Origin of the sequence: Corynebacterium kalidii (genome assembly GCF_022869005.1) — a bacterium.
Classification (GTDB): Bacteria; Actinomycetota; Actinomycetes; order Mycobacteriales; family Mycobacteriaceae; genus Corynebacterium; species Corynebacterium kalidii.
The window spans coordinates 285565-343235 of the sequence record NZ_JALIEA010000012.1 but is presented as its reverse complement, the minus strand read 5'-3'; the positions used below and the strand labels follow the sequence as shown (position 1 = coordinate 343235).

The window sequence follows — 57671 nt, the reverse complement described above, 5'->3', positions numbered from 1 at the left end:
CACCGTAGTCGGCGTTCGGACGGATGTCGTAGTCCTTCGCGACCGTAGCGATGGCGTGAGAGATGTCGCCGAGACGGTTTCCGACCTTCGCGGCGGCGATACCGGCATCCAAGGCAACCCGGGTCGCCTCAATCAGCCGTACATCCTCCTCACGGGGCACGCCGGCAATGACGGAGACAGCACTGTAGCCGCACCAACCATCGAGGCTGAGAGCAAGGTCAATACTCAGGAGATCCCCGTCTACGAGAACAGTGGAGTGTGGCAGTCCGTGGAGGGCACCGTCATTGAGCGAGAGGCAGACTGTGTTGCGAAATGGGCCGTTTCCAAAGTCAGGGTCATAGTCCCAGTAACAGGACTCCGCACCGGCATCCCTGATCAACTCACGGCAACGGTACTCCAGATCCATGAGGTTGACGCCAGGCGCCACCATGCCACTGAGGTCATTGAGGATCGTGGCGACCATGCGCCCGGCTTCCCGCATTTTCGCGATCTCTGCCGCAGTCTTGATTTCCACCATGAACGGTACAATAATACCGGCAGACGAAAAGGAGCAACCGTGGTCAGAAGTCCACTCACCGCATCAGAGATCGAAGCAGGACAACGCATCGGCCAAATCCTGCGGGATGCCCGGCACCGCGCCGACCGGACACTCACCGGGGTTGCAGGCGAAGCCGGCATCTCTGCTGAGACACTTCGCAAGATCGAGACCGGGAGACTACCCTCTCCCGCCTTCGGCACCGTGGTGCGCCTCTGCCGAACTCTTGACCTGGATATCCGCTCCATGGCTAACGTCTGGCAGCACTGCACGTCCGGAGTAGCGCCGGTGGTGTAGTCCGCCGCCCACCGGGGTCAGAGCGGCGCGACGCGTAGTTCTCGGTCGACTTACCGCGACCGACTACGGCGTGATCACGGAGGTCGTCTCCCGCAGGGACCAGGGACCCAACATCATCTCGTTGCCTGGTCAGTAGTGGTGCGCACTGACGGGTTCGAACCGCCGACCTGCTGGGTGTAAACCAGCTGCTCTTCCAGCTGAGCTAAATGCGCGTCATCCCCATGCAGTCGGCGTGCAGCCGCGCGACGGGAACCCCTAGAACTCTAGCGCTTCGTTCCGCCGGGTACCAGACAGGCCCCCTGCCAGCTGCCGAGCCGCGTCGACGTCGTCTGCACCAGGCCTGCGACCTGCGCGGATTCAGCGATCTCACCGGGGTCGACGGTCCCGGGGGTACCCGCTGCCGGGGTCAGCAGCCAGATACGTCCGGCGTCGCCGAGGTTCCTGGTCGCGTCGACGAGCCCGTCGACAAGGTCACCGTCGTCGTGGCGCCACCACAGGAGGACGACGTCGACCATCTCGTCGGTCTCTTCGTCCAGAAGAGCGTCACCGATGACCTCTTCGAGACCTTCGCTGATCGAGCTGTCGGCGTCTTCGTCCCAACCGAGCTCCTGCACGATCTGGCCGTTGGTCACATCCAACATCTCTGCCCAGTCCTGTCCTTCGTGCACTGCTGCGCCGGAGGCGTCTCCCACTTGCGGTTCCCTGACCTTTCCTCTGATATGTCTGGTGCCATTACTTGTTACGCCCTCTGTGAGGGGGCGTCGCGTAGAACTTCCGAGTGGCATATTTCACCATTCGTCCGGGGCCCCGGACCGGCAGTTGGCGCGTCGTACGCGACACCTGCAGTTCAAGGCACCGATCTCCCTGCATAGTAGGGGAAGTCTCTGGTCATGGCTAGACGGCGAGCCCACTTCATCGACATCGCACTGGAATTCCCCACCGACATCTTACGTAGTATCGGACAGTGACAGACCGTCGACAGGCGCCGCAGCCGTAATCCTGGGCTGCGGGGCACGTCTATTCCCGTACCCAGGAGGATCGTCATGACCACTGCGTCCAGCAGGGCACCCAAGTCCGACCCGTCGGACAGCAATTTCAGCAGCATCCGCGACGGCGTCGCGTCGTATCTCCGCGACTCCGACCCCGAGGAGACCAGGGAGTGGATGGATTCCCTTGACGGCCTCCTCGGCAACGCAGGCCCCGACCGGGCCCGGTACCTGATGCTGCGCCTGCTGGAACGTGCGTCCGCCAAGCGTGTCCCGATGCCGCCGCTGCTCTCGACCGACTACGTCAACACCATCCCCACCACCATGGAGCCGGAGTTCCCCGGTGACGAGGACATGGAGAAGCGCTACCGTCGCTGGATCCGGTGGAATGCCGCGGTGATGGTCCACCGTGCCCAGCGTCCCGGGATCGGCGTCGGCGGACACATCTCGTCCTACGCCTCGGCCGCCGCACTCTACGAAGTCGGTTTCAACCACTTCTTCCGTGGCAAGGACCACCCCGGTGGCGGCGACCACGTCTTCTTCCAGGGACACGCCTCCCCCGGCGTCTACGCCCGCGCCTTCCTCGAGGGACGGCTCTCCGAGGAGGAGATGGACGCCTTCCGCCAGGAGAAGAGCAAGCCCGGCAAGGGCATGCCCAGCTACCCGCACCCGCACGGCATGCCCGAGTTCTGGGAGTTCCCGACCGTCTCGATGGGCCTCGGCCCGATGAACGCGATCTACCAGGCGCGCTTCGACCGCTACCTGCACGACCGTGGCATCAAGGACACCTCCGACCAGCACACCTGGGCGTTCCTCGGCGACGGCGAGATGGACGAGCCGGAGTCCCGCGGTCTCATCCAGCAGGCCGCGCTCTACAACCTGGACAACCTGACCTTCGTGGTCAACTGCAACCTGCAGCGTCTCGACGGCCCGGTCCGCGGCAACACCAAGATCATCCAGGAACTGGAGAGCTTCTTCCGCGGCGCAGGCTGGAACGTCATCAAGGTCGTGTGGGCCCGCGAGTGGGACGACCTGCTGGCCAAGGACAAGGACGGCGACCTGGTCGACGTCATGAACACCACCCCGGACGGCGACTACCAGACCTTCAAGGCCAAGGACGGCGCGTACGTCCGCAAGTACTTCTTCGAGAAGAACCCGGAGACCGCCAAGCTCGTCGAGGACATGACCGACGAGGAGATCTTCGCCCTGCGTCGCGGCGGTCACGACTACCGCAAGATCTACGCGGCCTACAAGCGTGCCCTGGAGACCAAGGACCAGCCGACCGTCATCCTCGCCCACACCATCAAGGGATACGGCCTGGGCCACAACTTCGAGGGACGCAACGCCACCCACCAGATGAAGAAGCTGGCGCTGGAGGACCTCAAGCAGTTCCGCGACAAGCAGGAGATCCCGATCTCCGACGAGGAACTGGAGAAGGACCCCTACCTTCCCCCGTACTTCAACCCCGGTCCCGATTCGCCCGAGGTGCGGTACATGCTCGAGCGCCGCAAGGAGCTCGGCGGCGCCGTGCCCGAGCGCCGCAACTCGTACACCCCGTTGCAGGTGCCCGAGGTCAAGGACGTCGCCAAGAGCGTGCTGAAGGGGTCCGGCAACCAGGAGGTCGCCACCACCATGGCGCTGGTGCGCGCGCTCAAGGACCTGATGCGCGACCCGGAGATCAAGAAGCGTCTCGTCCCGATCATCCCGGACGAGGCCCGGACCTTCGGTATGGACGCCTGGTTCCCCACCCTGAAGATCTACAACAACCACGGCCAGAACTACACCCCGGTCGACGCCGACCTGATGCTGTCCTATAAGGAGGCCACCAGCGGCCAGATCCTCCACGAAGGCATCAACGAGGCCGGTTCCGTCGCGTCCTTCACCGCCGCGGCGACGTCCTACGCCACCCACGGTGAGCCGATGATCCCGCTGTACATCTTCTACGCGATGTTCGGCTTCCAGCGCACCGGCGACGGCATCTGGGCAGCCGCCGACCAGATGGCCCGCGGCTTCCTCATCGGTGCGACCGCCGGCCGCACCACCCTCACCGGCGAGGGGCTGCAGCACATGGACGGCCACTCCCTGCTGCTCGCCGCCACCAACCCGGCGGTCGTCGCCTGGGACCCCGCCTTCGGCTACGAGATCGCCTACATCCTGCGCGACGGTATCCAGCGCATGTACGGTGACGGCTCCGGCGAGGACAACCAGGGTGAGAACGTCATCTACTACCTCACCGCCTACAACGAGCCGGTCCACCAGCCGGCGGCGCCGGCCGACCTGGATGTCGAGGGCCTGCTCAAGGGCATCTACCTCTACTCCCCCGCCGACCGGCTGATCGGCACCGGCGCGAACTCCACCGGTGACGCCGGGCCCGCCCCGGAGACGGAGCTGCAGGCCAACATCCTGGCCTCCGGTGTCGGTGTCACCGAAGCCATCCGCGCCAAGGAGATGCTGCGGGAGAAGTACGACGTCAACGTCTCCCTGTACTCGGTGACGTCGTGGACCGAGCTGGCACGCGAGGGCGCGGCGCTGTCCCGCGACGCCCTGCGGCACCCGAGCGCCGATTCGGCGACGCCCTACGTCACCCAGGTGCTGGAGAAGGCCTCCGGCCCGTTCATCGGCGTGTCCGACTTCGCCACCGACCTGCCGGAGCAGATCCGGGCGTACGTCCCCGGCGACTACTCGACCCTGGGCTGCGACGGCTTCGGTTTCGCCGACACCCGGGCCGCCGCACGCCGGTTCTTCAACTCCGACGCGGAGTCCATCGTCGTGGCGGTGCTGTCCGCACTGGCCCGCGAGGGGAAGTTCAGCTGGGACGACGTCAGTGACGCCGCCGACGAGCTGAACCTCACCGACCCGACGAAGGCGTAGCACCGACGCCGCGGCGACGGTTGGTAATGTGGTCCCCGACAGTTGCGGGACCACAGAACCCAGAAAGGTCGATGTCCGTGGAGATCTCACCGGATGCCCGAGACAAGCTCGCCGGAAAGCTCGGCGGTGACCCCGTCGGCACCGGCGCCGGGGCCGCCAAGGGGACGCGTCCCTCCCGAAACGCACGCAATTCGTCGGTCGACCCGCTGACGCGGATCTCGATGATCATCGAGGACGCGACCGGTGTCGACGTCGAGGAGATCAGCGCGGACAGCGACCTGGCCGACGACCTCCACATCGACTCCGTCTCCCGGATCGACATCGCCATCCGCATCGAGGACGCCTTCGGCGTCCGCGTCGAGGAGGAGGATCTCGACGCCGCCCGGACCGTGTCGGACATCGTGCGGTTCGTCGAGGCCCGCACCCCAGCCCACACCGAGGGCTCCTGACCCCGTGTCGGTACGGGACGTCCTCGACGAGACCGACGCCTGGCCGGTCGACGCGGTGGCGGCGGGCGTCCTGCAGGGGGCGACGACTACGACCCACGGCGACACCGCGCGCCTGTTCCCCCTGGCCAGCGTCAGCAAGCTGATCACGGCCTACAGCGTCCTCATCGCCACCGAAGAGGGCGCCTTCGGTCTCGGGGACACCGTCGCCGAGGTCAACGAGGAATACGGTGCACACGTGGCCGGACCTGCGGACGCGACGGTCCGTGAACTCCTCAGCCACGCCTCCGGAGTCGGGATGCAGTCACGTGACCGGGAGAAACCTGCCCGGTCACGCCGGATCTACTCCTCCGCCGGCTACGAGATCCTCGCCGACTTGATCTCGGCCACGGGCATCCCCTTCCCCGACTACACCCGGGCAGCGGTGTGTGACCCCCTGGGCCTGTCCACGACCGAGATCGACCTCTCCGGGTCGGCGGGTCACGGATACAGCGGCTCACTCTCGGCACTCATGGTCCTCGCCGGTGAATTCGTGTCACCGACCCTGCTCTCAGAGCAGACCTGGGCGGACGCCGTGTCCCCCCAGTACACCGACCTCGACGGCATCGTCCCGGGCTACGGCCGCCAGACGCCGTGCCCCTGGGGGCTCGGCCCCGAAGTTCACGGCGGGAAGGCGCCGCACTGGATGGGTCGGACCATGCCACAGGACGCCGCGGGCCACTTCGGTCAGTCCGGCACCTTCCTGTGGTTCCACCGTCCCACCGGCCGCGCGGCGGTGGTCCTCACCGACCGCGCCTTCGGACCGTGGGCGAAAGAACGGTGGGACGGTTTCAACGACCGGCTGTGGGAATCGCTTCAGTGAACCCCGCCGAGCAGTCGCTCGAGGCGTGCGTAACTCATCTCCATCCCGTCCACCATCCCGGTGCCCAGGATCATGTCACGGACGGCCACGTCCGGGTAGGTGATGACGAGGCTTAGTAGCGTGCCGTCGGCCACCGGTGAGAACGTCAACTCATTGCGGGTCTCCGGCCCGTCCTCGACCGGCGTGCCCTCACCGTCGGTCATCATCTCGGTGGTGACGACACGGTACGGCTCCTGCGCGTCCAGCACGGTCCCGGTGAACCCGAAGGCCTCGGTGCCGTCGTCGCTCACCCACCCGAACCGGTAGCTGTCCCCGACGGTGGTGGTCACCTCGCAGACCGGCATCGACCACCCGTCCGGACCCAACTGCCAACGGCGCAGCATCTCGGCGTCGTGATGGGCACGCCAGGCCTCCCGGACGTCACAAGGAAGCACACGGTTGATCCTGACGAGTGTGTCGCCGAGCACGGTCAGCTGCGTCATCGTGCCGGCAGCGGCGAGGTCCGGGCCTTCCAGCACCGCGTCGAGCTGCCCCAGGGCAGACTCCATACCTTCGTCCATGCCCATCTCGAGCATCTCCTGCATCTGCGCGTCGCTGTCGAAGGAGGTGACCATCGTCAACGTCGCCCCGTGGGCGGTGTCCTCGAAGCGGAACGACATCGTCATCTCGGGGGCCTGCAGGTTCGGCTCACCGGATTCGTCGGCGAACCCGTCACGCACCGTGAACGAGTGCGGGGCGTCGACGTGACTGAAACTCCAGTAGCCGGCGGACGTATCTCCGTCGGGGCCTGTCATGACGTAGTGCGACCGTCCGCCGACGGCGAGGTCGTGGCGGGTGAACGTAGCGGGGTAGGTCGGCGGACCCCAGAACCGTTCGAGCTGGTTCGGATCGGCGTACGCATTCCAGAGTCTGCGGGCGCTGACCGGGTAGTCGGCGACGATCTCGATCGTCGAGTCGTCGGTGTTCTTGTGGACGGTACGCACAGGCATGGCGGGCGCTCCTTCAACGGGAGATCCAGTATATGCACAGCGCACGGCGTTCCGGTAGGGGTCGGCTCCGGGTTGTCGTGGCGATGTCCCGACCACGCACACCGGTGCACACCCCTCCCCGTACCGCGGGTGCGTCTCCTGCAGGCACGGGATAGGTGACAGGTCTGTGCTCCCGGGGTCCGGTGATCACGGGTGACCGCGTGGCCGCGTGGCCGCGTGGCCACGTGGCAGAGCTCCGTGCACGATGGCAGAGCTAACGGTCGGTTCGAGGGGCAGAATCGCCCGGTGGATCTGCCATCCAGCCGGTGACTCTGCCACCCTGGCTACAATAGGGCTGCGACAACGAAAAAACCGCCGACCAAAATGTGGTCGGCGGCTGTGTTCTGCTCCTCCAGCTGGACTCGAACCAGCAACCCTTCGATTAACAGTCGAATGCTCTGCCATTGAGCTATGGAGGAATACTGTGGCCGGGGTTTTGCTCTCCCCTGCAACGGAATGAAACTCTACAGAGGTCCACACAAAGGATCAAATCAGTGCTCCCACCTGCAGGAACAGGAGCAACCGCCCGCAGCCACCCACGCACTCGACAGACTGCCCCGGAGCATCCCGGCAGATCGAGGGGCACGTGTCCTGGCACGCCAGGACATGTGCTTAAATATCGGCACGGGGCTATAGCTCAGTTGGTTAGAGCCGCGGACTCATAATCCGCTGGTCGCGGGTTCAAGCCCCGCTGGCCCCACCACGCGAAGCTGCAACGCAGAGAGGCTGCCGTCCGATGGGACGGCAGCCTCTCTGTCTCTCTTCATGCGGGCGACAGCAACTACTACTTCAGCAGTCTTCCGACCGCCGCAGAGACCTCGTCGAGCTTCTCCATGGCCTCCTCCTCGCCCTGCTGCGCCGCATGCAGCACACAGTGCTGCATGTGGTCGTCCAACAGCGCGAGAGCGACACCCTTGAGTGCCGACTGCACGGCCGACACCTGGGTCAGGACGTCGATGCAGTAGGTGTCCTCGTCGACCATCCGGTGCAGGCCCCGCACCTGGCCCTCGATCCGCTTCAGGCGGGCGAGGTAGCGCTTCTTCTCCGCGCTGTAGCCGTGCGACTCCTCGGCACCGTCTCCGGCACCCTCCTGCGACGCACAGCCGCAGCCGGACTCATCCGTGGACGCGATGTCGACAACTAGATTCTCGGGCACTTCCACTCCTCCTGTCGGACCCCACAACGCCCCTCAGAGTACCCCTGAGGGGTATCGAGATCAATAGCCTCGGGCGATCCACTCCTCCAGATGAGGAGCCTCGTCACCGATCGACGTCGCGTCACCATGCCCGGTGTAGACCTCCGTCTCGCCCGGCAACGTCAGCACCTTCTCCCGCAACGACCCGATGATCGTGTCGAAGTCACTGAACGACCGGCCCGTCGCACCGGGCCCACCGGCGAACATCGTGTCACCGCTCAGCAACACCTTCGCCTCCGGCAGATACAGACAACACGACCCCGGCGAATGCCCCGGCGTGTTGATCACCCGCAGCCGCGTCCCGGCGATGTCGAACACCTGCCCGTCATCCAGGTCCTCATGCCCGACCCCCGGGTGGGTCTGCTCCCACAACATCTGGTCACCCGGGTGAACATGCACCTGCGTATCCAGCCGCTCCGCCAACTCCGGCGCCACGGTGATGTGGTCGTTGTGCGCGTGTGTGCAGATCACCGACCGCACCGTCCGACCCCCGACCGCACCGACGATCGCGTCAGCGTCGTGGGCGGCGTCGACCACGATCACCTCGTCGTCGTCACCGATGAGCCAGATGTTGTTGTCGACCTCCCACTCGCCGCCGTCCAGTGCGAACACACCGTGGGTCACGACCCGGTCGATGCGCAGGCCACTGCCGGACGACCCGGCGAAACGCTCCGATGCCCCCGACGCCATCACAGCTCCACCACCGAACGCAGCACCGAACCCTGCTTCATCTTCGTGAACGCCGCCTCCACCGCGTCGAGGCCGACACGCTCGTCGACGAAATCACCCAAGGAGAACCTCCCCTGCAGGTACAGCTCCGTGTACATCGGGAAATCCCGCTCCGGCAGGCAGTCCCCGTACCACGACGACTTCACCGACCCACCCCGGGAGAAGACGTCCAGGAACGGCAGCTCAAGGGTCATCTCCGGCGTCGGCACGCCCACCAGAACCACACGTCCGGCCAGATCACGCATGTAGAACGCCTGGGTGAACGTCGCCGGCAACCCGACCGCATCCACCACGACGTCTGCACCGATACCGCCGAGGATCTCGTGGACGGCCTGCACCACCGGCTGATCCTCGCCCGTGGCCCCGGCGTCCCCGCCCAGCGCCGACGGATTCACGGTGTGCGTGGCACCGAAGTCCTGTGCCCGACGGAGCTTCTCGTCCGAGAGGTCCACCGCGATGATCGTCGTCGCCCCAGCCAGCTTCGCCCCCGCGATCGCGGCCATACCGACCCCGCCACAGCCGATCACCGCCACGGTCTCACCACGCTGGACTCCACCGGTGTTGACGGCCGCGCCCAGGCCGGCCATCACGCCACACCCCAGCAGCCCGACCGCGGACGGGTCCGCCTCCGGGTTCACCTTCGTGCACTGCCCCTCATGCACCAACGTCCGCTCGGCGAACGCACCGATCCCCAACGCCGGCTCCAGCTCGGTGCCGTCGGTCAGCGTCATCCTCTTCGAGGCGTTGAAGGTGCTGAAGCAGTACTTCGGCTCACCCTTCCTGCAGGCCCGGCACTCGCCGCACACGGCACGCCAGTTCAACACCACGAAATCACCCACCGCGACGTGGCTGACCCGGTCGCCGACCGACTCCACCACCCCGGCGGCCTCATGCCCCAACAGGAACGGGTAGTCGTCACTGATCCCACCGTCGCGGTACGCCAGATCCGTGTGGCACACACCGCACGACTGCACCCGCACGACCACGTCATTGGCACCCGGGTCCGGCACCACGATATCCGTGAGCTCCACCTCTGCGCCCTTACCCCGGGCGATGACACCCTTCACCGTCGTACTCATCCCTGGCCACGTCCTCTCGTCATGCAGCTGTCATTTTCTCCCCCTCAGGATACGGATGTTTTCCGTCGAAGGCGCCGGGCCCTCAGGGTAGGCTGGTGGGAGGAACACACCGGACCGAGCCTGTCCGCCACCGTCTCGTTGAATCCCAGGAGAGTATTTTTCATGATCCAGCTGGTCATCGGAGCTGCCGCCGGATACGTCTTCGGCACCAAGGCCGGACGCCGCCGGTACGAGCAGATCCGACGCGGTTACGAGGCTGCGGTCAACTCCCCTGCCACGCGACGGGCCGTCCAGGCCGGTCGGAAGGCACTGGCAGACCGCCTCGACCCGGACCCGCGGATGCGTGAACTGCGTGATCTCCGCGGATCCGACGAGCTCAACGGCGGTACCGTCCTGGAGAACGACCGCATCGAGCACGAGGAGGACATCTACATCGAGTCCGAGCAGTCCCGGATGCGGGACAGCAAGGGCCGGCCCGTGAGCGACCAGGACGGCACCGGGGCACCCACCCGTAAGCGGTTCGACAAGGGCCCCCGCCGCCGTCGCTGAACCACCGGACATCCCCCGGGGGCCCCGGTACGGTCAGCCGCGGAGGTCGCCGTAGGACTGGGCCTGCTCCTGCAGGGTACGCCGGTACTTCTCCAGCGCCATCAGGTCGGCGAAGGTGTTGTTGTACTCCTGTTTCTTCCCGCCGCCCTGGTCCGGGCGCATACGCTGCATCCGGGACTTGAGCTCGGCGATCTCCATGCCCACCCAGCGCTCCTCCATCCGGGCGACGACGGCACCCGCATAGAACTGCAGCCGGTCACGCTGGCAGCGGGGCTCCTCCACCGCCAGTTCGCTGATCACCGCGCGGCACATCACGTCATCCGTCGCGCTGGTCACCGCGTCCAACCATTCTGCGCCGGCGGCATGCCCGCCCTCGGCGCCGACCGTCCCCACCCCGCCGGCCGCGGCGACGGCCTTCGCCACGGCGATGTAGGTGGGGTGTTCGAAGGAGTCCGGCAGGAGGCCGTCGGCGTCCGCGCCGACCATCTCCGGCTCCTGCAGCATCAGTTTCAGCACCTCGCGCGCCGGCTCGAGGTACATGTCCGCCGGGTCCGGCCGACTGAGCATCGACGTGACGTTCGACGATGCGCCGGCCTTCTCCGCCTCGGCTGAACGGCGTGCGAGCCGGGCCACCCCCTCCTTCAGCTCCGGGCCCTGCCGGCCCCGGTGCCCCTTCGCCGCCTCGGCACGGACCTGGCTGACGATCTCGGTGGGGTCGGGCCAGCTCAGCCACCCGGCGGCCTGACGGGCGTACTCGTCCCGCAGGGCGTCGTCCCTGATGCCGGCGAGCACCGGGACGATCCTGCGCATCGCCTCGACCCGGCCGTCGATGTGGTGGGTGTCGTAGCCGCGGATGACGGTCCGGATCACGAACTCGAACATCGGGATACGGTCGGCGACGATCTCCCGTACCGCGGCGTCCCCCTTCTCCAGCCGCACGTCGCAGGGGTCCATCCCGTCCGGGGCCACGGAGACGTAGCTGCGCCCGGTGAACTTCTGGTCGCCCTCGAACGCACGCAGGGCCGCCTTCTGTCCGGCCTCGTCGCCGTCGAAGGTGTAGATGATCTCGCCGCGGAAGAACTGGTCGTCGACCATGAAGCGCCGCAGCATCTGCAGGTGGTCCTCACCGAAGGCCGTGCCGCAGGCCGCCACGGCGGTGGGGACCCCGGCCGCGTGCATCGCCATGACGTCGGTGTACCCCTCCACCACCACCGCCTGGTGGTCCGAGGCGATGTGCTTCTTCGCCAGGTCGATACCGAACAGCACCTTCGACTTCTTGTAGAGCAGCGTCTCCGGGGTGTTCATGTACTTGCCGAGGTTGTCGTCGTCGAAGAGCTTGCGCGCCCCGAAACCGATCACGTCACCGGCCACCGAACGGATCGGCCACAGCAACCGCCGGTGGAACCGGTCGATCGGGCCGCGGTTCCCCATCCGGCTCAGGCCCGCGTCCTCCAGCTCCTTGAACTCGAAACCGCGCCGCAGCAGATGCTTGGTCAGGGTGTCCCACCCCGCCGGCGCGTAGCCGCACCCGAAGGTGTCGACGATCTCGCCGGTGAAACCCCGGTCACGGAGGAACGCCCGTGCGGTCTCCGCGCCCTCGTCCTCCGGGTCCCGCAGCCGCTCCATGTAGAACTCGTGCGCCGCACGGTTCGCCGCCACGAGCCGCTGGCGCGTCCCCGGTTCCACACGGTTGACCGGGCCTCCACCCTCGTAGTTGATGCGGTACCCGATGCGCTCGGCGCACTGCTCCACCGCCTCCGGGAAACTGACGTGCTCCATCTTCATCAGGAAGCTGAAGACGTCGCCGCCTTCGCCGGTGGCGAAACAGTGGAAGTAGCCCTTGTTCGGGCGTACGTGGAAGGACGGGGTCTTCTCGTCCTTGAACGGGCTGAGCCCCTTCATCGAGTCCACTCCGCCCGGCGTGAGCTGGACATACTCACCGACCACCTCCTCGATCGGGGTCTGCTCCCTGATCGCGGCGATGTCGGTGTCCGGAATCCGCCCTCGTGCCATGCCGACCATGATAGCCACCGGCGGCACCAAGTCCCCGATTCACCTGACGACGGGGACCCCGGACCCTAGGATATCTTCTATCCCCCACGAAACAGCACCGTTGGTGCCCGACAACCCCCGACGACCCCACGTTCCGCGGCACGGAGTGACTCCCGGCGCGCGGGCGCGAAGAGAAGAGCAGTCCACCATGAGCAACACCCACTACGACGTCCTGATCATCGGCTCCGGGTTCGGCGGGTCCGTGACCGCCCTCCGCCTGACGGAGAAGGGGTACAGGGTCGGCATCATCGAGGCCGGGCGCCGTTTCGCCGACCACGAGTTCGCGAAGAACAGCTGGCACCTCAAGGAGTTCCTCTGGGCCCCGAAGCTCGGTCTGTACGGCATCCAGCGGGTCCACCTGCTGAAGGACGCTATGATCCTGGCCGGCGCCGGTGTCGGCGGTGGCTCCCTGAACTACGCCAACACCCTCTACAAGCCGGGTGCCGACTACTTCCACAGCCCCGCCTGGGACCACATCACCGACTGGGAGGACGAACTGTCCCCCTACTACGACCAGGCGCGACGGATGCTCGGCGTGGTCACGAACCCGACGGTCACCCCGGCCGACCGCCTGTCGAAGAAGGTCGCCGACGAGATGGGGGTCGGCGACACGTTCCGCATGACCCCGGTCGGTGTGTTCTTCGGCAAGAAGGTCGGGTTGGAGGGCGAGGAGGGCGAGACCGTCCCCGACCCCTACTTCGGCGGGGTCGGCCCCGACCGCACCGCATGCACGGAGTGCGGGGAATGCATGACCGGCTGCCGGCACGGCGCGAAGAACACCCTGTTGAAGAACTACCTGTACCTCGCGGAGAAAGCCGGGGCCACGGTGCACGACCGGTCCACCGTCACCGGAATCAGGAAGAACGGCGCCGACGGGGACACCGGGTGGACCGTGACCACGGAAACCACCGCACCGGTCGTCGGCAGGAAGGCCCGTCGGACCTTCACCAGCGACTACGTCGTGATGGCGGCCGGAACCTGGGGCACGCAGAACCTGCTCCACCGCGCGAAGGAGGACGGCACACTCCCCCGGCTGTCCGACCACCTCGGACAGCTCACCCGGACCAACTCGGAGGCTCTTCTCGGTGTCGGCCTGCAGAAGGCCGACCCGGACCACGACTTCTCCCGCGGCGTCGCGATCACCTCGAGCTACTGGCCGGCGCCGGACACCCACATCGAGCCCGTGCGGTACGGCAAGGGGTCGAACGCGATGGGCCTGCTGCAGACCCTGGTGACCGACGGCGACACCCGGTGGCCACGGTGGGTCGAGTTCCTCCGTGAGCTGTCGAAGAACCCCGCCGCGGCCAAACTGGTCCTGAATCTGCGCGGCTGGTCGGAACGCACGATGATCAACCTGGTGATGCAGGCCCGGGACAACTCCCTGACTACCAGCCTGAAGAAGATCGGTCCGCTGCGGTTCCTCACCAGCCGTCAGGGCAGCGGCGAGCCGAACCCCACCTGGATCCCCGAGGGCAATGAAGCCACCCGTCGGGGCGCGGCGCACTTCCCCAAGGCCGTCGCCGGCGGCGTGTGGTCGGAGGTGTTCAACATCCCGTTGACGGCCCACTTCCTCGGGGGCTGCACGATCGCCGACTCCCCGGACAGCGGCGTGATCGATCCCTACCACCGTGTGTGGGGGGTACCCGTCGCTGCTCGTCACCGACGGCGCCTCCATCACCGCCAACCCCGGGGTGAACCCGTCACTGTCGATCTCGGCGAATGCGGAGCGCGCGGCGGCCCTCTGGCCCAACAAGGGCGAGGCCGACCCCCGCCCGGCACAGCGAGACACCCTGCACTCGTACCGGCGGGTCACACCGGTGCGTCCGGTCAGCCCGGTCGTCCCGGACAGCGCCCCGGCGGCGCTGCGCCTGCCGATCACCCCGGTGTCCTCCGCCCGGGCGTGACCGGCCCGGCGTCGTGTGGTGTACTGACGTGCTGTGAGTACCAGGAACAACAGACGCAACGGTGGAATCGCCGGGATCGCCGGCGCGGCGATCCTGCTGGTCGCCGGTTACTACGGATTCGACGTCGTCACCGGCGACGACGGCAGCGACAGCAGCGACGGCGGCAACGGCACGTCGTCCTCCGCCGTCGCCCCGGCGGGCGCCGGGGACACCTGCGAGGTGGCCTCGCTCCCCGAGCAGGCCGACGAGGTCATCGACTCGATCCTCGGTGACGGCACCTTCGACCACCCGGGCCACGACGGCAAGCACTTCGGCAACTACGAGGGCATCCTCCCCGAGGAGGCCGGCAGCTACTACCGCGAGTACACCGTCTCGACCCCCGGTCTGGACCACCGCGGTGCGCGCAGGATCGTGGTCGGCGGCGGCACCGACACCGACCCCGACGTCTGGTACTACACCGCCGACCACTACGAGTCCTTCTGCGCGATCCCCGACGCCGAAGACTGAGCCAACAGCGCCCGCGTCGGCTCAGCCCCAGGCGGCGCTGATCGCCGACGCCGAGCGGTCCAGCCGCTCGAGCCGCGCCTCGGTGAGCGACGCCACCTGGTCGATGACCACCCGCCGCCGCTCCGCGTCCGTCGACGCCGCCTCCCACCAGGGACGGAACAGCAGGTCAAGGCTTCCGGGCGCTCCCTGTGCCAGGTAGTTCGTCACGCGGAAGATGCGGTCGCGCTGGCGCTCCTGCTCGGCGAGATGCCGGTGCTCGTCCATGACGTACAGCACCGCCAGGGACTTCAGCAGCACCACCTCCGCCTTGACCTCGGCGGGGACGACGAGGTCGGCGGCGTACCGTCCCAGCGGGACCCTGCCGTCCCCGTCGTCGGACGGAGCGAAGTGGGCCTCCCTCGTCGCCGTCACCGAGGCGGTGACGAACCGGCTGACCAGTTCACTGGTGAGCCCCTTGAGCGCGGCGAGGTCCCGGAGAGTGCCGTGGAAGTCGGCGGCACGCGCCACCGGGGGCATCCGCCGCAGACGGTCGGCGGCGTCGAGCAGTTCCTCAGGGTCGCCGCCGAAGGCCCGGGCGCCCTTCTCCGCCAGCGTGGCGAGCTCCACGAGGTCCCACAGGACGTTCAGGCTGATCCGTCCGGAGACGATCCCGTCCTCGACATCGTGCACGGAGTAGGCCACGTCGTCGGACCAGTCCATGATCTGCGCCTCGAGGCACTGACGTCCTTCCGGGGCTCCCTCGCGGATCCAGGCCAGCACGTCCAGGTCGTCGGCGTAGCAGGAGTACTTGCGGCGGGCGGTACCGTCGGGCGCCGTCGGGCCCCAGGGGTACTTGCAGGCGGCGTCGAGGGACGCACGGGTGAGGTTGAGTCCGTGGCTCTGCCCGTCCGGCCCCACGGTCTTCGGCTCCAGACGGACGAGGATGCGCAGTGTCTGCGCGTTGCCCTCGAAACCTCCGCAGGACGCAGCGGCCTCGTCCAGGGCCCTCTCCCCGTTGTGGCCGTAGGGCGGGTGGCCGATGTCATGGGTCAGCCCCGCCAGATCGGCCAGGTCCGGGTCGACGCCCAGGGTCTTGCCGATGCCACGGGAGATCTGACCGACCTCGAGGGAATGGGTCAGCCGGGTACGCGGGGTGTCCCCCGACCCCGGCCCCACGACCTGGGTCTTGTCCGCGAGGCGACGCAGTGCGGCGCTGTGCAGCACCCGGGCACGGTCGCGGTCAAAGTCGTCACGCGCATCGGGCACGGCACCGTCGATACCGAGTGACTTCCCCGGCACATCGACGATGCGTTCCAGGTCGTGGGCGGTGTAGCCGTACCGTTGCACCGTGATCGGTCTCCTCAGGTTCTCGTCTTCTCGTCAGTTCTCGTCGACGGTGTAGTCGCCGCCGCCTTCTTCCGTCGCCCGGTAGAACAGCAGGCCGCCGGTCTCGTGGATGATCGCGTCGAGCTGTTCCTTCCTGCTCGACACCGCCGGCCCCTGCCGGGTCGGTGAGGCGTGTGCCACCAAGCCCTCGCCCCCGACCATGTCGGTCGCCCGGAGAGAATGGTTCGGGTCGGTGACGACGAGGACGGTGCCCCAACCGTTCTGCTTGGCGACCGGTGCGAACGCCTCGGCCGAACCGAGGGTGTCCGCCCCCTCGTTGACCTCGGTGATCGCCTCGTCCGGGATCCCCTGCTCCCGGAGGTAGGTCGCCCCGGCCTCGGCCTCGGTGTAGGCGTCGCCCTCGAGTTTCCCGCCGATCGTGGTGATGTGCGGCGCCACCCCCTGCCGGTACAGCTCCGCGGCGTGGTCGAGGCGCGCGGCGAACCACTGCGAGGGGGTTCCGTTGTACTGGGCTGCGCCGAGGACCAGGATCGTGTCCGCGTCCGAGCGGTTGTCCTGCCGTGCGTACGCCCAGACGTGCGCAGCCGTGGCCAGGGTGATGACCAGTGCGATGACGACGGTGCCGGTGACCATGTAGATCAGTCCACGAATACCTGCACCGATCGTCCGTCCCGCGGTACTGCCGATGGTTCTGCCGTTCATGCGACTAAGCCTACGCACCCGAGTTCGTGGATTTCGTTATTGTGGGGTGCATGTACGCTGCGAATCCTCCCCGCCCTTCCTCCCGTCCCCGACTCCGCCGGTTCGCCGCGTCCGTCGCAGTCGCGGGAGTCGCCGGTCTCGGAGTCGGGACCGGCGCTTTTCTCGGTGTCGGGGCCGCCGGCGCAGCGCCTACCCCCACCGTCGCGGACACCTCTGTCCTGGCACAGGGCACGGCGACGGACACCGGTTCCGCGACGGACATCACATTGGATTCCCAGGTCGTCGACCAGGCTGGGGTCCTGTCGGGCTCCGAGCGCAGCTCCATCGAGGAGACCCTGGCGAAGGGGCCGTCGGAGACCGGTGTGAAGGGCTACATCGTCTACACGGACAACTACGCAGGCGACCTCAAGGCTCTCGCCGGTGAGCTGCGTAGCCAGGACCCCGCCAACAATGTCCTCGTCACCGTGATCAACGTCCTGTCGGAATCGAACGGCCAGATCGTCACGAGTCCAGGGCCCCGCGTTCCGACATCGGTGTCCAGTGACGCTTACCAGGCGGGGATGGACAGCCTGCCCGGTGGCAACTGGGCCGCCGGCGGCCAGGCGGTCGCCGACGTCATCGCTGACGTCACCCCGGCGTCGACCTACGCCTGGGGCGGAGCCGCGGCGGTCGTCGTGCTCGGTGGTGCCGGCGGTGCGATCTGGTACTCGCGGAAGAAGAAGCACGAGAAGGACGCGGAGCAGCTCGATTCAGCCCGCACGATCACCCCGGGCAACACCGACGACCTCTCGCAGCAGCCCACCCATGTGCTCCGCACACTCGCCGTCGAGGAGCTGCACAGTACCGACGAGTCGATCCGCAAGGGCCACCAGGAACTCGACACCGCCGAGTCGGAGTTCGGTGAGGAGCGGACCCGGGACCTCCGCAAGGCACTGGAGGTGTCCAGGAAGGCGCTCGCGAAGGCCTACGACACCCACCAACGTCTGCAGAACGGACTGGTCAGCGGTGAGCGGGAGGAACGCGCGCACCTGATCGAGATCATCTCCTCCTGCGGAACAGCCGACCGGAACCTCGACGACCAGGCCGAGCGCTTCGCCAGCCTGCGGGAAAAACTGATCGACGCCCCCACGATCGTGGAGAAGCTCTTCCAGCAGACCGTCGAGCTCCGTGCCCGGATCCCCCGCTCACGTCAGATCCTCGAGGGGCTGTCGACCAAGGTGAACCCGGAACTGCTCGACTCGGTCTCCGACAACCCCGACATCGCCGAGGCGGAGATCGCCGAAGCCGAGAAGGCGATCACCCGGGCACGTGAGCTCCTGCATCTGCCCGCCGGCCAACAAGGTGAGCTCATCGACGCCGCGAGTGCCGCCCACCTGGCGATCGGTCAGGCAGATAGCCAGCTGTCCGCCGTGGAGAACGCGGAGTCGCAGCTGCAGGAGGCGCAGAAGAACCTCGATTCGCTGATCCAGGAGGTCGACGAGGAGATCACCGAGGCCACCCACCTGGCCGCCAGCAACGCCGAGATCGACCGCACGGAGCTCGGCAAAGCAGTGGAGCACGCCACGAACGCGCTCCAGGCTGCACGGGAGAAGGGGGACCGCAACCCGCTCGGGACCTACTCCGACCTCCTGGCGGCCGACGGTGAACTCGACATCCAGTTGGACGAGGCCCGCGGTGCGGAGAACGACTACCAGCGCACGCTCGGTATGGTCGACCGCACCATCGCCGAGGCGACGAACCACCTGCGTGCCGTCGAGGACACGATCCATACCCGCGGTCGCATGATCGGCGTCGAGGCACGGTCGGCCGCCCAGTCCGCGGCGCACGCCCTGGACACCGCCAAGCAGCAGCGGGAGTCGACACCCCGCGCCGCGTTCACGGCCGCGCAGGAGGCCAATGCCCTGGCACGTCAGGCGTCCCAGATGGCCCGCGGTGACATCGAGGACTACAACCGCCGCAACAACTACTACGGTGGAGGCGGAGGCGGCGGAAACCTTGTCGCCGGCATGCTCCTCGGTTCGCTCCTCAGCGGCAACGGTGGATTCGGTGGCGGCGGCTTCGGCGGAGGAGGCTTCGGCGGTGGCGGCGGCGACTTCGGCGGTGGGGGCGACTTCGGGAGCTTCTGACTTCGGGCCCTTGCTCACCGACCACGCCACCGCATCTCGGTGACCCGGGTTTTCCCGACCGCCTAACCTGGTCCCATGACCACCCACTACTTCACCGCATCCAGCCTCGACGGCTACATCGCCACCACCGACCACTCGCTCGACTGGTTGACCTCCCAGGACTTCGCCTGGGACGGTCCGATGTCCCCCACCACCTTCGTCGACGGAATCGGCGCCATAGCGATGGGCGCAACGACCTACGAATGGATTCTCGCCAACGACGACGGGTGGGCCTACGAGACCCCGGCCTGGGTGTTCACCCACCGTGACCTTCCCACCCCCGACGGCGCCGATGTCCGATTCACCTCGTCCCCCGTGCCGGACGTGCACGCCGAGATGACGGCCGCCGCCGGTGGGAACGACCTGTGGATCGTCGGTGGCGGAGACCTGGCGGGTCAGTTCGCCGACGCCGGCCTCCTCGACGAGGTGTGGATCCAGTACGCCCCGGTCACGCTCGGGGACGGTGCACCACTGCTCCCCCGCCCGCTGACCCTGGAACTGCTGGACACACAACGGAACCGGGCGCTGGTGTGCACCCGGTTCCGCGTCGTCACATGACGTCTCAGATGTAGCCGAGGAAGTAGAGCACCAGGAACGGCACCAGGATGATGAGGAAGATCGAGAGACGCCAACTCGACGACAGCACCCGGGTCTCCATCGCGTGTCGGGCCACCCAGGACAGGAACACCTGGACGTCCAGGGGAAGCGTCTCCCCGTCGCCCTCGAAGGAGACGTGGACCCTCTTCAGCCCGTCGTTCTCCGAGGTGAACTGGCCGATCTTCTCGGCGTTCGCCAGATCCAGGGCCACGTCCGGGTCCGCGGGCGCCTTGAACAGGACGAAGTCCTTACGGCTCTCCGCATGGATCAGCACCCGGTGCCGGTCGGCGATGCAGCTGACGTTCTTCGAGGCACCGAACGTCTTCGCGTCACCTACGGCAGTGAAGACCTGGGAACCGGTGGCTGCACCGGTCGTGGCCTTCATGACCGGGCTCTTGCCCGCCTCCAACTGCCAGGCGTCCCCACCGAAGTGCATGGTGGCGACGTCGCGTTCCACCGAGTACTCCGCCACCCGGTCCATGTCGTCGGTACGTCCGGCGTAGATCGGGAAGGTGTTGCCGTAGTCGGGCACTGACCAACGGATGTCAGGGTTCGGCATGTCGACAGGTCCGTTCGCCCTAGCAGCCCGCGAGCCGCTCGGCCAGGTAGCCCTGCAGCTTGTCGAGGCTGACACGCTCCTGCGACATCGTGTCGCGCTCGCGCACCGTCACCGCGTTGTCCTCCAGGGTGTCGAAGTCGACGGTCACGCAGAACGGCGTACCGATCTCGTCCTGGCGACGGTAGCGGCGCCCGATCGCACCGGAGACGTCGTAGTCGACGTTCCAGAGCCCGCGGAGTTCCTCGGCGAGCTTCTCGGCGGTGGGGGTGAGCGTCTCCTTCTTCGACAGCGGCAGGACGGCCACCTTCACCGGAGCCAGACGACGGTCCAGCCGCAGGACGGTGCGCTTGTCGACCCCACCCTTCGTGTTCGGCGCCTCGTCCTCGAAATAGGCGTCGACCAGGAAGGCCATCATCGCGCGTCCGAGGCCGGCGGCCGGCTCGATGCAGTACGGGATCCAGCGCTCGCCGGTCTCCTGGTCGAAGAAGCTGAGGTCCTCGCCCGAGTGCTCGGCGTGGGTCTTCAGGTCGTAGTCCGTGCGGTTGGCGACGCCCTCGAGCTCGCCCCACTTCGACCCGGCGAAGTTGAAGGCGTACTCCACGTCCACGGTGCGCTTGGAGTAGTGGGAGAGCTTCTCCTTCGGGTGCTCGTAGAGCCGCAGGTTCTCCGGGTCGATGCCGAGGTTGACGTACCAGTTGAAGCGGTCGTCGATCCACTTCTGGTGCCATTCCTCGTCCTCACCGGGCTTGACGAAGAACTCCATCTCCATCTGCTCGAACTCACGCGTGCGGAAGATGAAGTTTCCGGGCGTGATCTCGTTGCGGAAGGACTTGCCGGTGTTGGCGATGCCGAACGGCGGCTTCTGGCGGGACGCACCCATCACGTTCTTGAAGTTGATGAAGATGCCCTGGGCGGTCTCCGGACGCAGGTAGTGCAGGCCCTCCTTGTCGTCGACCGGGCCGAGGTAGGTCTTCAACAGACCCGAGAACTCCCGCGGCTCGGTCCACTTGCCGGGCTGGCCGGTGACCGGGTCGTTGATGTCGGCCAGGCCGTTCGGGGCCGGGTGGCCGTGCTTCTCCTCGTAGGCTTCGAGAAGGTGGTCGGCCCGGTAGCGCTTGTGCGTGTACAGCGACTCCACCAGCGGGTCGGTGAACACCTCGACGTGGCCGGATGCCTCCCACACCGCAGTCGGCTGGATGATCGACGTGTCGACGCCGACGACGTCCTTACGGGAGGTCACCATGTGACGCCACCACTGGCGCTTGATGTTCTCCTTGAGCTCGACGCCGAGCGGACCGTAGTCCCAGGCGGAGCGGGTGCCGCCGTAGATCTCACCGGCAGGGAACACCAGTCCCCTGCGCTTGCAGAGGTTGACGACGGTCTCGATGTTACTGGCAGCCATGGGCTCGGGGCACTCCTCGTTGACGGTGTGATGGACGGTCGTTCAGACAATCACACCAATGATACCGGGGCGGTCACGACGAGGCACCTCCGGGTCACACACCCCGGGCGAGGCACCGTCAGGGTATAAAAAAGGACCCGCGAAAGGGGGGGGTTATCGCGGGTCCCGGCCGCACTGTCCTCCGAAGAGGATGGGGCCTTGTTCCCCGTTTGGTGGGATGGACTTAGGGGGGGGGACAAGCCATCCCTGGGGAACTGGATCCAATTTACGGCGGCCCCGGCGCCCCTGTCAAGTCCGTCAGACACCTCCCCCGCAATCACCTCCCACCTGCGTATTCCACGCCCCACACCCACCCCCTGCAGTCCGTGTGCCCCGGGCTTCCCGGACACTCCCGACTCCGGTTCCGTTCCCTCCCCGCACCCCAAGGGATAGAGTGGACGGCACGATGAACACTCCCCGGATCGGACAGCGAAACACCCGCCAGCGCGCGGCCGTGGTCGACACGCTCGAAGGGATGACCACCTTCGCCAGCGCGCAGGACATCCACGCCACGTTGAGTCAGCGAGGCCACAAGGTCGGCCTGACCACGGTGTACCGTACCCTGCAGCAGCTCAACACCCAGGGGATGATCGACACCCTGCAGGACGACAGCGGCGAGATGCTCTACCGCAGCTGCACCTCCGTGCACCACCACCATCACCTCGTCTGCACGTCCTGCAGGAAGGCCGTGGAGATCGACGGAGGCCCGGTGGAGCGGTGGGCCTCCGACGTCGCCGGGCAGCACGGTTACACGATGACCGGCCACACCGCCGACATCTTCGGCCTCTGCCCCGACTGCTCCGGACGGTAAGCCGGTGCCTATACCCCGGCGACGTCGAACAGGGACCCCAAGGTGAAGGTCACCGCGGCCGCGCCCGCACCGATGGCGAGCTGACGTAGCGCCCGCTTCCAGGGCGACATCCCCGACAACAGCCCGACCAGCGCACCGGTGACCAGCAGGACGAGCCCGACCAGGACACAGGCGACGACGATCGCCGGCAGTCCCGCCAACCCGAGGATCAACGGCAGGACGGGCACCAGGGCACCGACCCCGAAACACAGGAAACTCGAGACAGCCGCCGACAGTCCGGAACCACCGTCCTCGGCGACGGCCGCGGAACCGGACGTGTCCCCGGTGTCCCCGGCGTCCCCGGTCTCCCCGGTGTCCCACCCGTCGGCGAGGTCCGCACCGGGCTCCGCACCGTCGGCGACCTCCCCGAGCTCCCGGAGCCGGGACAGCTCGGCGAAGACCTGCCGTGCCTTGCGCCCGGCAGACTCCGCGTCCATCCCGCGGGCCCGGTAGACCAGTTCAAGTTCATTGCGGTCCACGTCCAGCTTCGGCACCGCGGTCCTGGTGTTGGGGTCCGGTGTGGACGCCTCGAGCAGCTCCTTCTGGCTGGTGACCGAGACATACTCCCCGGCCGCCATGGACAACGCCCCGGACAGCAGGCCGGCGATGCCGGCGGTGAGCATCGTCGCCGGTCCGGCACCTGCACCGAACATGCCCAGCAGCAACGCCAGATTCGACACCAGGCCGTCGTTGGCACCGAAGATCGCCGCACGGAAGTCCCCGGACATCTTCGCCCGCCCCCTGGCGGCCAGCCCCCGGACGACTTCGGCGTGGATCGCCTCGTCCGCCGCCATCTGCTCGGTGGCGTCCTCGTCCGAGAGGTAGTGGTTGCGCGACTCCGCCGACTGCAACAGGGCCAGGACGAACACCGAGCCGAACCGCCGCGCCATCCACGCCGTCAGCCGGGTCTTCAGGCCCGCCTGACGCGGCAGGCCGATGTCGTCGCCCAGACGCGCCCGCCAGTACTCCTCGTGGCGTGACTCCGCCTCGGCGATCCCCAGGAGGATCTCGCGTTCCTCGCCGGTCCGTTGGCGGGCCAGTTCGCGGTACACCGCCCCCTCGGCCCGCTCGTCGGCGAGGTACCGACGCCACCGGTTGAGCTGCCGGCGGGTCGGCTCCCCGCTCATTTCACACCGCCGAACCGCCGGTCCCTCCTGGCGTACTCCAGCACCGCCTCCTGCAGGTGCGCGGGGGTGAAGTCCGGGAACAGCACGTCCTGGTACACCATCTCGGCGTACACCGACTGCCACGGCAGGAAGTTCGATGTCCGCTGTTCGCCCGACGGTCGCAGGAACAGGTCCACGTCCGGCATCGCCGGATCACTCATGTACGCCGACAGGGTCCGGTCGGTGATGTCCCGCGGCTTCAGCCGGCCCGCGGCCACCTCCTCGGCGACCGCGCGGGTGGCGTCGGTGATCTCGGCACGCCCGCCGTAGTTGACGCACATCACCAGGGTCATCCTGGTGTTGTCCCGCGTCTGTTCCTCGGCCTTCCTCAGCTCGGAGATCACCGACCGCCACAGCCGCGGCCGCCGTCCCGCCCACACCACGCGCACACCCTTGGCGTCGAGCTCGTCGCGTCGCCGGCGCAGGACGTCCCGGTTGAAGCCCATGAGGAAACGCACTTCATCGGCACTGCGACGCCAGTTCTCCGTGGAGAACGCGTAGGCGGAGAGGTAGTCGACCCCGAGTTCCAGGCATTCGTCGACGACGTCCATGAGGACGCCCTCGCCCCGCTTGTGGCCTTCGGTGCGCGGCAGCCCCCGTTCCTGCGCCCAACGGCCGTTGCCGTCCATCACGATCGCGACGTGGCGGGGAATGAACTCAGCGGGGATCTCGGGTCTACTCACGTCCAATATTCTGCCAGACAGGACGTCACAGGGCGGCGTACGCCCGGCACGGTGCCTCCGTCTGGTTCCTCACGTGGGCGAGGAGCAGTTCGTGGGCGGTCTCCATCACGCGCGGGCCGTCGATCCCCCCGGCGACGTCGAGGACCGCCGCCAGGTCGCCCGGCCGCCCCCGCGACAACAGCCACAGGACCCGGACGGCCTGGGCCGGCGGAGTGAACGCACCCGGCGGACGGCATGACGTGCACACCGCCCCTCCCGCCAGCGGGTGGAAGGCCGAATGCGGGCCGGTCCGTCCGCACTGTGCACAGTCGACGAGACTCGGGGCCCAACCGGCCATCCCCAGTGCCTGCAGGACGAACCGGTCCGCCAGGGTACGCGGCGACAACCCGGCCCCCTCCCCTGCCGCGCGGTGCGCCAGCGCCGCCAACGCCTGGTCGAGTCCGTCGAAGACGTGCCCGGCTTCCTCCACCGCCCCCTGCACGGTGAGTTCGGCGATCTCCAGCATCGCCACCCCCGCGTAGTACCGGTCCACGTCGCTGCTGATCTGCGGGGCGAAGGTGTGCACCGTGACCGCGTCGGTGACGTTCGCCAACCCGCCGTCCGGCTTCGACCGGTTACGGCCCGGGTAGATCTGGACGTTCACGCGGCAGAACCGGTCGAGCCGGGCACCGAAACGGGACTTCGACCGACGGACACCCTTCGCCACCGCGCGGACCACACCGTGTTCCCGGGTCAGGAGGACGACGATGAGGTCGGCTTCCCCGAGTCTGTGGGTGCGCACCACGAAGCCCTCGTCCCGGTACTGGGGACGAGGGCTTCTGGGCATGGTCCCAGTGTACGACCACCGGCCACCTCCGGTGTGGACGAGGTGTCAGAACCGTCCGGTCGGACGTGCGCCCTGTTCCAGCAGCCGCTGGTCGATCGCCTGGGCGGACTGTGCGATACGGATGTTCGAGAGGTAGAACTCCAGCATCATCCGCAGCGTCATCAACGTGAACAGCATGCCGACGGTGATGACGAGGACCCCGAACAGGCCGAGGACGAAGCCGGCGCCGCCGAACTCGCTGGCCGGGGCGATGAGGGCGAAGAGCACGTACCCCACCCACATCAGCGCGATGAACGCGAAGCCGAGCGCGTAGGCGAACTTGATGATCGACGGTGTGGCGTAGCGGGTGAACCCAAAGTCGAACAGCGCCGACACGAAGGAGTCGCCACCGGTGCCGGCACCCGGGGCTGCGGCATAGGCCCCCGGCGCCGGCTCAGGCTGGGGCTCAGGCTGGGGCTGGGCGCCGAAGGCCGGGTACCCCTGACCCGGCTCCGGGGTCGCCCCGGACTGGCTGCTCCACCGGTTGGCACGGTACCCGCCGTTACCGCCGGTGGCGCTGTCGTCGCTGCTGCCGTTGCTGTCGCCGGGGGTGGTCATGAGGATTCTCCTGGAGGGATGTCGGATCGGAACACAACGACCCTATCACCGGGCACTCAGAACCCCAGGCGGCCCAACTGCTTGGGGTCGGACTGCCAGTTCTTCGCCACCTTCATGCGCAGATCCAGGTAGACGTTCTGCCCGACCAGGTCGATCAGGCTCTGCCTGGCGTTGTGGATGATCCGTCCCCACCGGCGGTTGTCCTTACCCCGCAGAATGCGCTTCTGTCCCTCGCGCTCCAGGAAGATCACGGCATGGACGTCCAGCACACCGTCCCGGTCCTGCGACGGGAGCACCTCGTCGATCTGGACGGCGACGGAGTGCGGCAGCTCGTCATGCAGCCCCGACAGCGCCGCCTCACGGATCAGCTCCGACATCCGGGTGTCGCGGTCGTCGTCGGTGACGTGGTCGTCCGGGTAGAACTTCGGCCCCTCGGGCAGCAGGCGGGTGAGCACGTCGAGCAGGACGTCGAGCTGCACCTCGCCGGTGGCCGAGACCGGCACGACCTCTCCCCCGTCCAACAGGTCGTGCAGCGCCATCAGCTGTGCACCGACCTGGTCCTTGGATGCCTTGTCCAGTTTGGTGACGATGCCGACGACCGGGGTCTTCGGCGCCGAGGAGCGGACCGCGTCGAGGATCCACCGGTCACCCGGTCCGATCTTCTCGTCGGCGGGGACGCACAACCCGATGACGTCGACGTCGGCGTAGGTCTCCTTCACGACCTCGTTGAGCCGCTCGCCCAGCAGGGTGCGCGGCCGGTGGAGCCCGGGGGTGTCGACGACGATGATCTGCGAGTCCGGACGGTGCACGATGCCGCGGATCGGGTGACGCGTGGTCTCCGGCTGGTCGGCGGTGATCGCGATCTTCTCACCGACCAGGGCGTTGGTGAGGGTGGATTTCCCGGTGTTGGGGCGTCCGACGAAGCTCACGAACCCGCTCCGGAACCCCTCGGGGGCGCTGAAGTCGACGGGAGCCGCCGCGACGGCGTCGGACGGCAGGTCCGCCTCGTCGGGGAAGTCGGGGAACTCCGGGAACTCCGGGAAGTCGGGCTTTTCACTCATGGTCGGTCCTGTCTCTGGTGTCGTCCGGAACGTCCTCGTCCGGTGTCTGTCCGGACCCCGTGCGGGAGTCCTCGTGAACGTCGTCGTGGGTGGGTGCGGGTGTCGTCGGGCCGGCGACGACCACGGTGCGCACCTTGATCCGGCCGCGTCGGTCGCGACCACCCTCGCAGGTCAGGTGCAGCCCGGCGATGTCGAGCTCGGCCCCCGGCAACGGGACTTTCCCGAGCTGGTAGGCGGCCAGGCCCGCGACGGTGTCGACCTCGTCCAGGATCTCGTCCGAGAACTCCAGGTCGACGTCCTCGTACAACTCGGCCAGGTCACCGAGGCTCGTCCACGCCTCCACGCGGTAGACCCCGTCGGAGATCCTCTCCACGGGGACGTCGTCGCCGTCGTCGTATTCGTCACTGATCTCGCCGACGATCTCCTCCAGGATATCCTCGATGCTGACCAGCCCCGCAGTCCCGCCGTACTCGTCGACCAAGACGGCGATATGCACCTGGTCACGCTGCATGTCCTCCAGGAGGTCGTCGAGGTTGCGGGAGTCCGGGACGAACACCGGCTCGCGCATCAGGTCACGCACCGGGAGCGCGCGTGCCGTGGCGGAGGCGTCGTAGGTGGCGGCCACCAGGTCCTTGAGGTAGACCACGCCGAGGACGTCGTCGACGCTCTCCCCCACGACCGGCACACGCGACAACCCGGAACGGACACACAGGCGCACCGCCTGGGCGGCGGTCTTGTCGTCCTCGATCCACAGGATCTCCGGGCGCGGCACCATGATCTCCCGGGCGGTGGTGTCCGCCAGGTCGAAGACCGACTGGATCATCCGACGTTCGTCGACCTCGACGACGCCACGTTCCTGGGCGATGTCGACCATCTCGCGCAGCTCGATCTCCGTGGAGAACGGACCGGCACGCAGACCACGGCCCGGGGTGACCACACCGCCGAACCAGACCAGCACCCTCGACAATGGACCGAGGACCCTGCGGACCACCACCAGCACCGTCGCCGAGCGCAACGAGACACTGTAGGGGTTGCGACGTCCCACCGTGCGGGACACCACGCCGACGACCACGTAGATCAGCAGCGTGACCACCGTCACCGCGACAGCGACCGACGAACCGCGGTCTCCCAGCACACCCAGGGCGACGACCGTGACGAGCACCGCCGCGGACGCCTCGCAGGCAGTACGCAGCAGGACCAGCAGGTTGATGTAGTCGGGCCGGTCCTGCACGACCCTCAGCAACCGTGGCGCCCCGGGCTTCTCGTCCTTGACCAGGGCCTCCACCCGGGCCACCGACAGTGAGCCCAGGGCGGTCTCCACCGACGACAGCACCCCGGCGAAAGGCAGGACGACCAGCAGCGCCACGACCGCGGAGACGACGACCGCCGCGTCAGTCATCGGTGGGCGGCTCACTGAACGGCGGCGGGACCGGGTTGACCCACCGGTCCGTGCCGGCGTCCGATGCACTGGGGAACGCCGCGGCCCCACTGGGCTTCGGCCCGAAACTGATGCCCCGTTCCGCCTGCGAGTCGTACCAGTTGACGAGGATCTCGTTCTGGAGGGCGAACATGCGCTGCTCCTCGTCGGGAACGGCATGGTCGAACCCGAGCAGGTGGAGCACACCGTGTACGGTCAGCAGGTCGAGCTCATGGGCCAGTCCGTGGCCGGCGCGTTCCGCCTGTCCTCGGGCGAACTCCGGGCACAGCATGATGTCGCCGAGCACGCCCGGTCCCGGAGGCGGGCCGTCCTTACGGCCCCAGCCCGGGGTCAGTTCGTCCATCGGGAAACTCATCACGTCCGTGGGGCCGGGGAGGTCCAGCCACCGCACGTGCAGGTCGGCGATGGTCTCCAGGTCCACGATGTGGATCGACAGCTCCGCGGACGAGTGGACGTCGAGGCTCCACAGCGCGAAGCGCGCGACGTCGATCAGCTCCTCCTCGTTGACCTCGCCGAACCCTGACTCGTTGAATACCTCGATGCTCACCGGTTCTTCCTCTCCTCGCGGTCCTGGCGCGCCAGTTCCGCGTCCGCGGCCTGCTCCGCCTCGTAACGTTCATAGGCCTGGATGATCCGTCCCACCAGGTGGTGACGCACCACGTCGGTGGTGTCGAACTCCGTCACGGTGACCCCGTCGACGCCGGACAGGATCCGGTGTGCCACGCTGAGCCCACTGGCCTGGTGGTGCGGCAGGTCGACCTGGGTCAGGTCGCCGGTGACCACGATCTTCGTCCCGAAGCCGAGCCGGGTCAGGAACATCTTCATCTGGGCCGGGGTGGTGTTCTGCGCCTCGTCGAGGATCACGAAGGCCCCGTTGAGGGTGCGCCCGCGCATGTACGCCAGCGGGGCGACCTCGATGACGCCGGACTCGATGAGACGCGGGATGGACTCGGAGTCCAGCATGTCCCGCAGCGCGTCGTAGAGGGGACGCAGGTACGGGTCGATCTTCTCGCCGAGCGTGCCGGGCAGGAAGCCGAGCTTCTCGCCGGCCTCCACGGCCGGACGGGTGAGGATGATCCGGTTGACCTCCCGCTTCTGCAGCGCCTGCACCGCCTTGGCGACGGCGAGGTAGGTCTTGCCGGTACCGGCCGGGCCCGTGCCCACGACCACGGTGGAGGCGTCGATGGCGTCGACGTAGCTGCGCTGGCCGACGGTCTTGGGGCGGATCACCCTGCCCCGGTGTTCGACGATGACCTCGCCGGTCACCGACGCCATCCCGCCCGACGGGACGGCCGCGTCCGCCGGCAGCGACTCGCGGGCCTGCGCGTCGGCCCGTCGGTCCGTCTCGTCGACGAGGTCGATGGTGCGACGGGTGAGGTCCGGGCTCACCTCCGAACCCCGGGCGGCCATGGCCTCGAGCTCACGCAGGACGCGGCGGGCACGGGCCACCTGGGACGCCTCACCGCGCAGGGTCACGTGGTTCCCCCTGCTGAGCAGGTCGGCGTCGATATGGTCCTCGATGATCCGGAAGTTCTCGTCGGCGAGCCCCGACACCGTCTGCGCGGTGTCCGGGTCGAGTTCGACGGAGGTGGAGGCGATACGTCGTGGTGGTTGCTTCAAGATACTTCCGGATTCTCCTGTGACGGTAGGGGGCACGTGGCCACGTGCTGATACATGAAGCTTAGCGTCCCCACCGTGAGGTGAGCACCCCGACAGCTCCCAGTGCCACCGCGGCGGCCGTCGCGGTCCGCAGCACCTCGGGCCCGAGGACGACGGCCTGACCAGGCTCACGTCCGGGACCGGCGGAGGTGACCGCGTCGATCTCACGGTCGCTGACACCGCCCTCCGGCCCGATGACGAGGACGACCTCGTCGACGTCGAGGTCGACCTGCGCCAGCGGCGTCGCCGCCTCCTCGTGCAGGACCAGGATCCGCACCGTAGGGTCCGACGGCCCCTCCCACGGCCGTGCGGCGAGGTGGTCGTGCAGGTCGCCGATGTCGGTGAGCAGGTCACCGACATGGGCCCCGGAGAGCCGCCGCGACTGCTTCATCGCCGCCACAGCCGTCGCCGTCCACCGTGCCCGGGCCTTGTCGGACTTGTCCGACTTCCCGCCGGTCCAGCGCGCCACACAGCGGTCCGCCTGCCACGGGATGATCCGGTCCGCGCCGGCCTGGACGGCGAGGTCGACCGCCAGCTCGGCACGCTCCGACTTCGGGATCGCCTGGACCACCGTCACCCGGGGGCGGGGCTCACGTCCGGCGATCCGGTGGGTGCCGGCGACGGTACCGCCGCCGTTCCAGTACCCGGCGACCCCGGTACCGGAACCGTCGGTCACCACCACGGCCTCCCCCTGCCGGATCCGCTTGACCGAGGCGTGGCGGGCCTCCGCGTCAGGGAGGGTGAACGTGCCGGTGTCCCCGACCCGGGCCAGCTGGGCCACGAGGTCGGGGACGACGAAGACCGGGTCCGTCACCGGTTACCGTCCGAACTTCTGGCGGAGCCGGGAGAACAACCCGCCGGAGCGCTCGTCCGCGCTGGACTGCAGGCCGGCGACCTGCTTGGAGGCGCCGCGGAACTGCTCCAGCAGGTCCCGCTGCTTCTTGTCGAGTTCCGAGGGAACCGTGACGTCGACATGGGCGATGAGGCTGCCGTGGCCTTCCCGGCGCAGGTGCGGCATACCCTTGCCCTTCACCCGCACCACGGCCTCCGGCTGGGTACCCGGGTCGACGGTGACGGTGGCCACCGTGTCGTCGAGCAGCGGCACCTCCACCGTGGTCCCCAGTGCCGCGTCGACCATCGGGACGTTCACCGTGACATGCAGGTCGTCGGCGTCACGCAGGAAGTACGGGTGCTCCTTGACCTGCACCTCGACGTAGAGGTCGCCGGCGGGACCGCCGCCCGGGCCGACCTCGCCCTCGCCGGACATGCGGATCCGCATACCGTCGCGGATGCCCGCGGGGATCTTGACCTCGATGTCCCGGCGTGCACGCACCCGGCCGTCGCCGGCGCATTCCTGGCAGGGGTCCTCGATGATCTCGCCGACACCCTGGCACCGCGGGCAGGCCCGGGCGACCTGGACACGTCCCAGGATCGACTGCTGGATCTCCATGACCTGGCCCTGACCGTGGCAGGTCGGGCAGGTCACCGGGTCCGACTTCGACTCCGAGCCGGAACCGTCGCACTCCTCGCACAGGACGGCGGTGTCCACGGTGACGTCCTTGGTGACACCGGCGAAGCACTCGTCCAGGGTGAGCTGGAGGCGCAGGAGGGCGTCGTTCCCGGGCCGCACCCGCGACACCCGCGGTCCGCCGCCCGCACCACCGGCACCCCCACCGAAGAAGGCGTCGAAGATGTCCCCGAATCCGCCGCCGCCGAAGCCACCGGGGCCGCCGGCACCGGGCCCCTGCTCCTCGGGGTCGCCGCCGGCGTCGACGATCCGACGCTTCTGCGGGTCGGTCAGGACCTCCTGCGCCAGGGACGCCTCGCGGAACTTCTCCGCCGCCTCGTCGGACGGGTTGACGTCCGGGTGGTACTTGCGGGCCAGGCGTCGGTAGGCCTTCTTGATCTCGGCGTCCGACGCGTCACTGCCGACGCCGAGAATTCCGTAGTAGTCACGTGCCAAGGTGGCTTATTCCTTCTCACCGTAATCGAAGTCTGTCCGGGGCTCGGGGCGAGTCCCGGAAATCACCCCGACAAGTGTAGTACGTCCTACTCTCCGGCGAGAATGCGGGAGACGTAGTGCCCCACCGCCTGCACGGAGCTGATCGTTCCCGGATAGTCCAGGTAGGTCGGCCCCAGCACACCCATGCCCCCCATCACACCCTCGCGGGTGCCGTAACCGGTGGACACCACGGCGGCGGACTGCAGCTCGGCGGTGCCGTTCTCCTCACCGATGGTGACGCTGACGCCGTGGTCACGGGCCGCCGACAGCAGCCGGAGCACCACGACCTGCTCCTCCAGGGCCTCCAGGACGCTGTCCAGGTCCCCCGCGCGCACCAGGTTCGGCGTCCCGGCCAGGATCAGCCGGTCGGTGGGACGCTCCAGCATGGTCTCCACCAGGACCGTCGCGCACGCCAACGCCGGTGAACGCAACGTCGGCGGCACCCGCTCGTCGTCGCCGGCCGCCATCTCGGCGATGGCCGCCGACGCGTCGTCGAGGGTGTGGCCGACCAGGGTCTCGTTGATCAGCTGCCGCAGTCTCGGCAGGTCCTCCTCGGCCAGCGGTTCACCCAGGTCGACGTTGCGCTGCTCGACCTGGCCGGCGTCGGTGATCAGCACCAGCAGCAGCCGGCTGTCGCCGAGCTGCACGATCTCGCAGTGCTTGACCTGCCCGCGCCTGAGGTCGGGGATCTGGACGACAGCCACCTGGCGGGTCAGCTGGGCGAGCAGCTGCACACTGCGGCGCAGCACGTCCTCCATGTCGACCCCGTCCTCCAGGAAGCCCAGGATGGCCCGACGTTCCGCACGGCTCAGCGGCTTGACCTGGGCAATCCCGTCCACGAACGTGCGGTAGGCCTTCTCGGTGGGGATCCGTCCGGAACTGGTGTGCTGCTGGATGATGTAGCCCTCCGACTCCAGCACCGCCATGTCGTTGCGGATCGTCGCCGACGACACCCCCAGGCTGTGACGCTCGACCAGGGCCTTCGACCCGACCGGCTCGTGGGTCGCGATGAAGTCGGCGACGATGGCGTGCAGCACGTCGGCCCGTCGTCGCTCCGTACCGCTCATCGCCTTGCCCGCCATCCGGCCCACTCCTCTCCTGCTGTCGCTGTGGGTTCTGCCGCCATCATTATGCCACCGGACCCCCGGACACGTCCTCCGCGAGCAGGATGTCGGTGATGATCCCGTCCGCCAGCAGGCGTCCACGGTCAGTCAACCGCGTCCGTCCTCCGGCGCGTTCCAGCAACCCCAGCCCGACGTGCCGCTCCACCGCACCGGCACCCGCGGCGAGGAGCTCGTCCGGCAGGCCTTCACGCAGACGCAGTCCCAGCATCACCCGCTCGGTGTGCAGGTCACCGGTCGACAACGGCTCGACCGTCGCCACCGGGCTCGTCCCGGCGCCGAGCGCCTCGGCGTAGCGTCGCGGCAACTTCGCGTTGACCAGGCGCGTCACCCCGCTGGCGTCGACGACACCGTCACGGTCCACACCACGCCCGCTGGCCGGGTCGTCCACCAGCCGGACACAACCGTGGGCACCGGGACCGGCACCCCACCACTGGCCGGAACGCCAGTAGACCATGTTGTGGCGGCACTCCCCGCCCGGGCGCGACCAGTTCGACACCTCGTACCACTGCATCCCCGCCGCACGCAGCGCCGAGTCGATCATCTCGTAGCGGTCGGCGTAGACGTCCTCGTCCGGTTGCGGCAGCAGCCCCTTGCGCACCTTACGGGCCATCGCCGTGCCGTCCTCCACGATCAGTGAATAGGCGGAGACGTGGTCCACCCCGGTGGACAGGACCCGGTCGAGGGTGAGCCGGAGGTCGTCGTCGGTCTCGGTGGGGGTCCCGTAGATCAGGTCGAGGTTGACGTGCTCGAAGCCCGCGGCCAGCGCCTCGCCGGCCGCCTCGGTGGCCCGCCCCGGGGTGTGGGCGCGGTCCAGGACCTTCAGGACGTGCCCGGCGGCGGACTGCATCCCCAGGGAGATGCGGGTGTAGCCCGCCTCCAGCAGGGCGTCGAAGAACGCCGGCGAGGTCGACTCCGGATTCGACTCGGTGGTGACCTCGGCTCCCGGTGCCAGGCCGAGCGTCCGCTTCACCGCAGCCAGAATCCGGACCAGGCCGTCCGCCCCCAGCAGTGACGGCGTCCCGCCGCCGAGGAAGACCGTCGACGGCGGGCCGCTGCGGTCCCAGTCCGCTGCGGCGAGCTCGAGCTCCGCCTCCAGCGCACCGAGGTACGTCGACATCGAGGAGGACCCCGATTCACCCGGGGTGTACGTGTTGAAGTCGCAGTATCCGCACCTCGTGCTGCAGAACGGCACATGGATGTACAGGCCGTACCGGTCGTCAGGAATGGAGGTCATTGGCACCATGCTATCGGTCCGGCGGCACACCACCGAACCGGTCCGCCGACCGAGTCGGTACCCGGGGACGGCGAGGGGTCAGCCGGCGGCGACGCGGCGCGTACGGATCTTCGCGAGCACCTGCTCTACCCGGGCACGTTCAGCGAGGAACCGGGGTGGCGCCTCCCCGCGCAACTCCGCGACCAGCGCCGGGTGCTCGCCGATGACCTCGGCGCGCCACCGGGTGACGAGCTCGCGGGCGTGTTTGTCCGCCCGGGCCAGGGACTGCGGCAACAGCACGCTCTGCTCCTCGACCGCCAGACGGGTCTGCTCCACCGTCCACTCAGCCAGGTCCTCGAGCAGGTCGGTGAGCTCGGAGTTACGGCGCCGCAGGTTCACCCGCAGCGTCGCCGTGCTCACCATCGGCGACGGCGCCGCCTCCACCGGGGTCACCGCGTGGTCGCGCAGGAACGACAGCGTCCTGCCCGGGTGGTTGTCGACGACGGTGGACGCCGACAGGGACCCGGAGCGGATACCGGAGACGAACGCCTGGCGCAGGCCGTTGAGTTCGGCCAGGGCGGCGCGGACCTCCGAGCGTCCCTGCGCCACAGCCTCGGAGAGCTCCAGCAGACAGTCGTCCACCAGCTCCTCGTCCCAGTCCGCCATGGCCTCGGCGAGGTTCTCGACGAGTTCGGCGACCTCGTCGCCGATGTCGTAGACACCCTGGGTGAGCTCGCGCAGTCGCAGGCGGGCGGCGTCGTGCACGTATGGCTCCTCTCAGCGGCGTCACGGAACTCGTCGGCGGCATGTCAGGGGTCGCGACTGAAAGACAGTGTAGGACACGGAGAACCCCGACCCAGGGAGGCTGGGCCGGGGCTGTGGCGATAATTGGGAGGGCGCCGGACACTCCCTGGTCCGGGCCTACTTCGAGGTGTAGATCCAGGCGATGTCGTCGGCGAAATGCTCCGACACGGCGTGCCGCTTCACCTTCATCGAGGGCGTGACCTCGCCGTCCTCCTCGGTGAAGTCGCGGGCGCAGATGCGGAACTTCTTGATACCCTCCGAGTGCGAGACCGTGTCGTTCGCCTCGTTGACCGCGTCCTGGATCTCGGCGCGCAGCACCGGGTTCTTGGCCAGTTCCTTGACCGGGGTGTCGGCGTTGATCCCGTTGCGCCTGCGCCAGCCGACGAGGGCGTCCTCGTCCAGGGTGATCAGCGTGCCGACGAACTTCTCGTTGTCGCCGACGACCATGGCCTGGGAGATCAGCGGCGCCGACCGCAGGATGTCCTCCAGCGGCCCCGGGGACACGTTCTTACCGCCGGCGGTGACGATGATCTCCTTCTTCCGGCCGGTGATCTTCAGGTGCCCGGTGGGCAGGAGCTCGCCGAGGTCACCGGAGATGACGAAGCCGTCCTCGGTGAAGGAGTCCCGGGTCGCCTCCTCGTTCCTCCAGTAGCCGTCGAAGACGACCGAGCCCTTCATGAGGATCTCGCCGTCGTCCGCGATGCGGATGGTGTTGCCTCCGACCGGCTTGCCGACGGTGCCGATGATGTTGTCCGGCTCGAAGTTCACCGCGATCGCCGCGGTGGTCTCGGTCATGCCGTACCCCTCGTAGATACGCACGCCGATACCGCGGAAGAAGTGCATCAACTCCGGGTTGAGGGCGGAACCACCGGAGATGCAGTACTGCAGCTCGCCACCCATCGCCGCCTTGACCTTGCCGTAGACCAGCTTGTCGAAGACGGTGCGGCGGATCTTCTGCCCCAGCGTCGGCCCGGACGCGGTGTCCAGTGCCTTGGAGTACTCCACGGCCGCCTTCTCCGCCAGCGGGAAGATCTTCGCGCCGACACCGCCACCCTCAGTGGCCTTGGCCTTGACACCGGCGTGGACCTTCTCGAAGACCCGGGGCACACCCAAGATCAGGTGCGGCTGGGAGCGCTGGAACTCCGGGACCAGCGTCGACATGTCCGCCCAGTGGGACTGGGTGGCCTCACCGAGGGTGCAGGCCAGCGAGACGGCACGGGAGAGCACGTGTGCCAGGGGCAGGAAGGTCAGCGTCCGGTTCCCCACCACCGCGATTCCGCCGATGGGGTTGGTCAGGATGGCACGCACCTCGCCCAGCCAGTTCGAGTGCAGCAGGCGGCAGCCCTTGGGGCGTCCGGTGGTGCCGGAGGTGTACACCAGCGACGCGAGGTCGGACGACGTCGTCCGGGCGATGCGCTCCTCGACGACGTCGTCGGACAGGTCCCGTCCGTCGGCGACCAGGGTGTCGACGGCGCCTTCGTTGAAGGACAGCACGCGGGTGAGGTGTGCGGTCCCCTCCACCGGCTCACCCTCCTTGACGAAGGTGCGCAGGCGGGTTGCGTGCCCGGACTTCTCGGCGATACCGAGCTTCGCGCCCGAGTCCTGCACGATCCACTCGCACTGCGAGGTGGACGACGACGGGTAGATCGGCACCGACACCGCTCCCGCGGCCATGATGGCGTAGTCGAGCAGCGACCATTCATACCGGGTGTCCGACATCAGCGCGACACGGTCACCGAACTCGACGCCGTTGGCGATCAGCCCCTTGGCGACGTCGTAGACCTCTCGGAGAAACTCGTCCGCCCGTACGTCGACCCACTCGAACTTCCGGGGACGGCTGTACAGGATCGTCTGGGGACGCTTCAGGGTGTTGTCCCTGAGCACGGTCAGACAGGTCTCATTCTCGCCGACGGTGTACAGCGCCTCCGAGGAGTACTCCTGCATGTCTCTCCAATCAGTGTGATATCAATAGGGTCGTCCACGTCACATAAGACAACCGGTGTGTTCCAGGGCATGATCCTAGCCGACTCCTGTAACCGGGGTTACAAAAACAGGAAACCCGGGGCGCGCACCGACTGCGACACCGGCCGGGTCACCGGCCGGAACGCCGACTCAGACGACGGGCTCAGACGAAGTAGGTCACGATCCAGCCCACGACCAGCAGTACGAGCAGCAGAATGAGGGCCTGCCTGACCCTGGAATGGTGTTTCACCGTGTCTCTCCTTCGTCATGGTCCGCGCCGGCGGGAACATCCGCCGACCCGAAGGCCTGTAGCTCGTCCTCGGTCGCCGGCAGCACACCGAAGGCGACCTTGATCATCGCGGCCGCCACGGCCGACGCCACCAGTACCAGCACGACCAGAGTCAACGGGGTCTGCAGCCACAGGGGCAGATCGAGGACCCATTGTTCAATGCCGTCAGTCACAGGCGTCGAGTTTACCTGCCGGACCGCCCGCGGACGCAGTCCCGGTAGCCGACCCCACCACGCGACCCGGCACCGGTCCGGGCACCACTGGTCCGGGAACGACTAATCCGGGGACCACTAATCCAGGGACCACTAATCCAGGGACCCGGCCAGCCCCCGACGTCGCAGCAGCGGTTCCACACTGCGCTGCTTGCCCCGGAACATCCAGAAGGCGTCGTCGTAGTCGATGGTCGCCCCGCGCGACAGGATCATCCGGCGGAACCGGTCGCCGGCGAAACGGACGTCGTCGGGGTCGATCGCCGGCACATCGCCGACATGTGCGTTAGCGCCCGCCGCACCCCGTGCGGCGTCGGTGTCGACGAACCCCTCGAAGCCGTCGGCGTCGAGCACCTCGGCCCACAGGTAGCTCCAGTAGTCCGCGGAGTAGCCGCCGGCGAAGATGTGGTTGAAGTACGCCGAGGAGTACCGCGGCGCCAGGGCGGGCAGCACGTCCCGGCCGACCCCTGCGGACGCCAGCGCCTCGGCCTCGAACGCCTCGACGTCCGTGACCGCCTCGGCCTCCTCGACGCTGAGCCGGTGCCACGCGAGATCCAGCCAGCAGGCGGCGAGGTACTCGGAGGTGGCGAACCCCTGGCCCCAGGCCGCCTGGGACCGGACCGCCGCCACCATCTCCTGCGGCAGGTGCGCGCCGGTGTCGACGTGCCGGGCGTAGTTGGCCAGGATCTCCGGCTCCAGCGCCCAGTTCTCGTTGATCTGGCTGGGGAACTCGACGAAGTCACGCGGGACGTTGGTCCCCGACAGACTCGGGTACCGGACGTCGGAGAGCAAGCCGTGGAGCGCGTGGCCGAACTCGTGGAACACGGTCGCCACCTCGTCCGGGGTGAGCAACGCCTGCTCCCCGGCCGCCGGCTTGGCGATGTTGAGGACGTTGACCACCACCGGCGTCTGGCCCAGCAGGTTGTTCTGCTCGACGAAACTGCTCATCCACGCCCCACCTCGCTTGGTGGGCCGGGCGTACATGTCGGTCAACAGCAGACCGACCGGCTCCCCCGGCGCATCCGCCGATGCGGGACCACCGGTGGCAGCTGCCGCCTCCCGCACCTCCCAGACCTGCACGTCCGGGTGGTAGCCGACGAGGTCCTCCCGCCGCTCGACGGTGATGCCGTACAGACGCCGGGCGGCGAAGAAGGCCCCGTCCTCCAGCACCCGATCCAGGGGGAAGTACTTCTTCAGCTCCTCGTCGTCGACGTCGAGTTCCTCGGCGCGCAGCTTCGCGGCCCAGTACGGCCAGTCCGCCCCACTGACCTGCACGCCGTCCGCACCGTCCCCAGCGCCGTCGGCGCCTGCCGTCCGTGCCTTGTCGAGCACCCTCTTGTACTCGCCCTCGGCGTTGGCCACCGCCGCCGGCGTGAGCCGTGCCAACAGGTCGTCGACGTCGGCGAGCGACCCGGCGGTCTCCTCCTCGACGACGTACTCGGCGTGGTTGGCGTACCCCAGCAGTTCGGCGCGACGGGCACGCAGGCGGACGATCTCCAGGAGGACACCGGAGTTGTCCGTCTCCCCTGTCGAGCCACGTCGCAGGGACGCCTCGTGGACCCGGGCCCGGGCCGCGGGACTGTCGAGTTCCTCGAGCACCGGCTGCACACTCGGCAGGCCGAGCCGCACGAGCCACCCGTCCTGGCCTGCGTCCGCGGCGTCCTGCGCCAGCCGGGCCTTGTGCGCGTCACCGAGCCCGGCAAGCTCGCTCTCCTCGGTGAACAGCACCGCGCCGGTCTCGGCCGCGTCGACGACGTTGCGACCGAATCTGGTCGAGAGTTCCGCCAGGCGGGCGTCGATCGACCCCATTTCGGCACGTCCGGCCTCGTCGAGCATCGCCCCGCCCCGGCGGAACCGCCGTAGCCAGTACGTCAGCAACGCTTCGTTCTCGCTCCCCTCGGGCTGCGCGGGCAGGGAGCTCACCCGGGCGAACAGTCCGGCGTCCATGTTGATGGCGCTGACGTGCCCGGCGTACTCCGGCGCGATGGTCTCCTCCACGGCGATGACGTCCTCGGTGGCGTCGGTCCCGGCGTAGTTCCCGACGATGGCGAGGACGCGGTCCAGCAGCTGCCCACTGGCTTCCAGGGCGTCCATCGTGTTCTCCCAGGTGGGTTCCTCCGGGTTCGCGACGATGGCGGCGATCTCCGCCCGGTGGTCGACGACACCGGTCCGGAACAGCGGCACCAGATCGGCGACGTCGACGGCGGCGAAGTCCGGCAGCTCGTGGTCGAGTTCGGACGGGGCGAGCAGCGGGCTGTACTGATGATTGTGCTGGGGTTTGTGACCGGTCATGCCCGCCAGCTTAACGCCGTGCCACCTCCGGCAGCGGCCCCGGTTCGGGGGTCCGCCACATGAGGGTAGTTATTTTCAGTAGGATATCCACCATGTCAGCCCCGGTAGAAGTCAGCACCACCCCTGCTCCCCACACGAACGACGCAGTGGACGAGGCCCCACACAAGCCTGCCCCGAAGCGCCGCGCCCGGAACCGGCGCGCCGACGGGGAACGTTCCCGCCAACGCATCCTCGACGCCGCGACCCGTATCGCCACCGAACGTGGTTACGACGGGACGAGCATCGCGGAGATCTGCAGGGAGTGCGGCCTGCCCGCCAGCTCCCTCTACTGGCACTTCCAGGACAAGGACGACCTGATGTCACAGGTCATCGGGAAGAGCTTCGACGCCTGGAACGCCGCCTGGACGATCCCCGAGGACGAGGACATCCTCCAGCATCTCCCGCAGATCGCCGAGCAGCTCCTGGACGCCCTGGAGAACCACCCCGAGTTCATCCGTCTGTGCCTCCCGCTGGCTCTCCAGAAGCGCAGCGACGACCCCGGTCCCCGCCGGATGTACCTGGCCATGCGTGCCGACGTTATCGGGAGGCTCTCCGAGATCGGCGCCACCCATTTCGGCCATGTCCCGGAGTCGCGGCGCAACGCCATCGTGACCTACATGGTCTCCGGCGTCGAGGGCCTGTTCGTCGACCACGAGATGAACCCCTCGTCGAATCTGCGCGAACAGCTCGACCTGCACGCCACCGGGGTCATCTCGATCATCCTCCAGGAAGCCGCGCAGCACGCGTCCTGACCCCGTGAGAACCGCCCCCGCCACCGGCGCACCGCTGTTCGACACCCCGTCCGGCACCGTGGGCGGCTCGTGGCGGGACGGCACCGTCGCCGTCTTCCGCGGTGTCCCGGTCGCTGCACCGCACGACGACGGTCCGGCGGCCTTCGCCCCTCCCCGTGCCGCACCTCCCTGGACCGGGACACTGGACTGCGCGGACACACCGGCCCGCAGGGCCCTGCGGGCGACGCACACCGCCACGGTGACCTGCCCGGCGGAGTCCGGCGAGGGTCCCCACCCGGTGGTGGTCTGGGTGCACGGCGGGCGGTTCCAGACCGGTCACGCCGATGAACCGTGGTACGACGCCACCGCCCTCGCCGCAGCCGGCTGCGTGGTGGTGACGTTGAACTACCGCAAGCGCTTCGAGGGCTTCCTGCCGTTGGACGACACCGGCTTCCGCGGTGTCGACGACCTGTTGCTCGGTCTACGCTGGGTCAGGGACTGCATCGCCGAGGTCGGCGGGGACCCCGACCAGGTCACCCTGGCCGGCCAGTCCGCCGGAGGCGCCCTGGTCGCCTGGCTGCTGACGGACCGGCGGGCGGACGGTCTCTTCCACCGGGCGGTGCTGATGTCACCCGGCGCGCCCCGGCGGGGTTGGCGGAGCCGGGGTCTCACCGCACGCCTGGCCCTTCGGTCGTTCCGTCGTCCCACGTCCGCGCGTCTGGCTGCGATGGACCCGGACGCGATCGCGACGGCGTACCGGCGGTTCGCCCGGATGCACGCCGCGGACTGTGCTGTCGGGGTGTACCCGGTCTCCACGGCGGCGATGCGCCCGGTGCCGGTCATCGTGGGGACGATGCACGATGAGTTCGTGATGTTCCCGGGGGTGCACCAGGTCGACACGCTGCTGCGCCGGACGCTCGGCCGACGCGGTCCCGCCGGCACGCTGGCGGCCTGGCTCGTCGCCCCGGCGATGGTCGCGCTCGGGGTTCCGGTACGTTCCCTGCCCGGGTGGTGCCGGTACGTCGGCTCCACTGCACCGGTCCGCCCGTTGGGACGTACTGTGGGCGACCGGACGATCCGTCGGTGGGCGTCGGCGTTCGCCGAGTCACTCGCGGCGGCGGGCGCACCGGTGTGGACCTACGATTTCCGGGGGAACGGTCGTCTCGCCGAACACTGTGCCGAGCTCCCCCTGTTGTTCGGCAGCGCGGGGACCGGGGCATTCCGGTCGACAGTGGTCGGGTTCGCCCACGGGCGGTCCCCGGACTGGCCCCGCTTCGAGACACCGGACCGGCATACCCGGTTGTTCGACGTCGCCGGCGGCGCGGACCACGCCGCGCTCCCCCGTGCCACCCGGGTCACCCGGGATCCGTGGCAGGCTGTCCGGACCCTCCTGGGGCCCCTGTACCCGGGCCGGCCGGTCCGGCCTGCACGCGCCAGGGGTGACGCCGGAGGTTAGAGTTGTCGGCATGGCTCTCACCTTTCCCGACCTAGATACCCTGCGTGCCCGGCGCACGATGAAATGGACGGCGTACGAGCCCGATGTGCTTCCGCTGTGGGTGGCCGAGACGGACTTCGGCACCTGTCCGCCGGTGGCCGCCGCGATCCGTGACGCGGTCGACCGCGAGTACTTCGGCTACCCCGAGCTGGGGGCCGGTTCCCGGCTGCTGGCGGAGGCGCTGGCGGACTTCTCCGAACGTCGGCACGGCTGGACGGTCGACCCGGCGCGGGTGACCGTCGTCCCGGACGTCGTCAAGGGCATCGTCGTCGCCGTGGACACCCTCACCGCCCCCGGCTCGTCGATCGTCATCCCGCTCCCCGCCTACCCCCCGTTCCAGAAGGTCCCCGCCGCCACCCGGCGTCCGGCGACCTACGTCCCGATGTCCACGGGTGCCGCCGGCGAGGCGGTGTTCGACCTCGAGGCCCTGGAACGGGCGTTCACCTCCACCGACAACCCCAACGGTGTGGGCAGCCTGATCCTGTGCAACCCCTTCAACCCGTTGGGCCGCGCCTTCACCGCCGATGAACTTCGTGAGGTCACGGACCTGGCGGCGGCACACAATGTCCGGGTGATCTCCGACGAGATCCACGCCCCGTTGGTGTACTCGGGCCGGCACGTGCCCACGGCCACGGTCTCCGACACGGCCGCGGCGGTCACGGTGACCGTGACGGCCACGTCGAAGGGGTGGAACACCGCGGGGCTGAAGTGCGCGCAGATCATCACCACCAACAAGGAGGACACCCGCGAGATCGCACGGTTGTCGAACCTGGTCACCGGTGAAGCATCCACGATCGGGCTCGCGGCGGCCACCGCCGCCTACACCGACGGGCTCGACTGGCTGACCGAGGAGGTCGACTACCTGGCCGCGAACTGGGAGCACCTCACCCACCGGCTGCCCGAGGTCCTCCCCGGGGTCCGGCTGCCCCGGGAGGAGGCCACGTTCCTGGCGTGGCTGGACGTCTCCGAGGTCGACCGGCTGCGCGGGGCCGACGGGACGGTCACCTCCCCCGCGGCACGCCTGCGCACCCTGGCGCGGGTCGGTCTGAACGAAGGCACGGACTTCGGTCCGACCGGTACCGGGCATGTCCGGCTAAACTTCGGGACCTCCCGCGAGATCCTGGACGCCGCCCTCGACCGGATCGCCGAGGCCGACCTGCGGAGCGGGGACGCGTGCGAAGCCTGACCCGAATCGTCGGCTCCATGAAGGAGCTGTGGCCGTACTACACCATGGTCATCGTGGCGGCGACCGCCACGGTGCTGTTGTCGCTGGCCTCCCCGTTCCTGATCAGCCACGCCACCGACACCATCGTGGACTCGGTCAACGGCACGATCAGTGTCGAGGCCGCGACGAAGACCGTCATCGCCGTGGCGTTGGGGCTGCTCGCCGCGGAACTCGCGCACACGGTGATCCACAACGTCGGTGGCTGGTTCGGCGACGTCATGGCCATGCGGATGCGTCAGATCCTCTCCAACCGCTACTTCGCCAAACTGCTGTCGCTGCCCCAGAGCTACTTTGACCGGCAGATCACCGGCACGATCATCTCACGTCTCGACCGGTCGATCATGGGGCTGACCCAGTTCCTCCAGGCGTTCGCGAACAACTTCTTCTCGATGGTCCTCACCGTCATCGTGGTCCTGGCGATCTCCGCGTGGTTCTACTGGCCACTCGCCCTGCTGCTGGTGATCATCTTCCCGATGTACCTGTGGCTCACCGCCCTGACGAGTAAACGGTGGATGCGGTGGGAGAAGACGAAGAACGAACACATCGACACCGCCCAGGGCCGTTTCGCCGAAGTCGTCGGCCAGGTCAAGGTGGTGAAGTCCTTCGTCTCCGAGCTGCGGGAGCTGCGGCTGTTCCAGACGCACTTCGCCGAGACCGTCGACGTCACCAGGCGCCAGTCACGCTGGTGGCACATGATGGACGTCTTCCGCATGGCGGGGATGAACGTGGTGTTCTTCGCGATCTACCTGGTGCTGTTCACCCGCACGCTCAACGGGGACTTCACCATCGGTGAGCTCGTCCTGCTGGTCCAGCTGGTGGCGATGGCCAAGCAGCCGGCGACGATGATGAGCTGGATGGTCGACTCCGCCCAACGCGCCGCCGCCGGGTCGCGGGAGTACTTCGAGGCCATGGACGAGCTGGAGGAGCCGACCGCGTCCCCGGTGCTCCTGACCGCCTCGCGCGAGTACGGCCCGTCCGTGGTGGACGAGCAGGAGGTGCGCGACGCGATCCCGTCCCCACCTGCGCCCGTCGCCGATACCGACCGCCCGGGCGGGACGCCGGTCTTCGAGTTCGACGACGTGACCTTCGGCTACGACCCCGACGACCCGGTGATCCACCAAGTCAGTTTCGCGGCCGGCCACAACGAGAAGGTCGCGCTGGTCGGTGAATCCGGCGGTGGGAAATCGACACTGGTGAACCTGCTGCTGGGGCTGTACCGCCCCACCGGCGGCACACTGAAGGTCTGCGGTCACGACATCCGCGACCTGTCGGCGGCCCAGCTGCGGGGCATGGTGGGTGTGGTGTTCCAGGACGCCGCCCTGTTCTCCGGGACGATCCGGGAGAACATCGCCTACGGGCGTCCGGACGCCACCGACGAGGAGATCCGCCGGGTCGCCGAGCGTGCCAACGCCGACGCCTTCATCCGGAACTTCACCGACGGATACGACACCCTGATCGGCGAGCGTGGTCTGCGCCTGTCCGGCGGACAGAAGCAACGGATCGCCGTGGCGCGGGCGATGCTGAAGGACGCGCCGATCCTCATCCTCGACGAGGCCACCTCCGCGCTGGACACCCGCGCCGAGCGTGCCGTCCAGGCGGGTCTGGAGGAACTCATGGTCGGGCGGACCACCCTGGTGATCGCCCACCGGCTGTCCACCATCGCGACGGTCGACACCATCGTCACCCTGGACTCCGGCCACGTCGACGAGATCGGTACCCCGGCGAAGCTCGCGGCCAGTGGCGGCATCTACGCCGAGCTCCTCCGCCTCACGGCCAGCTCCTCCGAGGAGGACCGTGCCCGGTTGCGCAGGTTCGGTTTCCACGGCGACGGAGGCCCCGAGGACGACGAGCTGGAGGCGGGCCCCGTCTCACCGGGGTCGGCCGGGCCGACCGCGTAAAAACGCAGGAACCCCCGCTCCCCTGGGCACAGGGGGCGGGGGTTTTCCTCGCGGGACGTGGAGCCGGTCAGTTGTCCTTGAACTTCCCGATGACCTCGTTGGCCTTGTCGGAGGCCGCGTCCTTGGCGTCCTCGAACTTCTGCTTGACGTCCGAGGTGACCTGGTCGGCCTTGCCCTCGTTCTTCAGGTCGTCGTTGCCGGTGGCGTCACCGGCTGCCTCCTTGGCCTGACCTGCAGCGTTCTCTGCCTTGTTCTTGATGTCGTCGAACCCTGACATGGAAGTTCTCCTTCGCGATGGTGTGGGAAGCGTACGCCACCGACTGTAGCGGCAATCTGCCCCGCGTGCAGGGTTCTATGCGTAGTCGTAGAAACCCTTGCCCGACTTACGTCCCAGGTGCCCAGCCTGGACCATGCGCCGCAGCAGCGGCGGGCAGGCGTACGACGGGTCACCGAACTCCTCGTGCATGACGTCGGCGATGAACGCACAGGTGTCCAGGCCGACCATGTCCGCCAGGGTCAGCGGCCCCATGGGGTGGCTGGCGCCGAGCTTCATACCGGTGTCGATGTCCTCCTTGGTGGCCACACCCTGCTCGACCATGCGCACCGCGGACAGCAGGTACGGCACCAGGAGGAAGTTCACGATGAAGCCGGAACGGTCCTTGGCCTCGATGGCGGTCTTGCCCAGCACCTCGGTGGCGTAGGTCCGCGCCGTCTCCACGGTGGCGTCGGCGGTTGTCAGTGCCGGGATGACCTCGACCAGCGGCAGGACGGGGACCGGGTTGAAAAAGTGCAGGCCGATGATCCTCCCGGGGTTCTCGGTGGCCGAGGCGATGGCCTGGATCGGCAGCGACGAGGTGTTGGAGCACAACGGTGCGGTCTTGTCCTCGACAATGGCGTCCAGCTTGGCGAAGACGTCCTTCTTGATCTTCTCGTTCTCGATGATCGCCTCCATGACCAGTTCCCGGTCGGCGAAGTCCTCGAGCGTGGTGGTGAAGGTGAGCCGTGCCAGTGCGGCGTCGCGGTCGTCCTCGCTGAGCTTACCGCGCTGCACCGCCTTGTCCAGGGACTTCTCGATCCTGGACTTGCCGAAGTCCAGGGCGTCCTGGGTGGCCTCCCACACCAGGACGTCGCTTCCTGCCTTCGCGGCGACCTCGGCGATACCGCCGCCCATCTGACCGGCACCGATAACGCCTACACGCTGAACCATGGTGTTCTCCTTCGAGCTGAAGTTCCTGAAAGTTGGTATGTGGTTATATCTTCACAGTGTAACCGGGGTCACCCTCCAGGACGAACGTTACCCTGGCTTACCCTGACCGGAAGCGGGCCGGTCAATGTCGTTCAATGCCTCGTAGTCCTCCGGGGCGGCCGCACCGATGTCACCGACCACACCCACGTCCCCGGCAACGATGATGCTGCCAGGAACGATGAGGTTGCCCTCCTCGTCATAGGTCGCGACCGGCAGCTCGTCACCTGTCTCGTCGTACCCCGGCGCGGGTTTGCGCTCGTTCTCCTCGAGCGCCTCGGGGCTGTCGGCTTTCTCCCATTGCCTGGTCCGCGGTTCGGGCCGGGCGTGGTAGTCATTGCCCATTCCTCTGACCAGAGAAAACATCATCACGAAGAACATCAGGAAGAACGGCAGCCCGATGATAATCGCGATCTCCTGCAACGCCTCGATCCCAGCGTCCGGGGACATCACCAGGATCGCGGCGGTCACCGCACCGATGGACGCCGCCCACAGCACGCGCTGGTAGGTCGGGGTAACGTTCTCTTCGCCGACGGCGAACATGTCGTTCACCAGGGCGGCGGAATCGATCGAGGTCACGAAGAAGATGGCGACGACGACCAACGCGAAACCACTGACCAGGGTGCTCCACGGCAGCGTGTCCAGCAGAATGAACAGGGACGCCGCTGCATCCCCCTGGTCCACCACCGGGCCGGAAACGCTTCCTGGATTCCGGCGTTCAGCGTCGAGACCGGCATAGCCGAAGATGGCGAACCACACCAGGATGAATAACGCCGGCAGAACCAGTACCCCGCCGACGAACTCACGGACGGTGCGTCCCTTCGAGATCCGTGCCACGAACATCCCGATGAACGGCGACCAGCAGATTGTCCACGCCCAGTAGAACACCGTCCAGGTGCCCTGCCAGCCGTCCGCCGTGATCTCGTCGGCGTCGGACCAGAACATCAGCCGCGGCAGCCATTCGGCGTACAGGGAGGCGCTGTCCATTGTCCCACGCAACAGCAACAGCGTCGGCCCCGCCACCAGGACGAAGAGCATCAGCACGGCAGCCATGACGATATTGATGTTCGATAGGTTCCTGATACCCCGGTCCAGGCCGGCAGCAACCGACCAGCACGCCAATGCCACGATCACCGCGACGATACCGACCAGCAGCAACGTGGACCCCTCAATGCCGAAGACCCTTCCCAACCCCGACTGGATCTGCAGGGTACCGAGGCCCAGCGACACGGCGATACCGAAGACAGTACCGATGATCGCCAGCGCATCGATGAGTTTGCCGGGCCAACCGTAGATGGCGCCACCGAGGAGCGGCGCGAAGATCGACGACACTCGCGGCGGCAGATTCCGCTTGTAGATGAAGTACCCCAGCGCGAGGCCGGGGAGCGCGAATATCACCCACATGTGGATGCCGAAGTGATACATGGTGAACCCCATCGCCTGGTTCACAGCCTCGTGGGACATCGGTTCTTCGTTCTGCATGGGAACGTTCACCGCGTGGTTGATCGGCTCCGCAACTCCCCAGAACATCAGGACGCTGCCCAACCCGCCAGCAAACAGCATGGCGAACCAGCTCTTCAGCGAATACTCGGGCTTCTCCCCGTCCGGACCGAGCCGCATGCGCCCGAAATGGCTGAGGGCAAGCCCCACCAGGAACAACAGCGCAACGGTGACACCGGCGATGTACAACCAGTTGAGGTTCGTCATCAGCCATCCGGAGACGACAGAGAACCTGTCGCGGGCAGCAGGCCCGAAGATCACGCATACCGCGACGAACAGGACGATGAATCCGGCTGACACCCCCAGGACGAGGCGGTCCGGGCCCCTCGCGGTTACCTCCTCTCCCTGCGCGGTTGTCGCCCCGGCATCGCCGGTAGTTCGTGCACGGTCAGTCGAGGAAGTCACGTCAGATCCGGTTCCCCGGGCCCTCGAACGATCCTCGTACCGAAAAGGCCCGGTTGATTGAGGTCAGTGGACAACTGTTTCCTGAGTCTACACAACGTTCCCCTTTCTCCCCGGGCACAGGAAACCCCCGGCTCCTGACGAACCGGGGGTGTCCTGCTGACGTTTCAAGAGGAGAATGCTCACCTGCCGTATACGTGGATCCTTTCGCGACGACCGTCCTGGATATCACCTCACCACCTGTGGTGGCAATGTCTCCGACAGTACGACGCCCACGTTGGAGCTCCCTGACAGGCTGCTGGAATGTCAGTCCGAGATTCCTCAGCCCCGGCTCCGAGGGCCAGCCGAGCCCTGCCGGTGGGCTAGATCCGGTTCAGGTGCTGGCGCGTGCCGTCGAAGGTGTTGAACAGCACCGGCGTCCCGTTGGACAGCGTGCCCACGATGTGCCGCTTCCCGTCCCTGCCGGACACGTGCAGGGGACTGCCGGAGTCGCCGCCGATCGCGGGGATCAGCGCGGTGACCTCCTCGGTACGGGAGTTGACGGCCAGGACCGGACCACAGGTCCTGCCCGACATCGTGCCGTCTTTGCAGACGATCCTGCCGACCAGGTTCTGGCTCACCGGCACCGGCTCACCCAGCGGCTGGTTGGCACCACGCAGCAGGTCGTCGAGCATCGGGATTCCGGTGGCGGCGGTGCTGGACACCTGGCCGGCGTCCGGGGTCACCGACTCATCGAGGCGGAACCAGCCGAAGTCGTCGAGCCCGGCGTACGGCTCGAAGGGGTTCGCGGTACCGCTCCGGACCACACCACCGGCCTGGATGTCGGCGCTGTCCGCCAGCAGGCCGCCGTCGCGGGTGGAGATCTTCACCACCGGGGAGCCGAGCTCCGCCGGGTTGAGGCAGTGGCCCGCGGTGACGCCGAAGTAGGTGCCGCCGCGCTCGACGACCGAGTTCATCGTGCAGATGGCCTCCTGCCCGTCGGCCGTGGTCACGATGATGCCTGCTCCGGCGTGGGTGGACGCCGCGGCCGAGGCCGTCGCCGGCAGCGCTGCGGCCGCACCACCGGTCACCAGCGCGAACGCCATCGCCCCGGCGGCGACGATCCTGCCGAGGGGACGCCGCGAACGACCACCGGCCGACTCAGTTGACGTGGTTTTTCTGCGCATCGTACTGTCCCTTCACTGGGTGCCGAGAATGGTATGGGGGGATTGTATCGTGTTCCCCGGACCTGCATGCTCTCCAGGCGGAAAGTACCTGCGTGCGCAGCTGACCCGCAGATGACCCGCAGCTGATGCAGCCTCCCGCAGGGGTACCCTCGGGCACATGCTGCTGCGCCGACCGTCCACACCTCCCCGCTCCCCGGACCGCGCGCCGACCGGCCGCGACCTGACCTACCCGTCCGACCTGACCGGGGCGTCGGCGATGGTCGCCGACCTCGACACACCCACCGACCTCGACCGTTCGGCGTTGGCCGACCGGCTGCAGCGGGACGGCTTCCACCGTGTCACCCACAGTGAGGTGATCGGCCACGGCACCGCCGACCGGGACCGGGCGTTGGACAACCTGTTCTCCGGACGCGCCCACCGACTCGCCGGGGCTCCCCTGCACCGCGACGGGCCCCCGTTGTCCGCGCAGTCCCCGCTGGCCGTGGGCGACCTCGTCACGGTCACCCCGGGGCGTGGGCTGCTCACCCCGCTGGATTCGCCGTGCCTCGTACTCACCGCCGGTCCGGCGCAGATGGTCTACGGGACCCTGCCGGGCCACGTCGAATGCGGGGAGGAGTGTTTCTCGGTCACCCTCGACGAGGACGGTACCGTCACAGCGACCGTCAGCGCCTTCTCCCGCCCCGGGCGTCTGGTCACCCGACTCGGCGGTGCACTCGGTCGCCGGATCCAGGCCAGGATGGCGGCGGCCTACGTCCGCGGCATGGGTGCTGCCTGAGGACCCTCAGTACCCCTTGCCCGGGTCGAGCTCGGTCGGCATCCGCCGGCCGTCGAGGAACGCCAGGTAGTTGTCGACCACGGGGCCTGCCAGCTGCGCGTCCATCGACGCCCGCGTGTTCGCCGAGTGGGTGGTCACCGTGACATTGTCCATGTCCCACAGGGGATGACCGTCCGGAAGGGGTTCCGGATCGGTGACGTCGAGCCCGGCACCACCGAGATGACCGGACTCCAGGGCGGCGACGAGATCGTCGGTGACGACGACGGGGCCGCGGGCGACGTTGACCACGGTGGCACCGGGGCGGAAGGCGGCGAAGACGTCGGCGTCGAACATCCCCTCGGTGTCGGCGGTCAACGGGACGGCGACGACCGTGTGGTCGGCCGCGGCGACGGCGTCCTTCAGGTCCTCGACGGGCACACTGCGCGAGGCGCCCTCCACCGGGGTACCCGTCCGGTTCACGACGATCACCTCGGCCCCGAACGGCGCCAGCATGTCGATGAGGTGACGGCCGATGCCGCCGGCACCCACCACGGCGACGGTGGCGCCGTGCAGCCAGCGTGTCCCCTCGTCGACGTCACGCCACACCGACCAGCTCGCGGCCCGGGTGATCTTCTTGTGCATGTGGGTGACCGACAGCAGCAACGCCACGGCACTCTCCGCGACCTGGCGGCCGTAGATCCCGGAGGCATTGGACCACCTCCGGTCCCCGCCCGGACCGGCGGTGACGACCCCCTCGCCGATGTACCCCTCGATGCCCGCCTGGCAGAGCTGTACCCACTTCACCCGCTCCGGGAGCTCCGGGAAGTCGGACGGAGCCACGCCGTGACAGATGAAGGCGTCGGCCTCGGAGAGGTCGTCGACGATGACGGCTCCTGCGGCCTCCAGTGCTGCCCGGGTCCGGGGCAGCGGGAAACGGGCGGTGTAGATGTTCAGGGACGGTGTGTGTCGGGTCATACCCCCAGTCATACCTGCCGACGGGCGGGAGCCTTCGGACCACCCCCGCCCCCGGGGCCCACCCGGACGCTCAGCCGAACTGGTTGCGGAGCTGGTCCAGGGTGTCGTTGAGCTGTTCCTCGAGTCCCGGGTCCAGGGTCGGGAGCTCCGGGAGGTTGCTGGGCAGGTCCTGGATCTCCGTGGGGATCTGGATGTCACTGGGCAGCTCGAACGGCGGCACCGTCGGCCTGTCGCGCGGGGTGTCCTCCGGCGTCGTCTCGGGGGCGGGCCGGGTCGTCGACGTCGGGGCGGGCGCACCGTCGTCGTCGCCACCGAAACCACCGAAACCACTAAAGAAGGAGAATGCGAGTATCAGCCCCAGGGCGACCAGTGCGGCGACGACGAGCAGGATCACCGCCAACGGCCCGCGACGTTTCTTCCCGCCGCGCGGTCCGGCCCCCTGGTCTGCGCCGAACTCCGGCTGACCGTACTGCTGCTGGTGACCGGGCGCCGCGTACCCGGGCGCCGGCGCCTGCTGGCTGTACTGGTCGTACTGGCTGGTCTGCCCGTACTGCCCGTACTGCCCGTACTGGCCGTCAGGCTGCTGTCCCTGTCCGTGGCCCGGACCCGTCGGCGGGATGACCCGGGTCTCGTCGGCGTTGGCGTGCCGGTACCGGGGCGGCTCAGGGGTCTGCCCCTGCGCTCCGGTGGACCACACGGTCGTGGGGTTCTCGTCGGGCGGGACGTCGCCCGACCGGCCGAAGACGGTGGTCGGTGTCTCGTCGTCCGGGCGCCGACCGCCGCCCTCGTCACCACGGCGACCATTCGGGCTCATCGCCACGTCCTTTCGTTCTGTGCAGGTCCTTCCGGGGCACGGCCATCGCCACCGTGTCCGGTCCAGGAGAACACTACCCCACCGCCACCCCGGTCAGCGTGACCTCGACGTCGGCGGTGCACACCCCGGTGACCCCCGCCCGGGACATGGTCCGTGGCACGTCAGATATGGTCCGGCACATCCAGGTACCCCATGTTCACCGCACCGGGGGCCGCCCGTGTACCAACCCGCAGGTCTGACCCACTATGCTCGATCACGAGTACATACAGGAGGCACTGACATCCTCCTGCTGATCCACCGCTGACTCACTCAGGAGAGATGAGATGACCCGCACACGCCGGACCACCGCCCTGCTCGCTGCCGCTGTTCTGGCGCTGGGGGCCACCGCCTGCCAGCCGCCCAGCGAGAACGACAGCGAACGCACCGCCCCGTCCACCGAAGTCACCCCGGACAGCGGTTTCGAGGGCGCCGGCGTTCCGACGACGTCCACCCCGGCCAGCGAGGCCGGTGAGCCCACCGAGGCGACCACCGGCTACGGCACCGAAGGGGCTCCCTCGACCGTCGGCGAGACCGAGCCCTACGCTCCGGGCGCCCAGACCGCACCGGCGTCATAGGCACGCCCACCGCCTCATTCACCGGACCGTTGCCGGGGGACCACGGTCCGGACTCCGCGCGTGTCGCCGGGGTCGGTGACATCGACCCGATCCGTGAGCTGGAGCGACGTGCCGGGGAACCGTTCCGCTCCGTGGGGCTCGACGCCATAGCCGACGACGCGCCCCCGGATGCCTCCGAACTGACCGTGGCCGTCGACGACGGCCGTATCCTGGTCGTCGATGACCTGACCCCACCCGGCCGCGGCAGGCCCGCCGCCTGGCTGTGGGTGGGGGTCGCCGACGGTGACCTGCTGATCGAGCAGGTGTCGGTGGACCCGGCGCACCGTGGGAAAAGACTGGGGACCGGGCTGGTGTCCCTGGCCGTCGACCACGCCCGGCACCGGGGTTTCCCGGGGGTGTCCCTGACCTCGTTCCTTGAGGTGCCGTGGAACGGGCCGTTGTACCGCCGCCTGGGGTTTCACCCCGTGCCCGACGACGCCCTCGGCCCGGACCTCGCGGCGATCCGGGCCGCCGAGCGCGCAGCCGGGCTCGACGTGGCGCTGCGCGGTGCCTTCCGCCTGGTGTTCTGAGTCGTCGCCGGTTCAGCCGGTCCGGACGACGGCGAGCGGGACGTCCCGCTCCTCCGCCCACGCCTGCCAGTGTCCGACGGACTCCGCGGCGAAGAAGTCGGTCAGGGTGTCGACCGTGACCGACAGCGGGGAGTCCGCCCCCACCGCGTCTGCCAGTGCCACCGCGAAATGGGGTTCGATGGCCGCGACCGCCACGTACCCGTCGCGGGCCGGGTACATGCCGTAGAGGGGCAGACCACCTCCGAGGGGGCCGCCGGGCGCGGATAATCCGAAGCGCCGGGACGCCGCGAAATCGTCGACGACCTGTGCCAACCCGACCTCGACGAACATCCCCTCCCCCGTCCTGGCGGCATGGAAGAGTGCGGCGACACCGTCCGCCACCGCGCGTTCGGCCCCGCCCAGGTCCGCCACCGGCAGCGCGGGAAGCACCGGTGTGCCCTCCGCCACGGCGATCGTGCCCGCCTGCGCCTGGTAGGTCAGGTCATGACCCGGGGTGTCGGCGTCCTCGCCGTGACTGCCGACAATCGCCACCTGCGACAACCGCGGGTAGCGCGCATGCAGGGTCGCCCAGTCCAGCCCCAGCCGCGCCAGGGCCCGTGGGCGGTGCGAGGTGACCAGCAGATCGGCGTCACAGAGGTAGCTGTCCAGCTCGCGCTGCCCGTCGGCGGACTTCAGGTCGACGGTCACCGTCTCCTGCCCTTCGGCGAAGAACCCGTAGTAGTCGGGCGCGGCGAAGGCCAACGGATCGCCGGAGGGCGGTTCCACCTTCGTCACCGAGGCACCCAGCTGTCGGAGTCGGCGCGTCGCCGCCGGGCCCGGGAGATTCACGGCCAGGGAGACCACGGCGACACCGCTGAGAGGTTGGTCCATGGCCGTGATGGTACGCGTCCGCGGGTCAGGCCACCGTCGATTCCGGGAGAAGCATCGACCCGGCCATCGCGACGAAGAACCCCACGATGACGACCATGACCACGGTCTTCCACCGACGCAACGGCAGCACCGGCAGTTCCTCGGGGGCCGCGAACACCGCCTGTTCATCGCGGGCCAGCAGCTCCCAGTTCGCCTGGTACTCCCGGTGTGTGAGCACCCACTCCGACAGGGTCTTCGCGTCCCGGCGGTTGCACAGGAGCCAGTAGACCCCGGGGACGAACATCATCGTCCCGAAGCCGAGCCCCAGCAGCGCATCGGCCACGACATCGCCGTTGACCGGGTTCAGGACCGTCAGGAACATCAGGACCCCCAGGACCACCCCGGCCCAGGCGCCGGTCTTCTTGATCCTGGTCGGCCGGTACTTCCGGAGCCGTGCCCGCGGATCCAGTGCGGTGACGTCGACATAGGAGGCGACGGCCTCCGGCACGTCGCCGCCCGTACGGCCATAGGGGTTCTGCGCTGAGTAGCGGCTGTCTCGGTCCACGGCATGTCCTCCTCGAACGGTGTTGTCCTGTCGAGACTACGACACGCCCCGGACACGACCCGGACAGGACCGGGACCCCGGCCGCCCCGGGTCGGACATCCGTTCGACCCGGGGCCACGAGATGGTGGTGTCCAGGACTGTTTCCCACCGATAGGATGACCCCATGAGCACTCTCACATCCCTGCTGTCCGAGAACCGGATAGCCCTCGACGCCGACGCCGACGACTGGCGGTCAGCCGTCACCCGTGCCGGGACACTGCTGGAGGACACCGGGTCCGTCGACCACGCCTACACCCGGGCGATGGTCGACTCCGTGGTCGACAACGGCCCGTACATCGTCGTCGCCCCCGGATTCGCCTTCGCCCACGCCCGCCCCAGCGAGGCGGTGCACGAGACGGCGATGAGCTGGGTCCGTCTGGCCCGGCCCGTCGAGTTCGGTCACGACAGGAACGACCCCGTCGACCTCGTGGTGGCGTTGGCCGCCACCGACGCGACGACCCACACCCGTGCGATGGCGCAACTGGCCAAGGTCATCGGTAAGAGGGCCACGCGTCACGCACTCGACACCGCCCATAGCCCGGCGGAGGTCCTCACGATCCTCGACGGGCGCGACGGCGGCAGCACTGACAGCACCGACAGCACCAGCAGCACCGACACGACCGGTGCCGGCACGGCGGCCGAGGTGTCGTCATCGACGGCGGACGGTGGCCGCTACCCCGGCGGCAACTCCCGCGACCACATCCTCACGGTGTGCGGCAACGGGCTGGGCACCAGCCTGTTCCTGAAGAACACCACCGAAGACGTCCTCAAGCGGTGGGGGTGGGACGCGCTGGTCTCGGTGGAGGCCACGGACACCATCTCCGCGAAAGGCAAGGCGAAGGACGCCGACTTCATCCTCACCTCCGGGGAGATCGCCAAGACCCTCGGCGACCCCGGTGTCCCGGTGCGGGTCGTCGAGAACTTCACCAGCGCCCGCGCCGTCGATGCAGTGCTCCGCACACTGTACGCACTGTAAAGGAGATCCACCATGGACTGGTTACTCGCCGTCCCGCAGTTCCTCGTCAACGAGATCCTCGCCGTCCCGGCGTTCCTCATCGGTATCTTCACCGCCATCGGCCTGGTCGCCATGCGTCGCAGCGCCGGGCAGGTCGCCGGTGGCGCGATCAAGGCGATCCTGGGCTTCCTGCTCATCGGCGCCGGTGCCACTCTGGTCACCGCCTCCCTCGACCCGTTGGGGACCATGATCGAAGGGGCGACCGGCATGCACGGCGTCGTCCCCACCAACGAGGCCATCGCCGGCATCGCCCAGGAGGAGTTCGGCTCCCAGGTCGCCTGGCTGATGATCCTCGGCTACGTCGTCAGCCTCCTGCTCGCACGGTTCACCCCGCTGCGGTACGTCTTCCTGACCGGGCACCATGTGCTCTTCATGGCGACGATGATCACCATCATCCTGGTCACCGCGGACTACGCCGACTGGATCGTCGTCGGCCTCGGTGCCGTCCTGCTCGGCGTGCTCATGGTCTCGCTGCCGGCACTGGCGCACCCCTGGACCCGGAAGATCACCGGCGACGACTCCGTGGCGATCGGGCACTTCGGTACCGCGGGCTACATCGCCGCCGGTGCGGTCGGAAAGGCCGTCGGCGGGAAGGGCGCGAAGGCGTCCACCTCCACCGAGGACGTCAAGGTCCCCGAGGGTCTCCGCTTCCTGCGCGACTCCATGGTCGCCACTGCCCTGTCGATGGTGCTGATGTACCTGGTGCTGGCGATCCTGTACGTGGTCCGTGCCGGTCAGGACGAGGCCTTCGCCGCGTTCGGTGAGGACTCCGTCGCCACCGACATGGGCAACTACCTGATGCAGGCCGTGACGCAGGGTCTGCAGTTCGGCGTCGCCGTGGCCGTCATCCTCTTCGGTGTCCGCACCATCCTCGGCGAGCTGGTCCCCGCCTTCCAGGGTATCGCCGCCAAGGTCGTCCCCGGCGCCATCCCGGCCCTGGACGCCCCGATCGTGTTCCCCTATGCCCAGAACGCCGTGCTGATCGGGTTCATCTCCAGCTTCTCCGGCGGACTCGTCGCCCTGGTGGTCCTGTCGGCGTGGCTGAACCCGGCCTTCGGCGCCGCGCTGATCCTGCCTGGCCTGGTGCCCCACTTCTTCACCGGTGGCGCCGCCGGCGTCTACGGCAACGCCACCGGTGGTCGGCGCGGTGCCGTCATCGGCGCCTTCACCAACGGTGTGATCATCACGATCCTGCCGGCGTTCCTCATCAACGCCCTCGGAGACCTCTCCGGCGAGAACACCACCTTCGGTGACGCCGACTTCGGCTGGTTCGGTCTGCTCATCGGCAACGCACCCGCCGGGGTGTGGGGTCTGGTGGTCATCGTCGCCGTGGCGGCCGCGGTTCTCGTCGGCGCGCTGGTGGTCCAGAAGAAGCTGGTCGACGGCCGGTGGGACGCCGCCCCCGGCCGCTCCGCAGGCAGCTGGGTCGGCGACGGTGCACCGTCCGGCACCACCGACGCCACCAACGACACCGACGCCACCGACGCCACCGACGCCACGGCATCGCAGGAGGACGCGGCCACCGCTGCGGCAGCGGCGTCGTCCTACCCGCGGATCGCGCCGCCCAAGGGCGCCCCGGTACCGCCCCCGCCGCCGGAGTCCTGACCGGCGGTGCTACGACTCCCGGCGGGACACCATCTCGGCGATCCACGCCGGGGCGTACGGGGACGTGCAGTTCTTCGGTGTCGGGTAGTCCTTCAGCACACCGAGCCGCTCCCCGATCGACACCGCGCGGGCCCGGAACCCCGGGTAGTTGATGCCGATCTGGGCGAG

General features: G+C 68.3%; 53 protein-coding genes, 3 tRNA genes and 2 pseudogenes (2 of these 58 only partly in view). 20 read left to right on the top strand and 38 right to left on the bottom strand.

Annotated elements, in window-relative coordinates:
- Positions 1-517: the 5' portion of a type I methionyl aminopeptidase gene (gene map, locus MUN33_RS07365; protein ID WP_244804251.1), read on the bottom strand. 245 nt of this gene lie to the left of the window's left edge; 517 of the gene's 762 nt are visible here — the first part of the coding sequence; the start codon lies at positions 515-517; its stop codon lies beyond the left edge, outside the window.
- A 39-nt stretch (positions 518-556) separates the two neighbouring features.
- On the opposite strand from map, the gene MUN33_RS07360 reads away from it, so the two are divergent.
- On the top strand, positions 557-832 hold the full coding sequence (locus MUN33_RS07360; protein ID WP_244804250.1) for a helix-turn-helix domain-containing protein: 276 nt from the start codon (positions 557-559) through the stop codon (positions 830-832).
- A gap of 136 nt (positions 833-968) precedes the next feature.
- Here the strand turns inward: MUN33_RS07360 and MUN33_RS07355 are convergent.
- Together MUN33_RS07355 and MUN33_RS07350 are read right to left on the bottom strand one after the other, a co-directional pair.
- A tRNA-Val gene (locus MUN33_RS07355) sits at positions 969-1044 on the bottom strand.
- Positions 1045-1095: 51 nt separating this feature from the next.
- Positions 1096-1524 carry a DUF3052 domain-containing protein gene (locus MUN33_RS07350; protein WP_244804249.1) on the bottom strand — a complete coding sequence of 143 codons (429 nt, stop codon included), beginning with the start codon at positions 1522-1524 and terminating at the stop codon, positions 1096-1098.
- Between the two features lie 351 nt (positions 1525-1875).
- Between MUN33_RS07350 and aceE the strand changes: the two genes are divergently transcribed.
- The 3 genes from aceE (at position 1876) to MUN33_RS07335 (ending at position 5997) form a co-directional block, all read left to right on the top strand.
- Positions 1876-4689, top strand: a complete 2814-nt coding sequence (aceE, locus tag MUN33_RS07345; protein WP_244804248.1) for a pyruvate dehydrogenase (acetyl-transferring), homodimeric type — start codon at positions 1876-1878, stop codon at positions 4687-4689.
- 77 nt (positions 4690-4766) lie between these two features.
- Positions 4767-5138, top strand: a complete 372-nt coding sequence (locus tag MUN33_RS14230) for an acyl carrier protein (RefSeq protein WP_244804247.1) — start codon at positions 4767-4769, stop codon at positions 5136-5138.
- A 4-nt stretch (positions 5139-5142) separates the two neighbouring features.
- Complete coding sequence (locus tag MUN33_RS07335) at positions 5143-5997, top strand: serine hydrolase domain-containing protein (protein ID WP_244804246.1); 855 nt, start codon at positions 5143-5145, stop codon at positions 5995-5997.
- On the opposite strand, the gene MUN33_RS07330 is transcribed toward MUN33_RS07335, so the two are convergent.
- Both MUN33_RS07330 and MUN33_RS07325 read right to left on the bottom strand, forming a co-directional pair.
- Positions 5991-6986, bottom strand: a complete 996-nt coding sequence (locus MUN33_RS07330; RefSeq protein ID WP_244804245.1) for an SRPBCC family protein — start codon at positions 6984-6986, stop codon at positions 5991-5993. The genes MUN33_RS07335 and MUN33_RS07330 overlap by 7 nt on opposite strands.
- 386 nt (positions 6987-7372) lie before the next feature.
- Positions 7373-7444 (bottom strand) — tRNA-Asn (locus tag MUN33_RS07325).
- A 207-nt stretch (positions 7445-7651) separates the two neighbouring features.
- Here MUN33_RS07325 and MUN33_RS07320 point away from each other — a divergent pair.
- Positions 7652-7728: transfer RNA gene (locus MUN33_RS07320), tRNA-Ile, on the top strand.
- 81 nt (positions 7729-7809) lie between these two features.
- On the opposite strand, the gene MUN33_RS14070 is transcribed toward MUN33_RS07320, so the two are convergent.
- From MUN33_RS14070 to MUN33_RS07305, 3 genes are all read right to left on the bottom strand, one after another.
- The gene (locus tag MUN33_RS14070; protein WP_369414945.1) at positions 7810-8157 is read right to left on the bottom strand and encodes a metal-sensitive transcriptional regulator; all 348 of its coding nucleotides are present in this window, start codon (positions 8155-8157) and stop codon (positions 7810-7812) included.
- 84 nt (positions 8158-8241) lie between these two features.
- Positions 8242-8910 (bottom strand): MBL fold metallo-hydrolase, encoded by a 669-nt coding sequence (locus MUN33_RS07310; RefSeq protein ID WP_244804244.1) that lies wholly within the window; start codon positions 8908-8910, stop codon positions 8242-8244.
- The gene (locus MUN33_RS07305; protein ID WP_244804243.1) at positions 8910-10028 is read right to left on the bottom strand and encodes an S-(hydroxymethyl)mycothiol dehydrogenase; all 1119 of its coding nucleotides are present in this window, start codon (positions 10026-10028) and stop codon (positions 8910-8912) included. The genes MUN33_RS07310 and MUN33_RS07305 overlap by 1 nt, the downstream gene beginning before the upstream one ends.
- Before the next feature lie 162 nt (positions 10029-10190).
- On the opposite strand from MUN33_RS07305, the pseudogene MUN33_RS14225 reads away from it, so the two are divergent.
- Positions 10191-10436 (top strand): annotated as a pseudogene (locus tag MUN33_RS14225) (hypothetical protein); the annotation flags it as partial.
- A gap of 174 nt (positions 10437-10610) precedes the next feature.
- Here the strand turns inward: MUN33_RS14225 and dnaG are convergent.
- Positions 10611-12590: a DNA primase gene (dnaG, locus tag MUN33_RS07295; protein WP_244804241.1), complete on the bottom strand. Its 1980-nt coding sequence runs from the start codon at positions 12588-12590 to the stop codon at positions 10611-10613.
- A 187-nt stretch (positions 12591-12777) separates the two neighbouring features.
- Between dnaG and MUN33_RS07290 the strand changes: the two are divergent.
- Positions 12778-14533: pseudogene (locus MUN33_RS07290) on the top strand (FAD-dependent oxidoreductase).
- A 219-nt stretch (positions 14534-14752) separates the two neighbouring features.
- Positions 14753-15040 carry a guanyl-specific ribonuclease gene (locus MUN33_RS07285; protein WP_369414944.1) on the top strand — a complete coding sequence of 96 codons (288 nt, stop codon included), beginning with the start codon at positions 14753-14755 and terminating at the stop codon, positions 15038-15040.
- 21 nt (positions 15041-15061) lie between these two features.
- On the opposite strand, the gene MUN33_RS07280 is transcribed toward MUN33_RS07285, so the two are convergent.
- Positions 15062-16366 (bottom strand): deoxyguanosinetriphosphate triphosphohydrolase, encoded by a 1305-nt coding sequence (locus MUN33_RS07280; RefSeq protein ID WP_244804239.1) that lies wholly within the window; start codon positions 16364-16366, stop codon positions 15062-15064.
- A gap of 33 nt (positions 16367-16399) precedes the next feature.
- Complete coding sequence (locus MUN33_RS07275) at positions 16400-17068, bottom strand: YdcF family protein (protein WP_244804238.1); 669 nt, start codon at positions 17066-17068, stop codon at positions 16400-16402.
- Positions 17069-17118: 50 nt separating this feature from the next.
- Between MUN33_RS07275 and MUN33_RS07270 the strand changes: the two genes are divergently transcribed.
- Together MUN33_RS07270 and MUN33_RS07265 are read left to right on the top strand one after the other, a co-directional pair.
- Complete coding sequence (locus MUN33_RS07270; protein ID WP_244804237.1) at positions 17119-19194, top strand: coiled-coil domain-containing protein; 2076 nt, start codon at positions 17119-17121, stop codon at positions 19192-19194.
- A gap of 75 nt (positions 19195-19269) precedes the next feature.
- Positions 19270-19791 carry a dihydrofolate reductase family protein gene (locus MUN33_RS07265; RefSeq protein WP_244804236.1) on the top strand — a complete coding sequence of 174 codons (522 nt, stop codon included), beginning with the start codon at positions 19270-19272 and terminating at the stop codon, positions 19789-19791.
- Between the two features lie 4 nt (positions 19792-19795).
- Here the strand turns inward: MUN33_RS07265 and MUN33_RS07260 are convergent, their stop codons facing one another.
- Together MUN33_RS07260 and MUN33_RS07255 are read right to left on the bottom strand one after the other, a co-directional pair.
- Complete coding sequence (locus MUN33_RS07260; RefSeq protein WP_244804235.1) at positions 19796-20389, bottom strand: hypothetical protein; 594 nt, start codon at positions 20387-20389, stop codon at positions 19796-19798.
- 19 nt (positions 20390-20408) lie between these two features.
- The gene (locus MUN33_RS07255) at positions 20409-21791 is read right to left on the bottom strand and encodes a glycine--tRNA ligase (protein WP_244804234.1); all 1383 of its coding nucleotides are present in this window, start codon (positions 21789-21791) and stop codon (positions 20409-20411) included.
- Positions 21792-22236: 445 nt separating this feature from the next.
- Between MUN33_RS07255 and MUN33_RS07250 the strand changes: the two genes are divergently transcribed.
- On the top strand, positions 22237-22641 hold the full coding sequence (locus MUN33_RS07250; RefSeq protein ID WP_244804233.1) for a Fur family transcriptional regulator: 405 nt from the start codon (positions 22237-22239) through the stop codon (positions 22639-22641).
- Between the two features lie 8 nt (positions 22642-22649).
- Here MUN33_RS07250 and MUN33_RS07245 read toward each other — a convergent pair whose 3' ends face one another.
- The 16 genes from MUN33_RS07245 to MUN33_RS07170 all read right to left on the bottom strand — a co-directional run bounded on the left by MUN33_RS07245 (position 22650) and on the right by MUN33_RS07170 (position 40005).
- Complete coding sequence (locus MUN33_RS07245; RefSeq protein WP_244804232.1) at positions 22650-23807, bottom strand: VIT1/CCC1 transporter family protein; 1158 nt, start codon at positions 23805-23807, stop codon at positions 22650-22652.
- Entirely contained in the window at positions 23804-24475 is a 672-nt protein-coding gene (locus MUN33_RS07240) for an isoprenyl transferase (RefSeq protein WP_244804430.1), read from the bottom strand. Before MUN33_RS07240 ends, MUN33_RS07245 begins: the two co-directional genes overlap by 4 nt.
- Positions 24476-24554: 79 nt before the next feature.
- On the bottom strand, positions 24555-25355 hold the full coding sequence (gene recO / locus MUN33_RS07235; RefSeq protein WP_244804231.1) for a DNA repair protein RecO: 801 nt from the start codon (positions 25353-25355) through the stop codon (positions 24555-24557).
- 45 nt (positions 25356-25400) lie between these two features.
- Positions 25401-25952, bottom strand: coding sequence for a DUF4282 domain-containing protein (locus MUN33_RS07230; RefSeq protein ID WP_244804230.1), 552 nt, complete (start codon positions 25950-25952; stop codon positions 25401-25403).
- 56 nt (positions 25953-26008) lie between these two features.
- On the bottom strand, positions 26009-27013 hold the full coding sequence (gene era, locus MUN33_RS07225) for a GTPase Era (RefSeq protein ID WP_244804229.1): 1005 nt from the start codon (positions 27011-27013) through the stop codon (positions 26009-26011).
- On the bottom strand, positions 27006-28412 hold the full coding sequence (locus MUN33_RS07220) for a hemolysin family protein (protein WP_244804228.1): 1407 nt from the start codon (positions 28410-28412) through the stop codon (positions 27006-27008). Before MUN33_RS07220 ends, era begins: the two co-directional genes overlap by 8 nt.
- Positions 28405-28998 carry an rRNA maturation RNase YbeY gene (ybeY, locus tag MUN33_RS07215; protein ID WP_244804227.1) on the bottom strand — a complete coding sequence of 198 codons (594 nt, stop codon included), beginning with the start codon at positions 28996-28998 and terminating at the stop codon, positions 28405-28407. The genes MUN33_RS07220 and ybeY overlap by 8 nt, the downstream gene beginning before the upstream one ends.
- Complete coding sequence (locus MUN33_RS07210; RefSeq protein WP_244804226.1) at positions 28995-30071, bottom strand: PhoH family protein; 1077 nt, start codon at positions 30069-30071, stop codon at positions 28995-28997. Before MUN33_RS07210 ends, ybeY begins: the two co-directional genes overlap by 4 nt.
- 61 nt (positions 30072-30132) lie before the next feature.
- Positions 30133-30924: a 16S rRNA (uracil(1498)-N(3))-methyltransferase gene (locus tag MUN33_RS07205; RefSeq protein ID WP_244804225.1), complete on the bottom strand. Its 792-nt coding sequence runs from the start codon at positions 30922-30924 to the stop codon at positions 30133-30135.
- Between the two features lie 3 nt (positions 30925-30927).
- Complete coding sequence (gene dnaJ / locus MUN33_RS07200; protein ID WP_244804224.1) at positions 30928-32073, bottom strand: molecular chaperone DnaJ; 1146 nt, start codon at positions 32071-32073, stop codon at positions 30928-30930.
- Positions 32074-32159: 86 nt separating this feature from the next.
- A complete protein-coding gene (hrcA, locus tag MUN33_RS07195) occupies positions 32160-33194 on the bottom strand; it encodes a heat-inducible transcriptional repressor HrcA (protein WP_244804223.1) in 1035 nt (344 codons plus the stop codon).
- A gap of 46 nt (positions 33195-33240) precedes the next feature.
- Positions 33241-34470, bottom strand: coding sequence for a radical SAM family heme chaperone HemW (gene hemW / locus MUN33_RS07190; protein WP_244804222.1), 1230 nt, complete (start codon positions 34468-34470; stop codon positions 33241-33243).
- Positions 34471-34548: 78 nt separating this feature from the next.
- Positions 34549-35214 (bottom strand): hypothetical protein, encoded by a 666-nt coding sequence (locus MUN33_RS07185; protein ID WP_244804221.1) that lies wholly within the window; start codon positions 35212-35214, stop codon positions 34549-34551.
- 156 nt (positions 35215-35370) lie between these two features.
- Positions 35371-37197 (bottom strand): AMP-dependent synthetase/ligase, encoded by a 1827-nt coding sequence (locus MUN33_RS07180; RefSeq protein ID WP_244804220.1) that lies wholly within the window; start codon positions 37195-37197, stop codon positions 35371-35373.
- A 264-nt stretch (positions 37198-37461) separates the two neighbouring features.
- Positions 37462-37677 (bottom strand): hypothetical protein, encoded by a 216-nt coding sequence (locus MUN33_RS07175; RefSeq protein ID WP_244804219.1) that lies wholly within the window; start codon positions 37675-37677, stop codon positions 37462-37464.
- Between the two features lie 132 nt (positions 37678-37809).
- Complete coding sequence (locus MUN33_RS07170; protein ID WP_244804218.1) at positions 37810-40005, bottom strand: M3 family metallopeptidase; 2196 nt, start codon at positions 40003-40005, stop codon at positions 37810-37812.
- Between the two features lie 92 nt (positions 40006-40097).
- On the opposite strand from MUN33_RS07170, the gene MUN33_RS07165 reads away from it, so the two are divergent.
- From MUN33_RS07165 to MUN33_RS07150, 4 genes are read left to right on the top strand one after another with little or no spacing between them, the layout of a single operon-like run.
- A complete protein-coding gene (locus MUN33_RS07165) occupies positions 40098-40796 on the top strand; it encodes a TetR/AcrR family transcriptional regulator (RefSeq protein WP_244804217.1) in 699 nt (232 codons plus the stop codon).
- A gap of 4 nt (positions 40797-40800) precedes the next feature.
- Positions 40801-42231, top strand: coding sequence for a carboxylesterase family protein (locus MUN33_RS07160; protein WP_244804216.1), 1431 nt, complete (start codon positions 40801-40803; stop codon positions 42229-42231).
- A 10-nt stretch (positions 42232-42241) separates the two neighbouring features.
- Positions 42242-43456, top strand: coding sequence for a MalY/PatB family protein (locus tag MUN33_RS07155; protein WP_244804215.1), 1215 nt, complete (start codon positions 42242-42244; stop codon positions 43454-43456).
- A 17-nt stretch (positions 43457-43473) separates the two neighbouring features.
- Positions 43474-45393 (top strand): ABC transporter ATP-binding protein, encoded by a 1920-nt coding sequence (locus MUN33_RS07150; protein ID WP_244804214.1) that lies wholly within the window; start codon positions 43474-43476, stop codon positions 45391-45393.
- A 67-nt stretch (positions 45394-45460) separates the two neighbouring features.
- Here the strand turns inward: MUN33_RS07150 and MUN33_RS07145 are convergent, their stop codons facing one another.
- From MUN33_RS07145 to MUN33_RS07130, 4 genes are all read right to left on the bottom strand, one after another.
- Positions 45461-45670 carry a CsbD family protein gene (locus MUN33_RS07145; RefSeq protein ID WP_244804213.1) on the bottom strand — a complete coding sequence of 70 codons (210 nt, stop codon included), beginning with the start codon at positions 45668-45670 and terminating at the stop codon, positions 45461-45463.
- Between the two features lie 75 nt (positions 45671-45745).
- Positions 45746-46600, bottom strand: a complete 855-nt coding sequence (locus MUN33_RS07140; protein WP_244804212.1) for a 3-hydroxybutyryl-CoA dehydrogenase — start codon at positions 46598-46600, stop codon at positions 45746-45748.
- Between the two features lie 87 nt (positions 46601-46687).
- On the bottom strand, positions 46688-48436 hold the full coding sequence (locus MUN33_RS07135; RefSeq protein ID WP_369414943.1) for a BCCT family transporter: 1749 nt from the start codon (positions 48434-48436) through the stop codon (positions 46688-46690).
- Positions 48437-48900: 464 nt separating this feature from the next.
- Positions 48901-49704 (bottom strand): chymotrypsin family serine protease, encoded by an 804-nt coding sequence (locus tag MUN33_RS07130; RefSeq protein WP_244804211.1) that lies wholly within the window; start codon positions 49702-49704, stop codon positions 48901-48903.
- A gap of 157 nt (positions 49705-49861) precedes the next feature.
- On the opposite strand from MUN33_RS07130, the gene MUN33_RS07125 reads away from it, so the two are divergent.
- On the top strand, positions 49862-50479 hold the full coding sequence (locus MUN33_RS07125; protein ID WP_244804210.1) for a DUF1990 domain-containing protein: 618 nt from the start codon (positions 49862-49864) through the stop codon (positions 50477-50479).
- Positions 50480-50485: 6 nt separating this feature from the next.
- On the opposite strand, the gene MUN33_RS07120 is transcribed toward MUN33_RS07125, so the two are convergent.
- Entirely contained in the window at positions 50486-51433 is a 948-nt protein-coding gene (locus tag MUN33_RS07120) for a D-isomer specific 2-hydroxyacid dehydrogenase family protein (RefSeq protein WP_244804209.1), read from the bottom strand.
- Positions 51434-51503: 70 nt separating this feature from the next.
- On the bottom strand, positions 51504-52247 hold the full coding sequence (locus MUN33_RS07115) for a hypothetical protein (RefSeq protein ID WP_244804208.1): 744 nt from the start codon (positions 52245-52247) through the stop codon (positions 51504-51506).
- 323 nt (positions 52248-52570) lie between these two features.
- On the opposite strand from MUN33_RS07115, the gene MUN33_RS07110 reads away from it, so the two are divergent.
- Positions 52571-52861, top strand: coding sequence for a hypothetical protein (locus tag MUN33_RS07110; RefSeq protein ID WP_244804207.1), 291 nt, complete (start codon positions 52571-52573; stop codon positions 52859-52861).
- Positions 52862-52890: 29 nt separating this feature from the next.
- The gene (locus MUN33_RS07105; protein WP_244804206.1) at positions 52891-53430 is read left to right on the top strand and encodes a GNAT family N-acetyltransferase; all 540 of its coding nucleotides are present in this window, start codon (positions 52891-52893) and stop codon (positions 53428-53430) included.
- 12 nt (positions 53431-53442) lie between these two features.
- On the opposite strand, the gene MUN33_RS07100 is transcribed toward MUN33_RS07105, so the two are convergent.
- Both MUN33_RS07100 and MUN33_RS07095 read right to left on the bottom strand, forming a co-directional pair.
- Positions 53443-54300: a CoA transferase gene (locus tag MUN33_RS07100; protein ID WP_244804205.1), complete on the bottom strand. Its 858-nt coding sequence runs from the start codon at positions 54298-54300 to the stop codon at positions 53443-53445.
- Positions 54301-54325: 25 nt separating this feature from the next.
- The gene (locus tag MUN33_RS07095) at positions 54326-54844 is read right to left on the bottom strand and encodes a hypothetical protein (RefSeq protein ID WP_244804204.1); all 519 of its coding nucleotides are present in this window, start codon (positions 54842-54844) and stop codon (positions 54326-54328) included.
- A 163-nt stretch (positions 54845-55007) separates the two neighbouring features.
- Between MUN33_RS07095 and MUN33_RS07090 the strand changes: the two genes are divergently transcribed.
- Together MUN33_RS07090 and ulaA are read left to right on the top strand one after the other, a co-directional pair.
- Positions 55008-55859 carry a PTS sugar transporter subunit IIAB gene (locus tag MUN33_RS07090; RefSeq protein WP_244804203.1) on the top strand — a complete coding sequence of 284 codons (852 nt, stop codon included), beginning with the start codon at positions 55008-55010 and terminating at the stop codon, positions 55857-55859.
- 12 nt (positions 55860-55871) lie between these two features.
- Complete coding sequence (ulaA, locus tag MUN33_RS07085) at positions 55872-57503, top strand: PTS ascorbate transporter subunit IIC (RefSeq protein WP_244804202.1); 1632 nt, start codon at positions 55872-55874, stop codon at positions 57501-57503.
- A gap of 9 nt (positions 57504-57512) precedes the next feature.
- Here ulaA and MUN33_RS07080 read toward each other — a convergent pair whose 3' ends face one another.
- Positions 57513-57671, bottom strand: partial view of a DNA alkylation repair protein gene (locus tag MUN33_RS07080; protein ID WP_244804201.1) — the final stretch only. 573 nt of this gene lie beyond the right edge of the window; 159 of the gene's 732 nt are visible here — the last part of the coding sequence; its start codon lies beyond the right edge, outside the window; the stop codon is at positions 57513-57515.

Bases quoted from the DNA above. Each gene is read 5' to 3' on its own strand.
- aceE (WP_244804248.1), top strand. From the start codon at position 1,876: ATGACCACTGCGTCCAGCAGGGCACCCAAGTCCGACCCGTCGGACAGC.
- MUN33_RS07330 (WP_244804245.1), bottom strand. From the start codon at position 6,986: ATGCCTGTGCGTACCGTCCACAAGAACACCGACGACTCGACGATCGAG.
- MUN33_RS07310 (WP_244804244.1), bottom strand. From the start codon at position 8,910: ATGGCGTCGGGGGCATCGGAGCGTTTCGCCGGGTCGTCCGGCAGTGGC.
- MUN33_RS07305 (WP_244804243.1), bottom strand. From the start codon at position 10,028: ATGAGTACGACGGTGAAGGGTGTCATCGCCCGGGGTAAGGGCGCAGAG.
- dnaG (WP_244804241.1), bottom strand. From the start codon at position 12,590: ATGGCACGAGGGCGGATTCCGGACACCGACATCGCCGCGATCAGGGAG.
- MUN33_RS07275 (WP_244804238.1), bottom strand. From the start codon at position 17,068: ATGAACGGCAGAACCATCGGCAGTACCGCGGGACGGACGATCGGTGCA.
- MUN33_RS07270 (WP_244804237.1), top strand. From the start codon at position 17,119: ATGTACGCTGCGAATCCTCCCCGCCCTTCCTCCCGTCCCCGACTCCGC.
- MUN33_RS07265 (WP_244804236.1), top strand. From the start codon at position 19,270: ATGACCACCCACTACTTCACCGCATCCAGCCTCGACGGCTACATCGCC.
- MUN33_RS07260 (WP_244804235.1), bottom strand. From the start codon at position 20,389: ATGCCGAACCCTGACATCCGTTGGTCAGTGCCCGACTACGGCAACACC.
- MUN33_RS07255 (WP_244804234.1), bottom strand. From the start codon at position 21,791: ATGGCTGCCAGTAACATCGAGACCGTCGTCAACCTCTGCAAGCGCAGG.
- MUN33_RS07250 (WP_244804233.1), top strand. From the start codon at position 22,237: ATGAACACTCCCCGGATCGGACAGCGAAACACCCGCCAGCGCGCGGCC.
- MUN33_RS07245 (WP_244804232.1), bottom strand. From the start codon at position 23,807: ATGAGCGGGGAGCCGACCCGCCGGCAGCTCAACCGGTGGCGTCGGTAC.
- MUN33_RS07240 (WP_244804430.1), bottom strand. From the start codon at position 24,475: ATGGACGGCAACGGCCGTTGGGCGCAGGAACGGGGGCTGCCGCGCACC.
- recO (WP_244804231.1), bottom strand. From the start codon at position 25,355: ATGCCCAGAAGCCCTCGTCCCCAGTACCGGGACGAGGGCTTCGTGGTG.
- MUN33_RS07230 (WP_244804230.1), bottom strand. From the start codon at position 25,952: ATGACCACCCCCGGCGACAGCAACGGCAGCAGCGACGACAGCGCCACC.
- era (WP_244804229.1), bottom strand. From the start codon at position 27,013: ATGAGTGAAAAGCCCGACTTCCCGGAGTTCCCGGAGTTCCCCGACTTC.
- MUN33_RS07220 (WP_244804228.1), bottom strand. From the start codon at position 28,412: ATGACTGACGCGGCGGTCGTCGTCTCCGCGGTCGTGGCGCTGCTGGTC.
- hrcA (WP_244804223.1), bottom strand. From the start codon at position 33,194: ATGGCGGGCAAGGCGATGAGCGGTACGGAGCGACGACGGGCCGACGTG.
- hemW (WP_244804222.1), bottom strand. From the start codon at position 34,470: ATGACCTCCATTCCTGACGACCGGTACGGCCTGTACATCCATGTGCCG.
- MUN33_RS07180 (WP_244804220.1), bottom strand. From the start codon at position 37,197: ATGCAGGAGTACTCCTCGGAGGCGCTGTACACCGTCGGCGAGAATGAG.
- MUN33_RS07170 (WP_244804218.1), bottom strand. From the start codon at position 40,005: ATGACCGGTCACAAACCCCAGCACAATCATCAGTACAGCCCGCTGCTC.
- MUN33_RS07165 (WP_244804217.1), top strand. From the start codon at position 40,098: ATGTCAGCCCCGGTAGAAGTCAGCACCACCCCTGCTCCCCACACGAAC.
- MUN33_RS07155 (WP_244804215.1), top strand. From the start codon at position 42,242: ATGGCTCTCACCTTTCCCGACCTAGATACCCTGCGTGCCCGGCGCACG.
- MUN33_RS07150 (WP_244804214.1), top strand. From the start codon at position 43,474: ATGAAGGAGCTGTGGCCGTACTACACCATGGTCATCGTGGCGGCGACC.
- MUN33_RS07145 (WP_244804213.1), bottom strand. From the start codon at position 45,670: ATGTCAGGGTTCGACGACATCAAGAACAAGGCAGAGAACGCTGCAGGT.
- MUN33_RS07140 (WP_244804212.1), bottom strand. From the start codon at position 46,600: ATGGTTCAGCGTGTAGGCGTTATCGGTGCCGGTCAGATGGGCGGCGGT.
- MUN33_RS07130 (WP_244804211.1), bottom strand. From the start codon at position 49,704: ATGCGCAGAAAAACCACGTCAACTGAGTCGGCCGGTGGTCGTTCGCGG.
- MUN33_RS07125 (WP_244804210.1), top strand. From the start codon at position 49,862: ATGCTGCTGCGCCGACCGTCCACACCTCCCCGCTCCCCGGACCGCGCG.
- MUN33_RS07120 (WP_244804209.1), bottom strand. From the start codon at position 51,433: ATGACCCGACACACACCGTCCCTGAACATCTACACCGCCCGTTTCCCG.
- MUN33_RS07115 (WP_244804208.1), bottom strand. From the start codon at position 52,247: ATGAGCCCGAATGGTCGCCGTGGTGACGAGGGCGGCGGTCGGCGCCCG.
- MUN33_RS07110 (WP_244804207.1), top strand. From the start codon at position 52,571: ATGACCCGCACACGCCGGACCACCGCCCTGCTCGCTGCCGCTGTTCTG.
- MUN33_RS07100 (WP_244804205.1), bottom strand. From the start codon at position 54,300: ATGGACCAACCTCTCAGCGGTGTCGCCGTGGTCTCCCTGGCCGTGAAT.
- MUN33_RS07090 (WP_244804203.1), top strand. From the start codon at position 55,008: ATGAGCACTCTCACATCCCTGCTGTCCGAGAACCGGATAGCCCTCGAC.
- ulaA (WP_244804202.1), top strand. From the start codon at position 55,872: ATGGACTGGTTACTCGCCGTCCCGCAGTTCCTCGTCAACGAGATCCTC.